51 protein-coding genes and 1 riboswitch (1 of these 52 only partly in view) are annotated in these 55992 nt (G+C 63.7%); of the genes, 30 read left to right on the top strand and 21 right to left on the bottom strand.

Annotation, left to right across the window (positions count from 1 at the left end; genetic code table 11):
• Positions 1-557, bottom strand: the 5' portion of a protein-coding gene (locus tag CCOS865_RS16580) for a zinc-binding dehydrogenase (protein WP_119142746.1). 496 nt of this gene lie to the left of the window's left edge; the window shows 557 of its 1053 coding nt (coding positions 1-557); it begins with the start codon at positions 555-557; its stop codon lies beyond the left edge, outside the window.
• Between the two features lie 172 nt (positions 558-729).
• On the opposite strand from CCOS865_RS16580, the gene CCOS865_RS16575 reads away from it, so the two are divergent.
• The 5 genes from CCOS865_RS16575 (at position 730) to CCOS865_RS16555 (ending at position 7435) form a co-directional block, all read left to right on the top strand.
• Positions 730-1344: a TetR/AcrR family transcriptional regulator gene (locus CCOS865_RS16575; RefSeq protein WP_208644545.1), complete on the top strand. Its 615-nt coding sequence runs from the start codon at positions 730-732 to the stop codon at positions 1342-1344.
• A 422-nt stretch (positions 1345-1766) separates the two neighbouring features.
• Entirely contained in the window at positions 1767-3503 is a 1737-nt protein-coding gene (locus CCOS865_RS16570; RefSeq protein WP_119142742.1) for a thiamine pyrophosphate-binding protein, read from the top strand.
• Positions 3504-3533: 30 nt separating this feature from the next.
• Positions 3534-4844: an NAD(P)-dependent benzaldehyde dehydrogenase MdlD gene (gene mdlD, locus CCOS865_RS16565; RefSeq protein ID WP_119142740.1), complete on the top strand. Its 1311-nt coding sequence runs from the start codon at positions 3534-3536 to the stop codon at positions 4842-4844.
• A 96-nt stretch (positions 4845-4940) separates the two neighbouring features.
• Positions 4941-5807 carry a transporter gene (locus CCOS865_RS16560; RefSeq protein WP_119142739.1) on the top strand — a complete coding sequence of 289 codons (867 nt, stop codon included), beginning with the start codon at positions 4941-4943 and terminating at the stop codon, positions 5805-5807.
• Positions 5808-5845: 38 nt separating this feature from the next.
• Entirely contained in the window at positions 5846-7435 is a 1590-nt protein-coding gene (locus CCOS865_RS16555; protein WP_119142738.1) for a fatty acyl-CoA synthetase, read from the top strand.
• Positions 7436-7459: 24 nt separating this feature from the next.
• Here CCOS865_RS16555 and CCOS865_RS16550 read toward each other — a convergent pair whose 3' ends face one another.
• Complete coding sequence (locus CCOS865_RS16550) at positions 7460-8647, bottom strand: M20 aminoacylase family protein (protein ID WP_119142736.1); 1188 nt, start codon at positions 8645-8647, stop codon at positions 7460-7462.
• 3 nt (positions 8648-8650) lie between these two features.
• Positions 8651-9976 (bottom strand): MFS transporter, encoded by a 1326-nt coding sequence (locus CCOS865_RS16545; RefSeq protein WP_119142734.1) that lies wholly within the window; start codon positions 9974-9976, stop codon positions 8651-8653.
• 382 nt (positions 9977-10358) lie between these two features.
• Between CCOS865_RS16545 and CCOS865_RS16540 the strand changes: the two genes are divergently transcribed.
• Positions 10359-11498: a porin gene (locus CCOS865_RS16540; protein WP_119142732.1), complete on the top strand. Its 1140-nt coding sequence runs from the start codon at positions 10359-10361 to the stop codon at positions 11496-11498.
• On the opposite strand, the gene CCOS865_RS16535 is transcribed toward CCOS865_RS16540, so the two are convergent.
• The 5 genes from CCOS865_RS16535 to CCOS865_RS28055 all read right to left on the bottom strand — a co-directional run bounded on the left by CCOS865_RS16535 (position 11495) and on the right by CCOS865_RS28055 (position 16879).
• Complete coding sequence (locus tag CCOS865_RS16535) at positions 11495-12409, bottom strand: LysR family transcriptional regulator (RefSeq protein ID WP_119142730.1); 915 nt, start codon at positions 12407-12409, stop codon at positions 11495-11497. The two genes, CCOS865_RS16540 and CCOS865_RS16535, sit on opposite strands and share 4 nt — an antisense overlap.
• A gap of 153 nt (positions 12410-12562) precedes the next feature.
• A complete protein-coding gene (locus tag CCOS865_RS16530) occupies positions 12563-13204 on the bottom strand; it encodes a 3-oxoacid CoA-transferase subunit B (protein ID WP_119142728.1) in 642 nt (213 codons plus the stop codon).
• Between the two features lie 8 nt (positions 13205-13212).
• A complete protein-coding gene (locus CCOS865_RS16525) occupies positions 13213-13908 on the bottom strand; it encodes a 3-oxoacid CoA-transferase subunit A (protein ID WP_119142726.1) in 696 nt (231 codons plus the stop codon).
• 321 nt (positions 13909-14229) lie between these two features.
• Positions 14230-15927 (bottom strand): hypothetical protein, encoded by a 1698-nt coding sequence (locus tag CCOS865_RS16520; protein ID WP_119142724.1) that lies wholly within the window; start codon positions 15925-15927, stop codon positions 14230-14232.
• Positions 15928-16453: 526 nt separating this feature from the next.
• Positions 16454-16879, bottom strand: a complete 426-nt coding sequence (locus CCOS865_RS28055; protein WP_147406519.1) for a hypothetical protein — start codon at positions 16877-16879, stop codon at positions 16454-16456.
• A 372-nt stretch (positions 16880-17251) separates the two neighbouring features.
• On the opposite strand from CCOS865_RS28055, the gene CCOS865_RS16510 reads away from it, so the two are divergent.
• On the top strand, positions 17252-18244 hold the full coding sequence (locus CCOS865_RS16510) for a hypothetical protein (protein ID WP_119142720.1): 993 nt from the start codon (positions 17252-17254) through the stop codon (positions 18242-18244).
• Positions 18245-18511: 267 nt separating this feature from the next.
• Here the strand turns inward: CCOS865_RS16510 and CCOS865_RS16505 are convergent, their stop codons facing one another.
• Positions 18512-18880: a Mor transcription activator family protein gene (locus tag CCOS865_RS16505; RefSeq protein WP_119142718.1), complete on the bottom strand. Its 369-nt coding sequence runs from the start codon at positions 18878-18880 to the stop codon at positions 18512-18514.
• Positions 18881-19333: 453 nt separating this feature from the next.
• Between CCOS865_RS16505 and CCOS865_RS16500 the strand changes: the two genes are divergently transcribed.
• Positions 19334-19522: a hypothetical protein gene (locus tag CCOS865_RS16500; RefSeq protein WP_119142716.1), complete on the top strand. Its 189-nt coding sequence runs from the start codon at positions 19334-19336 to the stop codon at positions 19520-19522.
• 36 nt (positions 19523-19558) lie between these two features.
• Here the strand turns inward: CCOS865_RS16500 and CCOS865_RS16495 are convergent, their stop codons facing one another.
• Positions 19559-19936, bottom strand: a complete 378-nt coding sequence (locus CCOS865_RS16495) for a fe2+ zn2+ uptake regulation protein (protein ID WP_119142714.1) — start codon at positions 19934-19936, stop codon at positions 19559-19561.
• 220 nt (positions 19937-20156) lie between these two features.
• Between CCOS865_RS16495 and pvdQ the strand changes: the two genes are divergently transcribed.
• The gene (gene pvdQ / locus CCOS865_RS16490; protein WP_119142712.1) at positions 20157-22451 is read left to right on the top strand and encodes a bifunctional acylase PvdQ; all 2295 of its coding nucleotides are present in this window, start codon (positions 20157-20159) and stop codon (positions 22449-22451) included.
• Between the two features lie 122 nt (positions 22452-22573).
• Here the strand turns inward: pvdQ and CCOS865_RS16485 are convergent, their stop codons facing one another.
• Positions 22574-23296 carry a UDP-2,3-diacylglucosamine diphosphatase gene (locus CCOS865_RS16485; protein ID WP_119142710.1) on the bottom strand — a complete coding sequence of 241 codons (723 nt, stop codon included), beginning with the start codon at positions 23294-23296 and terminating at the stop codon, positions 22574-22576.
• Positions 23293-23796: a peptidylprolyl isomerase gene (locus CCOS865_RS16480; protein WP_119142708.1), complete on the bottom strand. Its 504-nt coding sequence runs from the start codon at positions 23794-23796 to the stop codon at positions 23293-23295. Before CCOS865_RS16480 ends, CCOS865_RS16485 begins: the two co-directional genes overlap by 4 nt.
• Before the next feature lie 247 nt (positions 23797-24043).
• On the opposite strand from CCOS865_RS16480, the gene CCOS865_RS16475 reads away from it, so the two are divergent.
• Both CCOS865_RS16475 and cysS read left to right on the top strand, forming a co-directional pair.
• The gene (locus tag CCOS865_RS16475) at positions 24044-25747 is read left to right on the top strand and encodes a glutamine--tRNA ligase/YqeY domain fusion protein (protein WP_119142706.1); all 1704 of its coding nucleotides are present in this window, start codon (positions 24044-24046) and stop codon (positions 25745-25747) included.
• A gap of 9 nt (positions 25748-25756) precedes the next feature.
• A complete protein-coding gene (cysS, locus tag CCOS865_RS16470; RefSeq protein ID WP_119142704.1) occupies positions 25757-27139 on the top strand; it encodes a cysteine--tRNA ligase in 1383 nt (460 codons plus the stop codon).
• Between the two features lie 1101 nt (positions 27140-28240).
• On the opposite strand, the gene CCOS865_RS16465 is transcribed toward cysS, so the two are convergent.
• Positions 28241-29266, bottom strand: a complete 1026-nt coding sequence (locus CCOS865_RS16465; protein WP_119139278.1) for an IS110 family RNA-guided transposase — start codon at positions 29264-29266, stop codon at positions 28241-28243.
• 319 nt (positions 29267-29585) lie between these two features.
• Here CCOS865_RS16465 and hda point away from each other — a divergent pair, with 319 nt between their 5' ends.
• From hda to CCOS865_RS16450, 3 genes are all read left to right on the top strand, one after another.
• Positions 29586-30290, top strand: a complete 705-nt coding sequence (hda, locus tag CCOS865_RS16460) for a DnaA regulatory inactivator Hda (RefSeq protein WP_119142702.1) — start codon at positions 29586-29588, stop codon at positions 30288-30290.
• Positions 30291-30417: 127 nt separating this feature from the next.
• Positions 30418-31056, top strand: a complete 639-nt coding sequence (locus tag CCOS865_RS16455) for a C40 family peptidase (protein WP_119142700.1) — start codon at positions 30418-30420, stop codon at positions 31054-31056.
• Between the two features lie 134 nt (positions 31057-31190).
• Positions 31191-31727 (top strand): C40 family peptidase, encoded by a 537-nt coding sequence (locus CCOS865_RS16450; protein ID WP_119142698.1) that lies wholly within the window; start codon positions 31191-31193, stop codon positions 31725-31727.
• 36 nt (positions 31728-31763) lie between these two features.
• Here the strand turns inward: CCOS865_RS16450 and CCOS865_RS16445 are convergent, their stop codons facing one another.
• A complete protein-coding gene (locus CCOS865_RS16445; protein ID WP_119142696.1) occupies positions 31764-33080 on the bottom strand; it encodes a PQQ-dependent sugar dehydrogenase in 1317 nt (438 codons plus the stop codon).
• A gap of 100 nt (positions 33081-33180) precedes the next feature.
• Positions 33181-33386, top strand: a riboswitch (cobalamin riboswitch).
• A 121-nt stretch (positions 33387-33507) separates the two neighbouring features.
• Between CCOS865_RS16445 and cobO the strand changes: the two genes are divergently transcribed.
• From cobO to CCOS865_RS16395, 10 genes are read left to right on the top strand one after another with little or no spacing between them, the layout of a single operon-like run.
• A complete protein-coding gene (cobO, locus tag CCOS865_RS16440; RefSeq protein ID WP_119142694.1) occupies positions 33508-34119 on the top strand; it encodes a cob(I)yrinic acid a,c-diamide adenosyltransferase in 612 nt (203 codons plus the stop codon).
• Entirely contained in the window at positions 34116-35411 is a 1296-nt protein-coding gene (locus tag CCOS865_RS16435) for a cobyrinic acid a,c-diamide synthase CobB (RefSeq protein ID WP_119142692.1), read from the top strand. Before cobO ends, CCOS865_RS16435 begins: the two co-directional genes overlap by 4 nt.
• Entirely contained in the window at positions 35408-36058 is a 651-nt protein-coding gene (gene bluB / locus CCOS865_RS16430; RefSeq protein ID WP_119142690.1) for a 5,6-dimethylbenzimidazole synthase, read from the top strand. Before CCOS865_RS16435 ends, bluB begins: the two co-directional genes overlap by 4 nt.
• On the top strand, positions 36055-36963 hold the full coding sequence (gene cbiB, locus CCOS865_RS16425) for an adenosylcobinamide-phosphate synthase CbiB (protein WP_119142688.1): 909 nt from the start codon (positions 36055-36057) through the stop codon (positions 36961-36963). The genes bluB and cbiB overlap by 4 nt, the downstream gene beginning before the upstream one ends.
• Positions 36956-37948, top strand: coding sequence for a threonine-phosphate decarboxylase CobD (cobD, locus tag CCOS865_RS16420; RefSeq protein ID WP_119142686.1), 993 nt, complete (start codon positions 36956-36958; stop codon positions 37946-37948). Before cbiB ends, cobD begins: the two co-directional genes overlap by 8 nt.
• Positions 37945-39399, top strand: coding sequence for a cobyric acid synthase (locus tag CCOS865_RS16415; RefSeq protein WP_119142684.1), 1455 nt, complete (start codon positions 37945-37947; stop codon positions 39397-39399). The genes cobD and CCOS865_RS16415 overlap by 4 nt, the downstream gene beginning before the upstream one ends.
• Position 39400: 1 nt before the next feature.
• Entirely contained in the window at positions 39401-39922 is a 522-nt protein-coding gene (cobU, locus tag CCOS865_RS16410; protein ID WP_119142682.1) for a bifunctional adenosylcobinamide kinase/adenosylcobinamide-phosphate guanylyltransferase, read from the top strand.
• A complete protein-coding gene (gene cobT / locus CCOS865_RS16405; protein WP_119142681.1) occupies positions 39919-40974 on the top strand; it encodes a nicotinate-nucleotide--dimethylbenzimidazole phosphoribosyltransferase in 1056 nt (351 codons plus the stop codon). Before cobU ends, cobT begins: the two co-directional genes overlap by 4 nt.
• On the top strand, positions 40971-41537 hold the full coding sequence (gene cobC / locus CCOS865_RS16400) for an alpha-ribazole phosphatase family protein (protein ID WP_119142679.1): 567 nt from the start codon (positions 40971-40973) through the stop codon (positions 41535-41537). The genes cobT and cobC overlap by 4 nt, the downstream gene beginning before the upstream one ends.
• Before the next feature lies 1 nt (position 41538).
• Positions 41539-42279: an adenosylcobinamide-GDP ribazoletransferase gene (locus CCOS865_RS16395; protein WP_119142677.1), complete on the top strand. Its 741-nt coding sequence runs from the start codon at positions 41539-41541 to the stop codon at positions 42277-42279.
• A gap of 888 nt (positions 42280-43167) precedes the next feature.
• On the opposite strand, the gene CCOS865_RS16385 is transcribed toward CCOS865_RS16395, so the two are convergent.
• Genes CCOS865_RS16385 through purM form a run of 3 tightly spaced genes read right to left on the bottom strand, consistent with a single transcriptional unit; the run spans position 43168 to position 45598 of the window.
• Positions 43168-43878 (bottom strand): DUF3108 domain-containing protein, encoded by a 711-nt coding sequence (locus tag CCOS865_RS16385; RefSeq protein ID WP_119142675.1) that lies wholly within the window; start codon positions 43876-43878, stop codon positions 43168-43170.
• Positions 43879-43886: 8 nt separating this feature from the next.
• Positions 43887-44540 (bottom strand): phosphoribosylglycinamide formyltransferase, encoded by a 654-nt coding sequence (gene purN, locus CCOS865_RS16380; protein ID WP_119142673.1) that lies wholly within the window; start codon positions 44538-44540, stop codon positions 43887-43889.
• Positions 44540-45598, bottom strand: a complete 1059-nt coding sequence (gene purM / locus CCOS865_RS16375; protein ID WP_119142671.1) for a phosphoribosylformylglycinamidine cyclo-ligase — start codon at positions 45596-45598, stop codon at positions 44540-44542. The genes purN and purM overlap by 1 nt, the downstream gene beginning before the upstream one ends.
• Positions 45599-45938: 340 nt before the next feature.
• Here purM and CCOS865_RS16370 point away from each other — a divergent pair, with 340 nt between their 5' ends.
• Positions 45939-47012, top strand: coding sequence for a DUF2066 domain-containing protein (locus CCOS865_RS16370; protein WP_119142669.1), 1074 nt, complete (start codon positions 45939-45941; stop codon positions 47010-47012).
• A 15-nt stretch (positions 47013-47027) separates the two neighbouring features.
• Entirely contained in the window at positions 47028-48101 is a 1074-nt protein-coding gene (locus CCOS865_RS16365; protein WP_119142754.1) for an AI-2E family transporter, read from the top strand.
• 944 nt (positions 48102-49045) lie between these two features.
• Here the strand turns inward: CCOS865_RS16365 and CCOS865_RS16360 are convergent.
• Both CCOS865_RS16360 and CCOS865_RS16355 read right to left on the bottom strand, forming a co-directional pair.
• The gene (locus tag CCOS865_RS16360; protein ID WP_119142667.1) at positions 49046-50263 is read right to left on the bottom strand and encodes an argininosuccinate synthase; all 1218 of its coding nucleotides are present in this window, start codon (positions 50261-50263) and stop codon (positions 49046-49048) included.
• Between the two features lie 126 nt (positions 50264-50389).
• The gene (locus tag CCOS865_RS16355; protein ID WP_119142665.1) at positions 50390-51352 is read right to left on the bottom strand and encodes a flagellar protein MotY; all 963 of its coding nucleotides are present in this window, start codon (positions 51350-51352) and stop codon (positions 50390-50392) included.
• 130 nt (positions 51353-51482) lie between these two features.
• Here CCOS865_RS16355 and pyrC point away from each other — a divergent pair, with 130 nt between their 5' ends.
• Positions 51483-52529 carry a dihydroorotase gene (gene pyrC, locus CCOS865_RS16350; protein WP_119142663.1) on the top strand — a complete coding sequence of 349 codons (1047 nt, stop codon included), beginning with the start codon at positions 51483-51485 and terminating at the stop codon, positions 52527-52529.
• A complete protein-coding gene (gene rnt, locus CCOS865_RS16345; RefSeq protein WP_119142661.1) occupies positions 52526-53188 on the top strand; it encodes a ribonuclease T in 663 nt (220 codons plus the stop codon). The genes pyrC and rnt overlap by 4 nt, the downstream gene beginning before the upstream one ends.
• 140 nt (positions 53189-53328) lie before the next feature.
• Here rnt and CCOS865_RS16340 read toward each other — a convergent pair whose 3' ends face one another.
• A complete protein-coding gene (locus CCOS865_RS16340) occupies positions 53329-53931 on the bottom strand; it encodes a peroxiredoxin (protein WP_119142659.1) in 603 nt (200 codons plus the stop codon).
• A gap of 201 nt (positions 53932-54132) precedes the next feature.
• On the opposite strand from CCOS865_RS16340, the gene CCOS865_RS16335 reads away from it, so the two are divergent.
• Both CCOS865_RS16335 and bfr read left to right on the top strand, forming a co-directional pair.
• Complete coding sequence (locus tag CCOS865_RS16335; RefSeq protein WP_119142657.1) at positions 54133-54354, top strand: bacterioferritin-associated ferredoxin; 222 nt, start codon at positions 54133-54135, stop codon at positions 54352-54354.
• Between the two features lie 202 nt (positions 54355-54556).
• The gene (gene bfr, locus CCOS865_RS16330) at positions 54557-55030 is read left to right on the top strand and encodes a bacterioferritin (protein ID WP_119142655.1); all 474 of its coding nucleotides are present in this window, start codon (positions 54557-54559) and stop codon (positions 55028-55030) included.
• An 89-nt stretch (positions 55031-55119) separates the two neighbouring features.
• On the opposite strand, the gene grxD is transcribed toward bfr, so the two are convergent.
• Positions 55120-55455, bottom strand: coding sequence for a Grx4 family monothiol glutaredoxin (grxD, locus tag CCOS865_RS16325; protein ID WP_119142653.1), 336 nt, complete (start codon positions 55453-55455; stop codon positions 55120-55122).
• Positions 55456-55992 lie beyond the last annotated feature (537 nt).

Here is a 55992-nt window from a genome sequence, read left to right as displayed (position 1 = left end):
GGGCCCAGGCCCAGGGCGCGCAAGCGGGCGATGACAAACAGCCCGACCGGGCCGCAGCCGACCACCGCGAAGGCGCAGTTACCATCGACGTTGGCTTCTGCCACCGCATGCACGGCCACCGACAACGGCTCGGTAAGCGCTGCGATGTCCGTGCTTACGTGGTCAGGGACCGCCCAGCTCAGGTTGGCCTGCAACAGCATCTGCTCGGCGAAGGCGCCGTTGAAGGTATTGGAGTAGCCGACCAGTTCCACGCCCTGGCCCGCGCTGATGAAGGGCATGGCCACGACCCGCTGGCCGGCCTCGAAGCCCGGGGCGCGTTCAAGCACTTCGCAGCAGAATTCATGGCCCATCACCACCGGCTTGTGCGGGTCCATGAAGCCTCTGAACCCTGCACTTTGCAGCAGGCCGCAGAGGTGTTCGGCGTGGTCCTTGGCGTGCAGGTCGCTGCCGCACACACCGCAGGCCAGTGGCCGGGTCAACAGTAGCCCCGCAGTGGGCTGGGGGTCAGTGACCGTCTCCAGGCGCAACTGACCGTCGTGCAGAACCATGGCTTTCATGAGGCGTCCCTTTTTATTATTGTCGGGGTAAACCAATAAGTATTTAACCTACCTGCGGGTAACATAGAAGTGCTCCCGAGGGCTGTCAAGGCGCTCGGAACCCAAGGGTATGGTGTATTCTCTGCGGTACAAATACGCCAGCCATGGCGGGCCAATGCTTGGGAAATCCCTCATGACCGAACCGACACCGTTCCAGACCCCGCAGCAGAAACAGCGCGATCGCGAAGCCAAACGGCAGGCCGTGCTGCGCGCTGCCGTGCGCATCTTCAACAAGCAAGGCTTCCATGCCACGCTGCTCGAAGACGTCGCCACCAGCCTGGGCATCTCCAAGCCGACCATCTACCACTACCTGGGCAACAAGGAGCAGGTGCTGCTGACCTGCGTGATGACCGGGCTGGAGCAACTGGTCGAGGCGTCCGAGCAGGCGCGGCAGGAGCCGGGCACCGGCAATGACCGGCTGCGCAAATACCTGCGCCGCTATGCCGAGATCAACATGGACGACTTTGGCCGGTGTGTGATCCTCACCGCAGAAGAGTCGTTGTCCGAGGCGGGCAGGGCGGAGTTTCGTGCGCTCAAGCGCAAGATCGACCATGCCCTGCGCGAGCTGATCGAGGCAGGCATCGCTGACGGCTCCATCGCGCCCTGCGACTCCCGTTTGATGGCCTTCACCCTGGCCGGTGCGCTGAACTGGCCGGCGCGCTGGTTCAGCGCCGAGGGCAAGCAGACCCGTGAAGAAACCGCCAGCCTGATGGTCGAGCTGCTCGCCAACGGCTTCGCCCCCCGCTGACGCCCAGCGCTTGGGCGGCGTTTTGAAATTGCGCTTGGCGTGAGCTCGCCGGGGCTGCTGCGCAGCCCTTTCGCGACGCAAGGCCGCTCCCACATGTCCAGCGCTGGCTGATCTTCCTGTGGGAGCGGCCTTGCGTCGCGAAAGGGGCGCGCAGCGGCCCCAGCGAGCTCAAGGCATGGGTAAATTCGGAAAAATGCGAAGCCCTTGAAAGCGCTGCCGCTAAGGCCGAAGTAGAGCTGGGCCAGGCGCACTGGCCGGCCTCGCCCGCACCTTCGGTAACCGCTCTGGTTGCCGCTCCCGCGCACATTTGGCTGCCTCGTGCGCCTTGACAAAGAATCCCTTACTGTCTAAATCTACTCGCAGGTAGTTTTTATACCTCTTGGTACGAATCCAACAAAAATAACAACCCTGGAGAGTGAACCATGCACAACAGTCAGTTGCTGACGGGGGGCGATGTGCTCGCCGCTACGTTGGCGAAGGCCGGCGTCAAAGACATCTTTACCCTGCACGGCGGCCACCTGGACGGCCTGTTCAAGGCCTGCAAGGACCTCGATATCAACCTGTTCGACACGCGCCACGAGGCCAGTGCCGGGCATGCCGCCGAAGCCTATGCCAGGGTCAAGGGCGATCTGGGCGTGTGCGTGGTCACCAGCGGCCCGGGCTTTACCAACGTGATTTCGTCGATCGTCAACGCCAAGTCCGATCAGACCCCGGTGCTGTACATCGTCGGCGCGCCGCCGCTGCGCGAAGCCCACACCAACCCGCTGCAAGGCGGCTTCGACCAGATCGCCATGGCCACCCCGGGCGCCAAGCTGGCGCTGCGCATCACCCATGCCGAGCGGATTGCCGACCAGCTCGCGCTGGCGATCCGTGAAGCGCGCAATGCGCCGTATGGCCCGGTACTGGTCGAAGTGCCCATCGATGTCATGCACATGCTGGTGCACCCGGACGACCTCACCGCACCCACCGGGCTGGCTGTCCAGTGCCGGCCGGCGCCTAGCCGGCGTGACCTCAACCGCATCGTCGAACAGCTGAAAAAGGCCAAGCGGCCAGCGCTGATCGTCGGCGGCAGTGTGCGCTACAGCCACTGCGGTGAGCTGCTCTCGCAGGTGGCGCTGAAGTTCGCCCTGCCGGTGTTCAGCAACGCCGGCGGCCGCGGGATCCTGCGCAACGACCATCCGCTGCATTTTGCCGATCCGGGACTGATCGCCACCCTTGACGAGGCGCACAAGCCGGACCTGATCATCAACCTGGGCGCACGCTCCGGGATGTTTCTTGGCGGGCGCAGCAAGGCCATTGTTGGCGACCAGGCGTTCTACATCCAGGTGCACAACGACCCGGCAGAACTGGGCCGGGTCAACGAGGCCAGCCTTGCGCTCAATTGCGACTACGGCGAATTGCTGGCGAGCCTGTACGAGGAAAACTTCAAGCCGGCCATCGAAGAGGGCTGGGTCGACGCGCTGCGGGCGGCCAGGCATGCCTTGGCCCACCCAGCGTATCCGGCTGACTCGGGCGGGGCGGTGCACCCGGGCCAGGCCGTGGCGCAGATCGTCCAGAGCAGTGGCGAAAATGCGCTGTTCGTCATCGAAGGCGGTGAGACCGGCTTGTGGGCGCTGGATGGGGTCGAGGTCAATCGGCCGGGTCATGTCCTCAGCTATGGCTACCTGGGCTGCCTGGGCACAGGGCCGGGCTTTGCCCTGGGCGCGGCGATCGCCAGCCCGGACTCGAGGGTGGTGCTGATTTCCGGCGACGGAGCCTTTGGCTTCCATCTGCAGGAGCTGGACTCGATGAACCGGCACCACACGCCGGTGATCAACGTGGTGCTCAACAACGAGTGCTGGGGCATGTCGATCCATGGCCAGGAAATGCTCTACGGCAAGGGCTACAGCGCTGTGAGCAGGCTCGGTGGGTTGTCCTATGCGGCGATCGGCGGCGGTTTTGGCTGCCATGCCGAACAGGTCACTCGCCTGGAGGACCTGGCGCCGGCGATGGCGCGTGCCATCGCCAGTGGCAAACCAGCGGTGATCGAAGTCATGACCGACCCGCAGGTGGTGCACCCGGTCATGCACCTGATGCTCAGTGAACCGGCCGACCCGAGCAGGGAAATCGTCATCCCGTACTACGAGAATATTCCGCTGCGCGACCTCAGCCAGCGGTAACCCTCCCGCTCACTCGACAAGGACAGCGCCATGAGAGACACCTCCGTAGCCCAGATCCAGCAGTACTTCAGCGCGCAAAAAGACTACTTCACACGCGGCGAGACCCGTCAGCTGGCGTTCAAGCAGCGCGCCTTGCTCAAACTCAAGGCGGCGATCAGCGCCCACAGCGAGGAGATCTTCCAGGCCCTGGCAGAAGACCTGGGCAAGGACCGCGACCAGGTCGAAATGGCCGAGATCGGCGCAGTGATCAACGAGATCGACTTCGCCCTCGAGCATCTCGAGCAATGGTGCACGCCGCGCGAGGTGCAAACCCCGGCAGCGTTGCAGCCCTCGCAAAGCTTCATCCACCATGAGCCGTTTGGCGTGTGCTACATCGTCGGGCCGTTCAATTACCCGATCAACCTGACCATGCTGCCGCTGATCGGGGCGATCGTGGGCGGCAATAGCGCGCTGGTCAAACCCTCCGAGAGCACCCCCAATGCGGCCCGGGTCATCGAAAAGATCGTCGCCAGCGCCTTCGATACCTGCCATGTGGCGGTGATCCAGGGGGGCAGGGAGGTCAACGAGTACGCCCTGTCGCTGGCGTTGGATTTCATCTTCTTCACCGGCAGCCCGCAGGTCGGCAAGGTGGTCATGCAGGCGGCTGCCAGGCAGTTGATTCCGTTCGTGCTGGAGCTGGGCGGCAAGTGCCCGGTGCTGGTCCTGGAGGACGCCGACCTGGACCAGGTCGCCGAGCAGATCGTCTTCGGGCGGTTCTTCAACAGTGGCCAGACCTGCATCGCCCCCGACTACGTGCTGGTGCCCGAAGCGCTCAATGAGGCCCTGGTGACGCGCCTGGTGGCGTTGACCCGCAGCCTCTATCCGCAGCTGGGCTCAACCGGCAAGCTGATCACCGCACGGCAAGTGCAGCGCCTCGACCAACTGCTCGGCAGCAGCACGGGGCGGGTGGTGCTGGGCGGGCAAAGCGACAGCGAACAGCGCTACTTCGCCGCGACCCTGGTCGAGCAGGTGGGTTGGGACGACTCACTGATGCGCGAGGAGTTGTTCGGCCCGCTGTTGCCGATTGTCCAGTACCGCGACCTGGACGCGACCGTCGCCAACATCAACCACTACCACTACAAACCGCTCGCCGCGTACGTCTTTACCAAGGACCGCGAGCGTGGCCTGGCGCTGCTGGCGAAGATCCCGTCGGGCGATGCGCAGATCAACGCGGTCATCACCCATTCCATGTCGCCGTATCTGCCGTTTGGCGGCGTGGGGCCGTCGGGGATCGGCAGCTACCACGGTGAGTACAGCTTCTCGGCCTTTACCTACCAGCGCTCTATTCGCACGGTGCCCTGAGCGTAGAGCCTGCACCGCCTCAGGGGCGCCCAGCGCCCCGAGGTATCGGTGTTTCATGAGTGCGCTGCTCCAATAACAATAAATCAGGAAGCCGCTATGAAGAACATTCAGGCCGCGACGGTCGCCGTCTGCCTTGCATTCAGCCCTCTGCCCACGTTGGCTTACGATAACTTCCCCGGTGACTCGGTGTGGGCCGGGGACGGCACCCATGCGTCACTGATCTACTTTGCCCATCAGAACTCCAAGCAGCTGAGGGTGCAGGGTCACGGCAAGATGAAGGACTCCAGGCTGACGGTGAACTCGCTGATCCTGCGCGATGTGCACTACACCGAAATCGCCGGCGAAAAGTTTCTCTACCAGGCGTTCTTGCCGATCGGCGATATCTCCACCGCACGCTCCAGTGGCCATGATCAGGACACCCGTTCGGGCGTCGGCGACCTGACCTTCGAGGTGGCGTGGTTTCCGTTCACCTCGACCAGCCCGACCGGGACCTCGATGGCGCTCGGCCTGTACCTGGGCACGCCCACCGGCAACTACGACGTGGACGAGCCGAGCATCGGCAGCGGCACCTGGAGCGTCACCACCGAAGCGGGCATCGTGCAAGGCCTGGGCGCCGGCTTCTTCCTCGACTCCACCGTCAGCTCGACGTTCTCCAAGACCCGCCGCCACGAAGGCATCGAAGTGCGCAGCAACACCGCCTACCAAGGGCAGTTCTACCTCAGGCATCAGTTTTCGCCGACGGCTTACTGGGGTGCGGGCGTGTCTACGCTGCAAGGCGGCAAGGGCTACCTTGACGGCAACTACACAGGCATCAAGACCCGCAGCGATCAGTTTCGCCTGTTTGCCAACAAGTTGTTTTACGAGCATTTTATGGCGGGTCTGATGGTCGGGCGAGACTTCCATGCCGATGGCGGTTATCGCAAGGACAGCCAGGTCACGCTCAGGTTCGCGCGCTTCTGGTGAGGCGCAACACTTCCAATAAAAACAACCCGAGGTTTGTCATGTCTGTCGATCCCTACACGGCATTGTCCGGGCCCGCACGGCTGCACAGCGTGGCGGATATTGCCGCGCGCTCCGCTGCGCGCTACCCGCACAAGCTGGCCATTGTCGATGGCGAGGTCAGCCTGAGCTTCGCCGAACTCGATCGACTGATCGGTACCCTGGCGGCGTGGATGCAGCAGGCCGGCGTGCACAAGGGCGACCGGGTGCTGCTGTTTTCGCACAACTGCTGGCAGTTTCCCGTCGCGGTCCTGGCCGCCGCGAGGATTGGCGCGATCGCCGCGCCGGTCAATTTCATGCTCGGCCCGCAGGAGCTGCTGTACATCCTGCAACTGAGCCAGCCGGCCTTGGCGATTGTCGAGGATGGCCTGCGCGAGACCTTCGACGCTGCGCTGGCGAACTACCCGGGCGAGCTGGCGCACAAGCTGCTGATCAACCTCCACGGCCTACCCTGCAGCCACGGCTGGCAAGCGTTCGAACCGCTGGTGCAGGGTCAGCATCGTGCCCCGCTGCCGGTCGCGGTGGGGGCTGAAGAACCGATCCGGATGATGTTCACCAGCGGTACCGAATCATTGCCCAAAGGGGTATTGCTGAGCAGCCACGCGCTGCTGTCGCAGTACGTCAGTTGCGTGGTTTCGGGTGGCATGCAGGTCAGCGACCGCGAGGTGCACGCCTTCCCGCTGTACCACTGCGCGCAGCTGGACAACTTCCTCATGACCGACATTTACCTGGGCGCCACCAGCTACCTGCTGCGCCGACCGGACCCGGCCGCGATCCTGGCGACGATCGAGCGTGAGCGGATCAGCAACCTGTTCTGCCCGCCGACCGCCTGGATTGCCCTGCTCAATTGCCCGGCCTTTGCCACGGCCGACCTGAGTTCGCTGAAAAAGGTCTACTACGGCGCTTCGGCCATGCCCAGAACGGTGATCGAGACGCTGCGCCAGAAGCTCCCGCAGATCCAGTTCTGGCAGTTTTATGGCCAGACCGAAATGGCCTCGCTGGCCACGGTGCTCTGCCCTGAAGACCATGAGGCCTACCCAGGCTCGGTGGGCGTGCCGGCATTGAATGTGACCACTGCGGTGGTCGATGAAAACGACTGCCCGGTAGACGTGGGGGTGGTTGGCGAAATCGTCCACCGCAGCCCCCACCTGACGCTGGGCTATTACGCCGACCTGGACAAGACCGCCGCGGCGTTTCGCAATGGCTGGTTCCATTCCGGCGACCTCGGCTACTTCGGCGAATCGGGGCATCTGTACGTGGTCGACCGGATCAAGGACATCGTCAAGACCGGCGGTGAGAACGTCTCCACCAAGGAAGTGGAGGAGGTCATCTACGACTTCGACGGCGTGCGCGAAGCGGCGGTGTTCGCGCTGCCACACCCGCAGTGGATCGAGATCGTCGCCGCCGCCGTGGTTGCGCACGACGGCCACACCCTGGACACCGAGGCCCTGCTGCGCCATTGCAAGGCGAAGTTGGCGGGCTTCAAGGCGCCCAGGTTCGTTGCCGTGGTGCCCGTGCTGCCGAAGAACGCCAGTGGCAAGGTGCTCAAGCGTGAGCTGCGGGCGGCGTTCCAGGAGGCCGCAGGGCAGTGACGGGCCACTGCCGCCTGCCAGCGGTCAGGCGTGGCCAGGCTGGAGGAAGTCCACCACCAGCTTGACCCAGCAGTCCGCGCCCAGGCCGATCAACTGGTCGTTGAAGTCGTAATGCGGGTTGTGCACCGAGCAGCCATGGAACTCGCCCTCGCCGTTGCCGAGCATGAAGTAGCAGCCCGGCACTTCGGCGAGCATCCAGGCGAAGTCCTCGGTGCCCATCACCTTGGGCCCGCGGCTGTGCAGGTGGCCCGGCGCGAACAACGGCGCGAGGCTGGTGCGCGCCCATTCGGTCTCGGCCTCATGGTTGATCAGGGCGGGTGCCAATTGGCGGATGTCCAGCTCGATGCTGACGCCGAACGCCTGTTCATGGCCGCGGACGATCTCGGCCAGGCGCTGGTTGATCTTGTGCTGGGTCTGCGGCGTGTCGGTGCGCACGCTGATCAGCATGCTGGCTTCGTCCGGAATGATGTTGTAGACACTGCCGGCCTGGAGCATGCCGATACTGACCACGGCGTATTCCTCCGGCCCGAGGTTGCGCGACTTGATGGTCTGGATCGCGTTGATCAGGCTGGCCACCACGGGCAGTGGGTCCACCGACAGTTCGGGCATGGCGCCGTGGCCGCCTTTGCCGGTGATGTGCAGCCGCACCCGCTCGGACGACGCCATGGTCGGACCGGCTTGCACCACTGCCGTGCCCACCGGCGACCCCGGCATGTTGTGCAAGGCGAAAATCGCGTCACACGGGAAGCGCTGGAACAGACCGTCGTCGATCATCGCCTTGGCGCCGCACAAACCCTCTTCATCGGGCTGGAAGATCAGGTTGAGGGTGCCGTCGAACGCGCAGCTCGACAGGCGATAGGCGGCGGCGAGCAGGATCGCCGTGTGGCCGTCGTGGCCGCAGGCGTGCATGCGCCCGGGGATCTGGCTGGCGTGGGCAAAGGCATTCTTCTCTTGCATGGGCAATGCGTCCATGTCGGCGCGCAGGCCGATGCGGCGCTGCCCCTGGCCTTTGCGCAGCACGCCGACCAGGCCGTGGCCGCCGATCCCGCGATGGACCTCATAGCCCCACTGTTGCAGCTTCGCGGCCACCAGTTCGGCGGTGTGCGGCGTGTCACCGCCCAGTTCGGGTGCCGCGTGAATCTGCCGCCGCAAACTGATGAAGCTTTCCAGCTCGGTGTCGTTCAAGGCAGTGCCGGTTTGCTGAGTGTGCATGGTTCAGGCCCTTCCGGTGTTTTCAGGGAACAGTTTCAGGCAGACGAGGCTGATCACCCCGCCGGCCAGCAGGTAGTAGGCGGGTGCCAAGGGGTCGTCGAGGGACGCCGTCAGCCAGGTCGCGATCAGCGGCGAGAAGCCGCCGAACAAGGTGACCCCGAAGCTGTAGCTGACCGAGGTGCCGAGCGCGCGCTGGGGCTTGGCGAAGCCTTCCATGATCATCGCGAAGAACGCCCCCGAGCCGATGCAGCCGGGCAGCACCAGCAGCGCCACGATGAGCATGGCGGCGTACAGGTCGGTGCTGTGCGACAACAGCCAGAGCGCTGGCCAGGCGGCGATGACGGGCAGGCTGATGGTCCATGCCAGGAGCTTCTTGCGCAGCCCGTGACGGTCGGCGTAGCGCCCGGCGAGCGGGGTGATGATCGCCAGGCAGGCGGCGGCCACGCAGGCAATCGCCATGGCGCTGCGCTGCGGGTACTGCAGGGTGCTGACCAGGTACGACGGCATGTAGAAGATGAACAGGTACATGCCGATGGTGGCGCTGGCCATCAGGCCGGTCGCCAGGAGGGTGTTACGCAGGTCGATCACCGTGCGCCAGTGCGGCTTGGCAATGCTCGGGCTTACGCGCTCGCGCTCGCTGGTGGGCTGCTCGAGGGTTTCGGGAATGCAGCGGCGGATGTACAGGCCCACCGGGCCGATGAGCAGGCCGATGATGAACGGGATGCGCCAGCCCCAGTCTTCCAGGTCAGGCGTGCTCATCACGCTGCTCAGCAGCAGGCCCAGGCCGGCGCCGACCAAGGCCGCGTAGCCCTGGCTGGCGGCCTGCCAGCTGACACTGGCGCAGCGCTTGGCGGGCGAGGTGGACTCCATCAGCAACACCGAGGCGGTGCCGATTTCACCGCCGGCGGAAAAGCCCTGGGTGAGGCGGCCGATCACCAGCAACACGGTGCCGAACACCCCGGCTTGCTGGTAGGTGGGCGCGAAGGCGATCAGCGCGGTGCCCAGGGTCATGAGAAAGATGGTCAGGGTCAGCGCGGCCTTGCGCCCTTTGCGGTCGGCCAGGCGGCCGATGACCATCGCGCCCACCGGGCGCATCAGGAACCCCACCCCAAACGCGGTCAACGACATCAGCAAGGAGGCCAGCGGCGACTGCGCCGGGAAGAAGTTCTTGGCGATCACCACGGCGAAAAAACTGTAGATGGTGAAGTCGTACATCTCCAGGGCGTTGCCCAGGGCGCAGGCCACGGTGGCGCGGCCAGTCCCGACGGCGGCGCTGTCGGGGCGCGGCGTGCCATGCGCTACAGGCGTATCCGAGTGCAGGGTTGTCATGCGGGCTCTCTCCGAGTCATTTGCGTTGTGGGCAAACTATCGGGCAAGCCGGGCGATCAATCACTTGCGCTTTTCGCAAGCACATTACCAACGGTTAATTAACTCGCGCCTCTGCGGCCGGTTATTGCACCACAGCTGTGCAGAAAGGCGCGCGAATGGGCGATCGCTGACCAAGTTTGCGTCCCAGCGCAGCAACGCGCATTGCGCCATGCAGGCGCCCGCGCGTTTATTTCTGCGACGTTGGCAGGCACCCGGCACACGCTACCTCGGCTCCGGCGGGCAAATTAGCAAACAGGCATAGCCTTGCGAAAATGGCGATTTGGGCGGCGATTTATTTTCAGGGAGGCTGCGAACCCATACCCACGTTCACGGAGAGTCCGCAATGGGAGCGTTCGCTATGCGCAATGGATCACTGGCCGTCATCCTCCTCGGGCTTGGCGTGCCGCCCGCCACGCTGGCCGAGGGCTTCCCCTCGATCGGTCGGGTGGCCTCGGGGTTCGGTCACTACAACGTGGACAAGGGCTACGACGACACGCTGAAGCTCTATGGCACGCTCGATGCGTTCGTCAATTACCAGGACTCAGGCCATTACAGCGGTTACAAACTGGCCGGCGGCGGCGCCTGGACCAACAAGCTCGGGCTGTATATGCGCAAGGCGGTCGCGGCGGACACGGTGCTGGAGATGGATGTCGAAGAAGGCTTCAACCTCAATGGCCAGGCCTTGGGCGAGCACTGGAAACAGGTCGGCGCATTGCGCCTGGCCGTGGTCGCGCTGCGTTCGCGCAGCTACGGCAAGCTGGAGTTCGGCAAGACCTACGGCATGGGTACGCCGACCTTCGCCGACCCGTTCCTGGCCACCTATGGCTCGCCTTACACCTACCTCACCAGCCCGCCCAGTGGCAAAGGCGCTTATTACCTGGACATGCGCCCCAAGCATACCCTGGCCTACACCACGCCCAAGTTCGCCGGCTTCAGTGTTGGCAGCGCCTTGAGCTTTGGCCTCAACGACACCGCCAGTGGCGGCAAGACCCTGCGCGGCAAAGGCATCAGCGTGCAGTACAGCAATGCCCGGTGGATGCTCCTGGGCTCGTTCAATGACTACCTGAGTGACCCGTGGGGCGACGAGCAGGGCCCGCGTCAGACGCACAATTATTTCAAGAGCGCCTCGGTGTTCCACGACTTCGGGCCGGTCGCGGCCAGCCTCACCTGGCAGCGTCAGGAAGTGGACTATCACGCCACGCCGAGCCTTGACGCCTGGACCCTGGGCCTCTCAGCGCCGGTGGGTAAAGCCGATGTCGCGCGTCTGGCGCTGGTCAAGCGCGACATCCAGTTCGGTGACCAGGATGCCTTCGGCGTGATGCTCGGCTATGACCATTTCCTGCGGCCCGGCTGGGCCATTTACGGGCGAATCGCACTGATCGACAACCGCCCGCGATCAGCCATCAGCTATGCCGGTATCCCGCTCGAGCAGGCCGGTGACGACCCGCAGAACCTGGCCATCGGTATGTACTACCACTTCTAGCCGGCCAGCGCCTTGGCCTGCAGCTTGGCGCTGAGGTTGTGGAACAGCTCCTTGGCCGGTGAGGTCAGGGCGTGGCGGTCGACGCAGACCAGGTAGATCGGGTACTCGGGGATGATCTCCTCGACCTCGACCTTGAACAGCGCCGGTGTCTGGGCAGTGGTGAGGGTGTTGCCCGCGGCGAAGTTGCTCAGGGTCATGAACGCGTTGGCGTTTTGCACCATGCCCAGGGCCAGCAGCAACGACGAGCATTCGATGACGTTTTGTGGCGGATGCACGTCATTGACCTCGAACATCTGGTGGAACTGCGACGACCCATCGCCGACCGCGTCCAGGCTGATCCAGTTGGCGTACTGCAACTGTCGCAATGAGCGCGCGTGGCGCAGGGGGTTGCCCGGGCTGCAGAAGACATTGCCCTGGATACGGTCGAGGGCCTCCCAGTCGAGGTTGAGGCGTTGGGTGTTCTGCTGCGAGGTCAGGGCAAAATCCAGCGTGCCGTCGCGCAGGCGCTGGACGATGTGGCTGGGCCGTTGCTCGATGAGCTTGATCCGCACGCGCTGGTTTTTCGCCTGGAAGTCACTGATGCAGGCGCCGAACCCTGGCAGCACGGCGGTCAGCGAGGTGACGCCGATGGCCACTTCGCCGACGGCCGTGTCATGGATGTTGTCGGCCTCGATCTGCAGGCGGCGCATGCTCTCCACCGCCATCTGGGCGTGGCGCAGGATCCGCCGGCCCTCGTCGGTGAGCGACATGCCCTTGTAGGAGCGCTGCATCAAGGTCAGCCCCAGTTCGCGTTCAAGGTCCTTGATCGAACGGCTCAGCGCCGGCTGGGTGACGTGAAGTATCTGCGACGCTTCGTTGATGCTGCCGCATTGATCGATCGCGACCAGCGCTCTGACTTGATGGAATTTCACGCTGTCTGGCCCGTTGTTGTTTGTCGGCAACTCTAAAGCAAGATGCCGGCCAGCCGCCAGTGAGGGCCCGGGCGGGCCCTATGTTCCGCCTCAGCGCCGATGGGCCTGTCTCGGCCCCTGCGCTGGCAGGCGGATACACACGGGTATGGCGGATTACTGGTACAGCGGTACGCCACTCAGTTCCTGCAACGCCTGGAAGTCGATGTCGGCGCAGATTTCCAACACCTTCAGCCCATCGGGCGTTACTTCCAGCACGGCCAGGTCGGTGTAGATGCGGCTGACGCAACCGATACCGGTCAGGGGGTACGTGCACTCGGGCACGATCTTGCTTTCGCCGGACTTGGTCAGGTGGTCCATCATCACGAACACCTGACGCGCGCCCGTGGCCAGGTCCATCGCGCCGCCTACGGCCGGGATCGAACCTTCGGCGCCGGTGTGCCAGTTGGCCAGATCGCCCTTCACCGACACCTGGAAGGCGCCCAGTACGGCGATGTCCAGATGGCCGCCACGCATCATCGAGAAGGAGTCTGCATGGTGGAAGAAGGCACCGCCGGTGAGCAGGGTCACGTGCTGCTTGCCGGCGTTGATCAGGTCGTCGTCTTCCTCACCCGGAGCGGGGCTTGGGCCCATGCCCAGCACGCCGTTCTCGCTGTGCAGGAACACTTCCTTGTCGCCCAGGTAATTGGCCACCAGGGTCGGCGCACCGATGCCCAGGTTGACGTACGCGCCTTCCTGGATATCGGCGGCCACGCGCTGGGCCATCTCGGTACGGGAAAGCTTTTTGGTGATGGTCATGGCAGGCCTCAGACAGCGTTGGCGATCGAAGAAGCAGCAGCGCCGGAGATGGCGACAACGCGCTGCACGAAAATGCCCGGGGTGATGATGTGTTCCGGGTCCAGTTCACCGAGTTCGACGATCTGGTCGACCTGGGCGATGGCGGTCTTGGCGGCCATGGCCATGATCGGGCCGAAGTTGCGGGCGGCCTTGCGGTAGATCAGGTTGCCCCAACGGTCACCCTTGTAGGCCTTGATCAGCGCAAAGTCGGCGTGCAGCGGCATTTCAAGCACGTACTTGCGGCCATCGATCTCGCGGGTTTCCTTGCCTTCGGCCAGCAAGGTGCCGTAGCCGGTCGGCGAGAAGAACGCACCGATACCCGAGCCCGCGGCACGGATACGCTCGGCCAGGTTGCCTTGCGGTACCACTTCCAGCTCGATCTTGCCGGCCCGGTACAGTTCGTCAAAGACGTAGGAGTCGGACTGGCGCGGGAACGAGCAGACCACCTTGCGCACGCTGCCCGCCTTGAGCAGGGCGGCCAGGCCGATCTCACCGTTACCGGCGTTGTTGCTGATGATGGTCAGGTCGCGGCTACCGGTCGCGATCAGCGCATCGATCAGTTCAGACGGCATGCCGGCAGTGCCGAAGCCACCGACCATGATGGTCGAGCCGTCGGTGATGCCTTCCACCGCGCTGGCGATGGACTCAAATGTTTTGTTGATCAAAGCGAGCTCCTGGTTTTCCTGGAGTATGGATTGTCGACCTGGCCGTCGCGCTTCGAAGCGATAGGCCAGTCAGCGCCTAGGAAATGTTTGCTGACTGGGCAATAGCGTGCCGCAAGATGGGGCACAAGTAGAGAGCATTACGCGGATGCTGTGCGATTATCGAACCTTTGTGCGTTGTTGCGAGCGTGAAAAGATGTTCAGGGTGGGCAGTTGTGGCCGGCAGCCATCGAGCCATGACTGCCTTCCGTGAAAGGCAGCTTACGGCCGAATGCTGCAGCTCACTGGTAGCTATCAAAATTAGGGGCGGACGTACGTTCATTTTTAAGCTGGTTTTGCGGGTTCTAGCTCCATGCGGACATAACTCGGCTCGCGTCGAAGGCCGTCCGCTGCATAGGTTTTCACCAGTTGAAGGTTCTCCGCATCGTAAGTGATGCCGTCCACAAGGCAGGCTTCAGCTACGCGGGGGGTATTAATATGCAGCCAGACGTAATGCATCCTCGTCCAGCCAAGAATCGCCTTATGTAAAGGCCGATTCTCCTTGTCAAAATCACCCTCGTGGACTTTCAGGCCCATCACATTCAGACAAAATCCGAGGATTTTTGCCCCTTTAAAATTAGCGAAGCGAGTCATCTCGGTGATCTCGTCATACAAAAGCCGACGCAGCTTAAATTTTATAACTTGCCCACCGGGGCCATTGAGTCCGCGTGTAATCGGCCCCCAAATGGTATTGTGCTGTATGGACCAACACTCCCACTGCGGAGAAATAACAGACGAGGCGTGAAAAATAACCTCGAAAATCATGCTGGCAATGTCATCGTAGAGCGACTCACGTGGGTGGCCATGCTCCGTTCTCACTCGAAGGCGAACGTGGTTGGGTTTTCCCTTTTTATCCAGAATTTCAACTGCATGTTTAATGAAATCGATGACTACCCGGAGGCACTGTGCGGCATCGGTTTCCCACGTATTGGCTACCGCGTTCAACTTGTACAAGCCGGAAGCGGCGCTCTCGATGTAGTCCTTGGCCCGCAAAAGGGGAGTAGGGTGGTTCCAGTACGGTTTCTTCACATAGTCGCGGAGGGTAATCAAAACCAGCCTGCAGTAGGCCTCCCACTGTTCGACGGTCCATTTCCGTTTCCCCACGGTGTCTGGGTCAAGTAGTGTCCTAATGGTGTCGACCATTGTATAGTTTCCGAACATCGCTTGGGTTAGGGGCTTGTGGTATCCGATCAATCCTGAGTCATATCCCATTGCTTCGTGATAGAGAAACGAGTTTGTGTTCAGTAGCGCTTCTCTCACGATATTTCGGGCGAAGATTTCGACCTGGATATCATATTTTTTTGTCTCACCCATCTCTTCAAAAATCGCCAGTGCAGTTCCCGATGAGGATTCAACTATTACACGGCAAAGTCGCTTGTCGGCTATAAGAAGTAGAATGTCATTCGCATAGGCTTCGACTTTAGGAAAGTCCGGCGTTGACTCGCTTTCATCCGATTTTCGACGATGATTTCGTAGTGCTTTTCGATCGCTCGCATAGTGAACTAGCGCTTTGGCAGAGTGCATGAGCTCGTCTGCGACCACAGACAGTTCTGTCAGATCACCCTTCAGAATATGTCGATATAAAGTCTGCGCATAGCGTTTGGCATTCCGCTTCCCGAATATTGGGGGTCTGATAAAGGCGAACCATGCCCAAGTCAGGAATGTAATGAGGAAGCCCACTGCGAGGAAGGCCTGCCATAAGGGTGGAGTAAACAAATCACCTTGGGGCACGAGCCATCCTTGAGCGCGCCATAGGTCGGTCAACAAGGTGAGTACACCCACGATAGCAACCACGTAGAAGGTGAAACGTTGGAGCGGAATCGGGGCGGTTTGCACGCGAAAGCGGTAGCGCACGTCGCCGATTGTCCAGGCAAGAACCATGAGAGCAAGACCGGCGAGAAACTCCGAAAAGCCGAAAAACTTAGATTCGTTCGGATCAAGCGGGATGAAGCACACAGCCGCATAGCACTTCTCTATCACCATGATTATCCTTAAGAGATTTTTCTTGAGTGGTATACCCCGGCGACTCTCCAGCGAACGCCTTGAGGGCGGGCAGTTCATTGGCGAGCGTTCTGAATCCTAGTTATCAGTTAGTTGCTCGCGCTGACGTAACCGCCTTTGAACCAGCTCAAAATCGACAGGAATCGGAAGCGGCACTTTGTCGTATAAGCAATATCCAGCCAGCGGCAAGGAGTAAAGACGCAGGAAGAACGTGGTCTTTCACCATCCTGGGCCCCCTTGAGGACGTAGATCCAGTTTCTGCGAGATTGGAATCCTAGTGAACCTAACTCCCCAGACGCCCGAGATGATGGTCGAAGAAGCCTTGGCCTCTTTGCGCACTCGTCCGGCAGCCGATGCTGATGTCACTCCGTCTCCGTCAAATTTGTACGGGTCGGACCGGAGATAGCCTCCAATTCAAGCCAGGCCCACCACACGGTGTCGGAGTGATAGGCATCTGGGTTGTAAGGACTTTGTGATCGTTCAGCGTGCGCCGAGCTGATTGGGGACCCTATGGATTCTCCCACACAGGCAAGTCAGCAAGCGGGTGCCACATCGCGCCACCTGGAAGGAGCTCGTTAACTTTCTTGCACAGAATTTCATCAAGCAAAGCTCCTGGCGCATGCGTAGTTGCGCCATCACATACGATGATGAGCTTGACTGGATACCCTTTGAGGTATTCGATGGACTCTTGAATGAAGGGTGGTACCGGCGCTGGCCCTTCGACCAGAACGCATACAGTCACATTTTCCATGAACCTATCTGAAGCCTCAATCGCCCGTGCTAGGACCTTTGCCGGCTCTGGGGTATCAGGGTTGCGAGGACAGGTCAAAGTAATCACAACGTGCGTTGAGTCTTTGTGATCGACATTTTCCGTGCGGATGCCCGCCACTCGTGCTGCCTCAAGGGCCTGGGTATCCAGCGAACCAAAAGCCATAAAAAATCCTCAAATTTTGCTGATCTCATATCCTTATCGGCATCGAGATGCGGAACTAGACATGTTCCTTAGGTTTTCGTGTGGGCCTATCTCGATCGACGGTCAGGTGAATGGCCTGACTGTAGACGGCAGGTCAACGCCAGAATATCTCTGCTTTTTGGGCTGGGATGAAGCCTAAAAACAATTGTTTGCGTTGGCTGGGGATTGGAGTCGGGCTATCGTGCTGTGGACCTTCCTCTCTCAGATCATGATCTCTCGTACCGGAAGGTACGACAGGCCAAGGACAACCGTAAATCCTACAAGATGATGTTATTGTGAGATTACTGGGTTAATGTACAGTTCTATGGACGACTGGCCCAGCAGGAAGACGTGATGCCCCCCCCTAATAACACTGTGGAAATCAGAACACTCGAGGAGCTGTCATCTCTGTACGAGATCGCCTCAGGCTGCACCCTCACGAAGGGGCAATACAGAAACCCGCTGCGGCCCTACCGCCTAATTCGGCCTGAGGCTAGCTGCCAGTACCAGAAGAACGGAAAACGCTGCTCCCAACTGCATCAGCATGGCTTCGTTGTCGAGTTGCACGACGATTCTAAGGTGCTGATAGGGAATTGCTGCGCGCTGAACCACCTTGGACTTGATGACGAGCAGGTCAGAGGGGAGTTCAAAAAGCTGAGCGCCACCGAACGGCAGAACATCCGCCGGCACAAGGTCGAAGCAATGCTTAAACACCGGGAGGACCTAATAGGCCGGGTCCGTGCTGCGAGCATTAAGTTCAGAGCTCTACACAGCAAGGCCAGTCTGATTCTCACAACCCTTCCCACCGCAGTAGGTGGTGCTTTGCTCGATCGTTGGAAGCGGAATGCGTTGGAGGTGTCTTGGGAGTACCTGCTCATCAAGAAGGGGAAGGACGAAAAGGGTAGGCCATATGAGGAGCGGAGCTGGTATGCGCACTCCTTCGGTATGTTCAAAGGCCTTGGGGTGTGGCAACAACTGGATCAGCAGTTGTATCTGGAAACGCTTTTGAAGCTTCGCCGCCAGCTGGAGGCTATTCCCGTCAAAGCTCGGTTGAGCCAATTGGAATTGGAGCATGCGGAAGCTGCCCTGAGCCAAGTGGCAACCCTAGAGACAATCGAACGTCAGCTACAGGGTCAGATCGAGTTGTTGGATGATTTTCGCAAACCGTCGAACCTTCAACTGGTAATTCAGATAGTCAGCAATCAAAAAGTCCGCGCGGAGACGGTAACCGCGGTTTACCATCTGATGGGCGAACCCTGCAGCATGACTCCTGAGAAGTACGTAGCCGAGATCGATTTGGCGCTTAAGAAGAAGTACGCTGCAAACGGCATTCGAATCGCCTCCTAAACTCACCTCCACCGCTCTCGCCAGACCCTGGTTGGCTCTCATTTAACAGCATGCTAGCCAGGGGAATAGACTGTCGGGTCTAGCTGCCTCTCGGCTTCCACGCCCAAGCACGACTCTCGCGCTGATCTGTTGCCGCTCGCCCGCCGAAATCCAAGGCGGCAGGCATCTCCTCAGTGCACTTAGCTTCATGATGTTGCGCATCAGGCGATGATGCAGACTTGGATCCATTTCAGATCCAATTAAAAAATCCCCACCGAAATTGATAACCTACATCTGCCGGCGAATGTTGCCGATCTGCCGCAGGCTCAAGCCGTACTTGTCCGCCAGCAGGCTGCGCGACAGGCCGTCGGCACTTTCCTGCTGGATCTGCAGGTTGCGCAACTGGCGCAGGAAGTGGTCGGCCTTGGGGATCTCCAGGGCGACACCGGCGAAGCGCTTGATCAGCGCGTCCAGCGCCTCGGCCGGGAGCACGTCGGCAAGTTTGGTGCGCTCACGGTGCTTGGGGATGTACTTGGGCCGCCCGCCATAGGCGCAGGTCAGGTGGTAGGCGTTTTCCAGCCCGATGCATTCGATCAGGGACTGCAGCGAGTGCGGCAGTTGGGTGATTTCGATGAGCGTGAGGTCTGGCAGTTGCATGGTGAGGCTCCCTGGGGTGATGGGCTGTCGCACTGCCTGGGCACCGTAGTGGGCTCTAGCAGCCGTTGTAGGGCTGGGCAGTGGCGGGATTGATTGTCGATGAGCGCCCGAGGGAGTCGCTAGGCGTCAAGCGGAACGGGCTTTGTAGCCCCTGTGTGCGCGGCTTGCAGGCAGCGATGGTGTGGCGTGTAGGACGAAGCCCCAATGCCAGGCTGCAGGCCTTGATCTGTGGTTGCCGGCCCGTTCTGGCGGGTCCATGGGTAGCGTTACCCTCCACTGGCCAGCTTGGGCAGCGGAGTGCGGCGGGTCAGCTATTGGATGAGGTCACTGGCGGGGCGGTGCGGGGGAGGGCAATGCGACTCGGCAGGAAATGCTCGCCTGCGGCGGAGGGCGTTGTATCATTGCGCCGGCTCGTTGCGAGCCTACTGACTCTGATGTTGCAAGGAACTATCGATGACACACGTACAGCGCCTGAAATACTCGGTCCTGATCATCCTCGTGGTACTGGGCTTGATGCTCGGGCTGTCCTACCTGCAGAAACAGGGGACGATCAGCGAGCAGACCTTCCAGTACGCCGCCATCGCCATCGCGGTGATCGTGGTGGTGATCAACGGCCTTCTGCGGCGCAAGGTCAAGCCTTGAACCCTGCTGGCCGGCCGATCCTGGCCGGCCATGCGCTCAGCGGCCGTAGGGTTGCTCGAGCACGGCGCGGGCCTGCGGGTTGAGGCTGTAGCATTTGTCGCTGCCCAGATTGATCACGCCCTCGGCGCACAGCCGCTTGAGCACTTCGCGCACGCTCAGGAACGACAACGGAATATCCAGCTGCTCGAGTTGCGCATGAATACCGCGCACGCCAATGGCGCGGCCGTGGCGGTCAGCCGCGTGCAGGGCATCGATCACCTTCAGGCGGATCAGGCTGGTGCGCAGGCCATAGGTGCGCAGCAGTTCGCGGATCAGCTCGTTGCCCAGGCGCTCTTCGCCCTCGGCCAGGCCGCGGCCAGTGGCGGTGTTGCCCGGGCTGCGGGCGATCTCTAGCGACGGTTGTGGCTGGTACATGTGAATGCTCCTTTTCGTGGACTGTCCCGAATTCATGGTTGCCTCACTTATAAAGACGAATGAGATTTGAAAAACTGCAGCTTCGGGCGAAAAAAATTTGCCGGTATCTCTTGATGACGTTGCAAGACGTTGTTTGCCGTAAAATTTTCATCAATCCATTCGTCTGAAACGGGATGACTCCAGAATCCGAGGATTGCCCGTGAACACTCTTTCGCGCCCCATGACCGGCCTCTGCCTGGCGGCCGCCCTGGTCGCCTGCAGCCTGGCTGCCCAGGCCCGCGACAGCGCCGCTGTCGCCACCGCCGAGATCCGCCGGACCAGCTTTGGCGTGCCGCACATCGTCGCCAAAGATGAGCGCGGGCTGGGTTACGGCATCGGCTATGCCTATGCCCAGGACAACCTCTGCCTGCTGGCCAACGAGGTGCTCACCGTCAACGGCGAGCGCTCGCGCTTCCTGGGCGCCCAGGGCAAGACCGTCGAGCAGCGCAACAACCTCGACAGCGACCTGTTCTTCACCTGGCTCAATACCCCGACCGCCGTGAGCGGGTTTCTCAAGGCCCAGCCCACCCGTGTGCGCGACTTGCTCGACGGCTACGCCAGCGGCTTCAACCGCGCACTGGCCGAGCGCAAGGCGCAAGGGCTGCCGGCAGAGTGCGGATCGGGCGACTGGGTGCGGCCGCTGACCAGCCTTGACCTGGTCAAGCTGACCCGCCGGCTGCTGGCCGAAGGCGGCGCCGGGCAGTTCGTCGAGGCGCTGGTGGGTGCGACCCCGCCCAAGCTGGCCGCGCAGCGTCCGGCGGGTGATTTCAGCCTGGCCCTGGAGCGCCAGGAGAAGTTCGCCATGGAGCGTGGCAGCAACGCCGTGGCGGTGGGTGCCGAACGCTCTGAAAACGGCCGTGGGCTGTTGCTGGCCAACCCGCATTTCCCGTGGCTGGGCGGCATGCGCTTCTATCAGATGCAACTGACCATTCCGGGCCAGCTGGATGTGATGGGCGCCGCGTTGCCGGGCCTGCCGGTGGTCAACATCGGCTTCAACCGCCACCTGGCCTGGACCCACACGGTCGACACGTCCAAGCACTTCACCCTGTATCGCCTGGCGCTCGACCCGAAGGACCCGACCCGTTACCTGCTTGATGGCCAGTCGCTGCCGTTGGCGCGCCAGACCCTGACCGTCGCGGTCAAGGGCGCGGATGGCCAGCTCAGCCAGGTCGAGCGCCAGGTCTATAGCTCGAACTTCGGCCCGGTGGTGCAGTGGCCGGGCAAGCTCGACTGGGACAACCGCCATGCCTACAGCCTGCGTGACGCCAACCTGGACAACACCCGGGTGCTGCAGCAGTGGGACCGGATCAACCGCGCCGACAGCCTGGCCGGCCTCAAGGACTCGGTGGCGCAGCTGCAAGGGGTGCCGTGGGTCAATACCCTGGCCGTGGATGCCGGCGGTCAGGCGCTGTACTTGAACCAGTCGGTCGTCCCCTACGTGGACAAGGACCTGCTGGCCCAGTGCAGTGACCCGGCGGCGGGGGCGCGGTTGGTGGTGCTGGACGGTTCGCGCAGTGCCTGCCAGTGGAAGGTCGACCCGCAGGCGGCCCAGCCGGGGATCTTCCCGGCGCGCCTGCTGCCGAGCCTGGAGCGTCGCGACTTCGTGCAGAACTCCAACGACCCGGCGCGCATGGCCAACCCGGCGCAGCCGCTGACCGGCTTCTCGCCGCTGATCAGCCGTGACGACCAGCCGCTGGGCATGCGCGGCCGCTTTGCCCTCGAGCGGTTGCAGGGCACTGCCAAGCTCGGTGTCGCGCAGTTGCAACGCATGGTGCTGGATGACGAGGTGTACCTGGCCAGCCTGGTGCTGCCTGACCTGCTGGGCTGGTGCAAGACGGCCGCGGCCGATGTGGCGCCGGTGTGCGCCAGCCTGAGCGCCTGGAATGGCAAGGCCGACCTCGACAGCGGGGTAGGGCTGGTGCATTTCGAGCACATCATGGCGGCGTTGGCCGAGCACCCGCAAAGCTGGCGGGTGGCGTTCGACCCGGCCGATCCGCAGCACACCCCGCGTGGCTTGGCGGTGGAGCAGGCGGCGGTGAGCAAGCGCGTGCATGACGCGGCGTTGGCGTCACTGCAGCAGGTGGCCAAGGCCGGTGTGCAGGCTGACAGCCGTTGGGGGCAGATCCAGCAGGCGGCCGATGGCACGCCGGTGCCGGGTGGGCCGCAGGCGCTGGGGGTGTACAACGCCATGTACAGCGTGCCGATGGGGCAGGGCAAGCGCTTGGTAGTCAGTGGTACCAGCTACCTGCAACTGGTCAGCTTTACCGATCAGGGGCCGCAGGCGCAGGGCTTGTTGGCGTTTTCCCAGTCCAGTGAGGCGGCTTCGGTGCATTTCGCCGACCAGACGCGGGCGTTCTCGGCCAAGCAGCTGGCGCCGATTCCGTTTACCGAGGCGCAGATCAAGGCTGACCCGCAGTATCGCCAGTATGTGATCAGTGAGCGGGACAAGGCGGCGGTGGCCAGTACCGGCCATTGATCGATTGAGGCTTCACTGGCCTCTTCGCGGGGCAAGCCGGCTCCCACAGGGATGGCGCTTTTCTGCAGATTTGCGCGGATCCTGTGGGAGCGGGCTTGCCCCGCGAAGGGGCCAGTGACGCTTCAGGAAAACTCGAACGGGGCCAGCTGGAAGCCCTGTTCATCCACCTGCAACGCCCAGCCACGGCGGTCCCAGTCACCCAGCACGATGCGCCTGGCCGGCGCGCCGTCGACCAGCAACTTGTGGATCGCTGGCCGGTGGGTATGCCCATGGACCAGCGTGCGCACGCCATGCGCGGCCATCACCTGGGGGACTTCTTCAGGTGTGACGTCGACGATCTCGGTGTTCTTCATGCGCGTCTGCGACTGGCTTTCGCTGCGCAGCTTGCGCGCCAGCTTGTGCCGCGTGGCCAGCGGCAGGTGCCGCAGAATCCACAGGCTCAGCGGGTTGCGCAGGTAGCGGCGCAGTTTCATGTAGCCCACGTCGCGGGTGCACAACGTGTCGCCATGCATCAGCAACACCGGTTCACCGCCAAGCTCGACCACGCTGGGGTCGTCCAGCAGGGTACAGCCGGCGGCCTTGCAGAAGGCCTGGCCGATGAGGAAGTCGCGGTTGCCGTGCATCAGGTAGATCGCCGTGCCGCTGTCGCTCAGCCGGCGCAGGGCCTGGCAGATCGACTGCTGGAAGGGGGTCATGGCGTCATCGCCAATCCACGCTTCGAAAAAATCGCCAAGGATGTACAGCGCCTTGGCGTGCCGGGCACGGCCGTCGAGCAGATCAACAAACGCCCGGGAAATATCCGGGCGTTCTTCTTGCAGGTGCAGATCAGAGATCAGCAGAATCACCCAATGATCTCGGCTTTCTCGATGATCACGTCTTCTTTCGGCACGTCCTGGTGGCCGGCTTTGGAACCGGTGGCAACGGCTTCGATCTTGTCGACGACGTCGGTGCCTTCGGTCACTTTACCGAACACCGCGTAACCCCAACCCTGCACGTTCTTGCCGCTGTGGTTGAGGAAGTCGTTGTTCGAGGCGTTGATGAAGAACTGCGCGGAGGCCGAATGCGGCTCCATGGTACGGGCCATGGCGATGGTGTACTTGTCGTTCTTCAGGCCGTTGTCCGCTTCGTTCTGGATGCTGGCACGCTTGTCTTTCTTCTCGCTCATGCCTGGCTCGAAGCCGCCGCCCTGGATCATGAAGCCTTTGATCACACGGTGGAACACGGTGTTGGAGAAGTGGCCGGCTTCAACGTAGGCGATGAAGTTGGCGACGGTCAGTGGCGCCTTTTCGGCGTTCAGTTCCAGGACGATGTCGCCGTGGTTGGTGGTCAGTTTGACTTTGGACATGCTGAATTCGCTCTTTCAAGGCATTCGGAAAATGGGCTGCACAGGTGCACGCTCTGTCACCTGACGCTGCATCAGGCGGCCACGGCACACGGGTGCGGCGGCCATTTTGCCGGATCGCGACAATTAGCTGCGATAAATCGCGCCACTTTGTCGGCGCCCGGCTGTCAGCAGCTTGACTGCTTCGGCTATGATAGGCCCTTTGATTCAATCGGCCTACCCAGGCTGAACACGTGCATTCAAGGATCCTATGAGCAAGCCCACTGCCGACAACGCGCCCAACGCCGCTGCCAAAGGCGCGCCCGCCGTCCCTGCGAACTTCCTTCGGCCGATCGTCCAGGCCGACCTGGACTCGGGCAAGCACACCAGCATCGTCACCCGCTTCCCGCCGGAGCCCAACGGCTACCTGCACATTGGCCACGCCAAGTCGATCTGCGTCAACTTCGGCCTGGCCAAGGAATTCGGCGGCGCCTGCCACCTGCGTTTCGACGACACCAACCCGGCCAAGGAAGACCAGGAGTACATCGACGCCATCCAGAGCGATGTCAAATGGTTGGGCTTCGAGTGGGCCGGCCCGGTGCGCTATGCCTCGCAGTACTTCGACCAGTTGCACGACTGGGCAGTGGCGCTGATCAAATCGGGCAACGCCTATGTCTGCGACCTGACCCCCGAGCAGGCCAAGGAATACCGCGGCAACCTGACCGAGCCGGGCAAGAACAGCCCGTTCCGTGAGCGCAGCGTCGAAGAAAACCTCGACCTGTTCGCGCGCATGAAGGCCGGTGAGTTCAAGGACGGCGAGCGCGTGCTGCGGGCCAAGATCGACATGGCCTCGCCGAACATGAACCTGCGTGACCCGATCCTCTACCGGATCCGCCATGCCCACCACCACCAGACCGGTGACACGTGGTGCATCTACCCCAACTATGACTTCACCCACGGCCAGTCGGACGCCATCGAGGGGATCACCCACTCGATCTGCACCCTGGAGTTCGAAGGTCATCGCCCGCTGTACGACTGGTTCCTCGACAACCTGCCGGTACCGGCGCGCCCGCGTCAGTACGAGTTCAGCCGCCTGAACCTGAACTACACCATCACCTCCAAGCGCAAGCTCAAGCAGCTGGTCGACGAGCAGCACGTGCAAGGCTGGGACGACCCGCGCATGTCGACCCTGTCGGGCTTCCGCCGCCGCGGCTACACCCCGGCGTCGATCCGCAACTTCTGCGAGATGATCGGCACCAACCGCTCCGACGGCGTGGTCGACATGAACATGCTCGAGTTCAGCATCCGTGACGACCTCGACCGCACCGCGCCACGCGCCATGTGCGTGCTGCGTCCACTGAAGGTGGTGATCACCAATTACCCGGAAGGCCAGGTCGAGAACCTCGAACTGCCACGCCACCCGAAAGAAGACATGGGTGTACGCGTGCTGCCGTTCGCGCGTGAGCTGTACATCGACCGTGACGACTTCATGGAAGAGCCGCCAAAAGGCTACAAGCGCCTGGAACCCAACGGCGAAGTGCGCCTGCGCGGCAGCTACGTGATCCGCGCCGACGAGGCGATCAAGGACGCCGACGGCAACATCGTCGAGCTGCGCTGCTCGTACGACCCGGACACCCTGGGCAAGAACCCTGAGGGCCGCAAGGTCAAGGGTGTGATCCACTGGGTCCCGGCGGCCACCAGCGTCGAATGCGAAGTGCGTCTGTACGATCGCCTGTTCCGTTCGGCCAACCCGGAAAAGACCGAAGACGGCGGCAGCTTCCTGGACAACATCAATCCCGACTCGCTGCAGGTGCTGAGCGGTTGTCGTGCGGAACCTTCGCTGGCCAATGCCCAGCCTGAAGACCGTTTCCAGTTCGAGCGCGAAGGCTACTTCTGCGCCGACCTGAAAGACACCCAGCCGGGCCGCCCGGTGTTCAACCGCACCGTCACCCTGCGTGACTCCTGGGGTAGCTAAGGAATCGCCGTGCTTAACATCTACAACACGCTGAGCAAGACCAAGGAAGCCTTCAAGCCGCTGGACGGCAACAAGGTGCGCATGTACGTCTGCGGCATGACCGTGTACGACTACTGCCACCTCGGCCACGGCCGCAGCATGGTGGCCTTCGACCTGGTCACCCGCTGGCTGCGCAAGAGCGGCTACGAGCTGACCTATGTGCGCAACATCACCGACATCGACGACAAGATCATCAACCGTGCCAACGAAAACGGTGAGTCGTTCGAAGCGCTGACCGCGCGCATGATCGACGCGATGCACGAAGACGAGCGCCGTCTGAGCATCCTGCCGCCGGATCTGGAACCGCGTGCCACCGACCATATCCCGGGCATGCACGCGATGATCCAGACCCTGATCGACAAGGGTTACGCCTACGCGCCGGGCAACGGCGACGTGTACTACCGGGTCGGCAAGTTCGTCGGCTACGGCAAGCTGTCGCGCAAGAAGATCGAAGACCTGCGCATCGGTGCGCGGATCGAGGTCGACGAGGCCAAGCAGGACCCGCTCGACTTCGTCCTGTGGAAGGGCGTCAAACCGGGCGAGCCGAGCTGGGAGTCGCCGTGGGGCCCGGGCCGTCCGGGCTGGCACATCGAGTGCTCGGTGATGTCCACCTGCTGCCTGGGCGAGAGCTTCGACATCCACGGTGGCGGCAGCGACCTGGAGTTCCCGCACCACGAGAACGAGATTGCCCAGAGCGAAGCGGCCACGGGCAAGCAGTACGCCAATGCCTGGATGCACTGCGGCATGATCCGGATCAATGGCGAGAAGATGTCGAAGTCGTTGAACAACTTCTTCACCATTCGCGACGTGCTCGAGAAGTACCACCCGGAGGTGGTGCGCTACCTGCTGGTGTCCAGCCATTACCGCAGCGCGATCAACTACTCCGAAGACAGCCTGCGCGACGCCAAGGGCGCGCTGGAGCGCTTCTACCACGCACTGCGCGGCTTGCCGCGGGTGGCCGCGGTGGGTGGCGAGGCGTTTGTCGAGCGCTTCAGTGTGGCGATGAACGACGACTTCGGTACGCCAGAAGCCTGCGCCGTGCTGTTTGACCTGGTGCGTGAGGTCAACCGCCTGCGGGAGAGCGATGCCGAGGCCGCTGCTGGCCTGGCCGGTCGCTTGCGCGAGTTGGGTGAGGTGCTGGGTGTGTTGCAGCTGGACGCCGATGACTTCTTGCGTGCGGGTGCCGAAGGCAAGGTCGATGGTGCTGAAGTGGAGGCGCTGATCCAGGCGCGTCTGCAGGCGCGTGCCGACAAGAACTGGGCTGAGTCGGACCGGATCCGTGACCAGATCACCGCCATGGGCGTGGTTCTGGAAGACGGCAAGGGCGGCACTACCTGGCGCTTGGCTGACTAACATTGCAAGTGGGGCCGCAAAGCGGCCCCTTTTTTTGCGTGTGTTCGGTGTGGATGTGTTGGGCGTTGGGCGCTGGGGGCTTATCCGTTCCATGTAGTGGCGCTTATGGCCCCTTCCGCCCTTACGGCGGGTCACTTTTTTTCTTGGAAAAAAGTAACCAAAAACCGCCGGCTCCCACATACGGCCCTCCGCTGCGCTGCGGGTTCCCTCACTCCGGTCTTGCTCCCGCGTGGACCGGGCTGTACGGGCCTTCCTGGCCCGCAGCCCTTGCCGGCCTTCCTGGCCCGCAGCCCTTGCCGGCCTTCCTGGCCCGCAGCCCTTGCCGGCCTTCCTGGCCGTCACCCCGCTCCGCAAGACCTCCGTTCGGCCTCCTGAGGTCGCCAAGTTAGGGGTGGCGCCTGGGCTGGCGTTATCTTCGATAGTGGGATGGGGTTTGGATATTCGGGCCTCATCGCGGGCAAGCCCGCTCCTACAAAGACCGCGCCGACCTGTAGGAGCGGGCTTGCCCGCGATGGCCGGAAGGTCAATGCAAATTCTGGCGCTGCCGCGCTGTACCGCCCTTATAAACAAGCGAGAGCGCAGCGACTCGCCAGCCGTTGCCCTGGCCCTTGATCTGGCCCTTGATCTGGCTTGTGATCTTGATCTACTGCGACTTCAGGAGGCCGAACGGAGGTCTTGCGAAGCGAGGTGACGGCCAGGAAGGCCGGCAAGGGCTGCGGGCCAGGAAGGCCCGTACAGCCCGGTCCTCGCGGGAGCAAGGCCGGAGTGAGGGAACCCGTAGCGCAGCGAAGGGCCGTATGTAGGAGCAAGCGGTTTTTGGTTACTTTTTTCCAAGAAAAATCTATGGTCACCCCATTTTTTGCAATACTGATTAACGGATGAAATGGGTGGCTTGCTTAAATCTATCCGGCGTCTATTGGGCTCTAATCCCGCGCCACGATGAGTATTCGCACCTGACGATCCTAAAAAAGTGAGCGGCTTCTGTGAGCCAAATTTTCTTCCAGGATCACCGTCAGGCCGATCGGCCGTTTATTTCATCTGTTGTCAGCTATCGCAAAACCTGGTGGTAAAACACTTGCAAAACGGTGCTGTACTGCGGGGTCAGGCGTTGGTGACGTCTGGCTCCGCTTCATATTGCGTGTGCCGAGTGGTGATTGCCCACGCGATACGTGCGAGTTTGTTGGCCAACGCACAGGCCACCACATTGGAGTGTCGCCGCATTGACAGCGACCTCACCCATTCGGCCAAGGGACCTTTTTGGTGCTCCAGGCGCAGCATGTACACCCGGGCGCATTGCACCAACAAGCGCCGTAGATTCTTGTCGCCGCGCTTGCTGATTCCTAGCAGGTTGGGCTTGCCGCCGGTACTGAACTGTTTGGGTACCAAACCGACGGATGCCGCAAAATCCCGACTACAGCTGTATTGCTGACCGTCGCCCATCTGTACGGCCAGCAGGCTGGCGGTGATCGGGCCAACACACGGGATGCTCAACAAACGGCTTCCGAGATCATCGTCAGCCAGCTGGCTTTCCAGCTCCTTGTCCAACACCTTGATTTGCTCTTCCAGATAGACGAAATGGTCGTGCTGGCGCTGCAGCAAAGCGATGAGGCGCACAGGCAGGTCGTGTTCCTCAAGGATCGAGGCTAGCCGTTTGACGACTGCCAGCCCGGTCGGCAGGCTGATGCCGAACTCGAGCAAGAATCCATGCATCTGGTTCACCGTCTTGGTGCGGTCGCGGATCAGCGATTCACGAATCCGGTGTGAGACTGAAAGCGTCTGCTGCTCCACAGTCTTGGCCGCGACGAAACGCATCGTTGGCCGAGAAGCGGCTTCGCAGATCGCTTGAGCGTCGACAAAATCGTTCTTGTTACTTTTGACGAAAGGTCGCACGAACTGAGGGGAAATCAGCTTGGCATCGTGCCCCGCAGCTTTCAGTTCACGCGCCAGGTAATGCGCTCCAGCGCAGGCTTCCATCACCACGGTGCATACCGGATGGTTGGAGAAAAAGCGCATTAATTGCTGTCGTGAGCACTTCTTGCGTAGCACTTCCCGGCCGGACCTATCCTGAGCATGCAGGTGGAAGGTGTGCTTGCCGATGTCGATGCCGACTAATGCCACTTCGCTCATGGTGATGATCTCCGGAGATAAAAACACCCTGCGCAAGCCTAGCCTGCGCAGAGTGCCGGGGTGACCATCTCATTAAGTGACCCGCCGTAAGGGCGGAAGGGGCCAGTAGCCCCACCACAGCAAACGGATAAGCTCAAAAATCGACCCGCGCCACCCCCGGCAACCCTCCCAATCATCCGTAAACAACCTTTTTTGTAGCGCAACTCATTGATTTTTCTTGGGCTATTCCGCGCGCTGATTGTGCCGCCCGCGTTGCGGGTATAGACTTTGCACACTGTTTATCAAAGGCCCCCGTGGTCCTCGCGACCGTCAGCCCAGCATGAAACCGATCCAGTTGCCCCTGGGTGTGCGTCTGCGCGATGACGCCACCTTCATCAACTACTATCCGGGCGCCAATGCCGCAGCATTGGGCTACGTCGAGCGGCTATGCGAAGCCGACGCCGGCTGGACCGAGAGCCTCATCTATTTATGGGGCAAGCAGGGTGTGGGCCGCACTCACCTGTTGCAGGCCGCCACCCAGCGTTTCCAGCAGCGCGGCGAACTGGCCGTGTACCTGCCCCTGGCGCAATTGCTCGAACGCGGTGTCGAGCTGCTCGATCACCTCGAGCAGTACGAGCTGGTGTGCATCGACGACCTGCATGTGATCGCCGGCAAGGCCGACTGGGAAGAGGCCATGTTCCACCTCTTCAACCGCCTGCGTGACAGTGGCCGGCGCCTGCTGCTGGCCGCCTCGAGCTCGCCACGCGAGCTGCCGATCAAACTCGCCGACCTCAAGTCGCGGCTGACCCTGGCGCTGATTTTCCAGATGCGTGGCCTGTCCGATGAAGACAAGCTGCGTGCCCTGCAGCTGCGCGCCTCACGCCGCGGCCTGCACCTGACCGACGAGGTCGGGCACTTCATCCTCACCCGCGGTGCGCGCAGCATGAGTGCGCTGTTTGACCTGCTCGAGCGACTCGACCAGGCCTCCCTGCAGGCCCAGCGCAAGCTGACCATCCCGTTTCTGAAGGAAACGCTCGGCTGGTAAGTGACTGAAAACACCGGCCCAGAGCGGTAAAACGGAAAAGTCACATATTCTTCGATAAAATTTGCAAATGGCCATGATAGAGGGCATAGTTTCCCTCTTCTAAAGGATTAAAGACACGGTCGTGCCCATGCTAAAGCGCTTCGCACCCCTCGTGCCACTCGCACTCGTGACCCTGCTTTTTGGCTGCGCGGCTCATGGCCCGGTTTCCCAGCCCCAGGATCACCCCCAGGTCGCCGCTCACACTGCGGTCGTGGCCAAACCTTCGGCTTCTTCGGTTTTTGATGAAGAGTCGCTGGCCAGCGAAGAAGACCTGAACACCTTCTCCAGCAACAGCAAGCCCTACCAGCTGCCTGTCCTTGCCGACAGCATCCTGGAGCGTGGCATGGCGTTGATCGGCACCCGCTACCGTTTCGGCGGCACCTCTGAGCAGTCCGGTTTCGACTGCAGCGGTTTCATCGGCTATCTGTTCCGCGAAGAGGCTGGCATGAACCTGCCACGCTCGACCCGCGAAATGATCAACGTCGATGCACCGAAAGTGGCGCGCAACAAGCTCAAACCGGGCGACCTGCTGTTCTTCAGCACCAACGGCCGCGGCCGGGTCAGCCATGCTGGCATCTACCTGGGTGACAACCAGTTCATCCACTCCAGCAGCCGCCGCAGCGGTGGTGTGCGCATCGACAACCTCGGTGATCGCTACTGGAGCAAGACCTTTATCGAGGCCAAGCGCGCCCTGGCCATGGCGCCGACCACGATCTCGCGTAACTGATAGCTAATTGCTATATTCGCACACGGCGGCGAGCTGAAAAGCTCGCCGCCGTGTGCGTTTACAGAAACCGTCTAATCTAAATTCTCAACGCTTTTCGGCTGTGGCCGATCGCTCTCTGACAGGAAGTTCTGGCCATGGTGACAGTCGCGCGCTTGGCAATGCTTTCCCTGGTGGCCTTGCTGGCTGCCTGCTCCAGCCGTGCGCCGGCTCCGGCGCCGGTTGTTCAGCCAAAAATCACTTTCAATCAACCGGTTACTTCGTCGCCTGCGGCGGAGGATGTGTTGTTCCGGGCCATTGGGCTGGTGGGCACGCCGTACCGCTGGGGCGGTAATACACCGGACTCCGGGTTTGATTGCAGTGGCCTGATTGGCTATGTGTACCGGGATGCCGCGGGCATCAGCCTGCCACGCTCGACGCGCGAGATGATCGGCATGCGCGCGCCGAATGTGGATGCCAATGCCCTGCAGTCTGGGGATCTGGTGTTCTTTGCGACCAGCGGTGCTGGGCAGGTCAGCCATGCCGGGATCTACGTGGGCGAGGGGCGTTTCGTCCATGCGCCGCGTACCGGCGGCACGGTAAGGCTGGATTACCTGTCCAACAGCTACTGGGCCAAGGCTTACCTGCAGGCCAAGCGCATCCTGCCCGCTGGGCACCTGGCGCAGAATCCTTGAGCAGGTGGGGCCGCAAGGCGGCCCCCTGATCTGCTATCAGCGCGCCTTGCTCACCCGCCAGATCATATTGCCGACATCGTCCGCCACCAACACGCCGTCACGCCCGTCGTTGATCACGCCCACCGGCCGGCCCATCGCCTTGCCATCGCCATCGAGAAAACCACTGAGCAGGTCCACCGGCTTGCCTGCGGGTTTACCGGCAGCATCGAAGGGCACGAAGACCACTTTGTAGCCACTGTGCGGCTTGCGGTTCCACGAGCCGTGCTGGCCGATCAAGGCACCGCGCTCGAACGGTGCGGGCAACACACCCGGCTCGGCGAAGGTCAGCCCAAGCGAGGCGGTGTGCGGCCCCACGGCATAGTCGGGGACCAGCGCGCTGGCGACCTTTTGCGCATCCTGCGGCGTGACCCGGCTGTCCACATGCTGCCCGTAGTAGCTGTAGGGCCAGCCATAGAAGCCGCCATCCTTGACCGAGGTGATGTAGTCGGGCACCAGGTCGCTGCCGATCTCATCGCGCTCGTTGACCGCCGTCCACAGCGCCCCGGACTGCGGCTCCCAGGCCAGGCCATTGGGGTTGCGCAGGCCTGAGGCAAACAGGCGGTGCTGGCCGCTGGCCGGGTCGACCTGCCAGATCGCCGCGCGGCCCTGCTCCTGGTCCATGCCGTTTTCGCCGACGTTGCTGTTGGAGCCCACCGTCACATAGAGCTTTGAGCCGTCGGGGCTGGCGATGACGTTCTTGGTCCAGTGATGGTTGAGCGTGCCGCCCGGCAAGTCGACGACCTTCTGGCCCTGCTCGCGGATCTGCAGCGCGCCCGGTTCATAGTGAAAGCGCAGCAGCCGGTCGGTGTCGGCCACGTAGAAGTCCTTGCCGACCAGGGCCATGCCGAACGGCGAATTGAGCCCTTCGATAAAGGTGCTGCGGGTCTCGGCGACCCCATCATGGTCGGCGTCGCGCAGCAGGGTGATCCGGTTGGCGCTGGGCACGCCGGCACCCGCGCGGGCCATGGCCTTGTTCATGAACCAGCCGCGTACGCCCTTGCCATCGTCGGGCTTGGGCGGGGCGTTGGTTTCCGCCACCAGCACATCGCCATTGGGCAACACATAGAGCCAGCGCGGATGGTCGAGCTTGTCGGCGAACGCCACCACCTGGGTGCCAGCGGCGGCAATCGGCTTGCCACCCTGTGGCCAACCGATTGCCGGGGCGACGTTGACGGTCGGGATCAGGGTCTTGTTCGGCTCCGGCAGTCGTGGCGCTGGGCCGAAGCCATCACTGACACCCAGGCTGGCGGTTTCGCCGCAGCCACCGAGGCCGGCGACCAGCACCAGCGCAACCGCAGTTCTCGTCCTGTTCATGCTCGGGATTCTCGTGAGAGGGGCCTTGAAGTTAAGAGCGGCTGAGGTTCAGCGAGGTTCAGTGCCTTGTTTAATTGACGCTCCGAGCCCAACCCTCTAACCTTCGCGACGTGTTTCAGGTGCCCTGCGGACGATGCTCTGGCGGGGTGAAACTGGGAAGCCGGTGACATTCCGGCGCTGCCCCCGCAACGGTAGGTGAGTCAAGGCCGCGCACGGCCACTGGATCGTTCGATCCGGGAAGGCGCGCAGCCATCGGGCCCAGCCCCGCTCACGAGCCCGGAGACCGGCCTGTTACTGCCAACGGCATCACGGAGGGTGATGCACAGTTCACTGTGGCCTGCGCCACGGCGCCTGCGCGTTCTCCGTTTGCCTGCCTATCGATCTGTCGCCGCCCACTGCGCGCGCAGGCAACCTGCGGAGAACCCTGATGAGCGAAACCCCCGAACGCGACGAACGCCACCTGGCGCGCATGCAGCGCAAGAAGGCGGTGATCGACGAGCGCATCGCCAATTCCCCCAACGAGTGCGGCTTGCTGCTGGTGCTCACCGGCAACGGCAAGGGCAAGAGCAGCTCGGCCTTCGGCATGCTCGCGCGCGCCCTCGGCCATGGCATGCAGTGCGGTGTGGTGCAGTTCATCAAGGGCCGCAACAGCACCGGCGAAGAGCTGTTTTTCCGGCGCTTCCCCGAGCAGGTGCGCTACCACGTGATGGGCGAGGGCTTTACCTGGGAAACCCAGGACCGCCAACGCGACATCGCCGCGGCTGAAGCAGCCTGGGACGTGTCGCGGCAACTGCTGCAGGACCCGTCGATCCAGTTCGTCGTCCTCGATGAGCTGAACATCGCCCTCAAGCACGGCTACCTCGACCTCGACCAGGTGCTCACCGACCTGCAGGCGCGCCCGCCGATGCAGCACGTCATCGTCACCGGCCGTGGCGCCAAGGAGCAGATGATCGAGCTGGCCGACACCGTGACCGAGATGGGCGTGCTCAAGCACGCCTTCCAGGCCGGTATCCGCGCGCAGAAGGGCGTGGAATTATGAGTGAGCCCCGCCAGTGTCCGGCGGTGCTGATCGCAGCACCGGCATCCGGCCAGGGCAAGACCACGGTCACCGCCGCCCTGGCCCGCCTGCACCGCAACCTCGGGCGTAAGGTCCGGGTGTTCAAGTGCGGCCCGGACTTTCTCGACCCGATGATCCTCGAGCGTGCCAGCGGCCACCCGGTGTACCAGCTCGACCTGTGGATGATCGGCGCCGATGAAAGCCGTCGGCTGCTCTGGGAAGCGGCCGCCGAGGCCGACCTGATCCTCATCGAAGGGGTCATGGGGCTGTTCGATGGCACGCCGTCGAGCGCCGACCTGGCGCGGCATTTCGGCGTGCCGGTGCTGGCGGTGATCGATGGCACGGCCATGGCCCAGACCTTTGGCGCGCTGGCCCTGGGCTTGGCGCGCTACCAGGCCGACATGCCGTTTGCCGGAGTGCTGGCCAACCGCGTGGGCAGCCTGCGCCATGCGCAGCTGCTCGAAGGCAGCCTCACCGAAGGCCTGCGCTGGTACGGCGGGTTGTCGCGCGAGCGCGGCATCGAGTTGCCCAGCCGCCACCTCGGGCTGGTCCAGGCCAGCGAGCTGAATGACCTCGATGTGCGCCTGGACGCCGCCGCCGAGGCGCTCGGCTCGAGCTGCGATGCAGCGCTGCCGCCGCCTGTCACCTTCGCCGCGCCCGAGCCGGTGCCCGTGACACGTTCGCTGGCCGGCGTGCGCATCGGCGTCGCCCAGGACGAAGCCTTTGCCTTCACCTATGGCGCCAACCTTGAGCTGCTGCGTGCCATGGGCGCCGAGCTGGCGGTGTTCTCGCCGCTGCACGACCGTGAGATGCCGGCGGTGGACAGCCTGTACCTGCCCGGTGGCTATCCAGAGCTGCACCACCATGCCTTGGCGGCCAACGCACCGATGCTCGAAGCGATCCGCGCCCATCATGCCCAGGGCAAGCCGCTGCTGGCCGAGTGTGGCGGCATGCTCTACCTGCTCGATGCGCTGACCGACGTTGCCGGCGAGCGCGCGCCCTTGCTCGGCCTGCTGCCGGGCGAAGCGGTGATGCAGAAGCGCCTGGCGGCCCTTGCCCTGCAAGCGGTAGAGCTGCCGGAAGGCACCTTGCGCGGCCACACCTATCACCATTCGTTGACCAGCACCGCGCTCGAACCCATCGCCCGCGGGCTGAGCCCCAATGGCGGGCGTGGCAACGAGGCGGTCTATCGCCTGGGACGGCTGACCGCCTCCTACGTGCACTTCTATTTCCCGTCCAACCCTGATGCGGCGGCGGCGCTGCTGCGACCATGAACGAACACGCTTTCAGCACGGCCGAGCGCGATGCACTGTACCGGGCCATCGGTGAGCGCCGCGACATGCGCCACTTTGCCGGTGGCGAAGTGGCCCCGGAGCTGCTCACACGCCTGCTCGGCGCCGCCCACCAGGCCCCCAGCGTTGGGCTGATGCAACCCTGGCGCTTCATCCGCATCAGCCAGCGTGAACTGCGCGGGCGCATCCAGGCGCTGGTCGAGGAGGAGCGGGTGCGCACGGCCGAAGCCCTCGGCGAGCGCTCCGATGAATTCATGAAACTCAAGGTCGAAGGCATCAACGACTGCGCCGAGGTACTGGTCGCCGCGCTGATGGACAACCGCGAGCCGCACATCTTCGGCCGCCGTACCCTGCCGGAAATGGACCTTGCCTCGCTTGCCTGCGCGATCCAGAACCTCTGGCTGGCGGCGCGTGCCGAGGGCCTGGGGATGGGCTGGGTGTCGCTGTTCGACCCGCAGGCGCTGGGCCAGCTGCTGGGCATGCCGGCCGGCGCCAAACCGGTCGCGGTGCTCTGCCTGGGGCCGGTCGAGGCGTTCTACCCCGCGCCGATGCTGGTCATGCAGGACTGGGCCGAACAACGGCCTTTGAGCGACATGCTCTACGACAACCAATGGGGGGAGCAGCCATGAGCGTGGCCCTGCTGACCGTGGCCGGCGTCGCCCTCGACGCCTTGCTTGGCGAGCCGCAACGGCGCCATCCGCTGGTGGCCTTCGGCAACCTGGCCAAGCGCCTCGAGCAACGGCTCAATGCCGGTGGCCGAGGCTGGCGCAGCCATGGCGTCAGTGCCTGGTTCCTGGCCGTGGTGCCGCTGACCCTGCTGGCGCTGATCCTCTCCTGGTTGCCGTACATCGGCTGGATCGTCGACGTGCTGGCGCTGTATTGCGCGCTGGGCCTGCGCAGCCTGGGCGAACATGTGCTGCCGGTGGCCGAGGCCTTGCGCCGTGGTGACCTGACCGAGGCACGGCGGCGTGTGGGGTATCTGGTCAGCCGCGAGACCCGCGAGCTGGACGAGCCCGCCGTGGCCCGCGCGGCCACCGAGTCGGTGCTGGAAAACGGCAGCGACGCGGTGTTTGCCGCGCTGTTCTGGTTCATCGTCGCTGGCGCGCCGGGCGTGGTGCTGTACCGCCTGAGCAATACCCTGGACGCCATGTGGGGTTATCGCAACGAACGCTTCGAGCGGTTCGGCTGGGCCGCCGCGCGCATCGATGACGTGCTCAACTATGTGCCCGCCAGGCTGGTGGCGCTGACCTACGCGCTGCTCGGCAAGACCCGCCTGGCCCTGGCCTGCTGGCGCAATCAGGCGCCGCTGTGGGACAGCCCCAACGCCGGCCCGGTGATGGCCGCGGGCGCCGGTGCGCTGGGCGTCGAGCTGGGTGGGCCGGCGGTCTACCATGGCGAGCTGCACGAGCGCCCGCGCCTGGGCGAGGGGCCGATGGCCGACGCCGAAGCCATCGAGCGTGGCTGGAGCCTGGTGCAGCGCGGCGTGTGGCTGTGGTTGCTGGTGATCTGCCTGGGAGGCTATCTCTATGCTTGAACACGGAGGCCGCCTGCAACGCGCCGTGCGCCACTACGGGATCGCCCGCGAGCAGTGGCTCGACCTGTCCAGTGGCATTGCCCCCTGGCCGTACGCGATCCCGCCGATCCCGCTGGACGCCTGGGCGCGTCTGCCAGAGACCGAGGACGGCCTGGAACAGGCCGCGCGCGCTTACTACGGCGCTGCCCAGCTGTTGCCAGTGGCCGGCTCGCAAGCCGCGATCCAGGCCTTGCCGCACCTGCGTGCTGGCGGTCGGGTAGGGGTGCTTGCGCCGTGCTATGCCGAGCACCCGTACGCCTGGCAGCGCGCCGGGCACTCACTGGTCGAATTGGCTGACGAGCAGGTCGAGCAGGCCCTCGACACACTGGATGTGCTGTTGCTGGTCAACCCCAACAACCCCACCGGCCGCACCCTACCGCGTGCACGCCTGCTCGACTGGCATGCGCGCCTCGCTGCTCGCGGCGCGTGGCTGGTGGTGGATGAAGCGTTCATGGACAACACCCCGCAGCACAGCGTGGTCGACTGCGCCGAGCGGCCCGGGCTGATCGTGTTGCGCTCGTTCGGCAAGTTCTTCGGCCTGGCCGGTGTCCGCCTCGGCTTCGTCATGGCCGAACAGACCTTGCTGCAGCGCCTGGCCGAGCTGCTCGGCCCGTGGACCGTGCCCGGCCCGACCCGGGTACTTGGCCAGGCCTGCCTGGCCGATGCCGCGGCGCATGCGGCGCAGATCGCCCGCTGCCAGCAGGCCAGCCAGCGTCTGGCCGAGTTGCTCGGGCAAACCGGCCTGGACCCTACCGGCGGCTGCGACCTGTTCCAGTACGTACGCGGCGAGCAGGCGGCCCGCCTGCATGAATTTCTCGCCCGACGGGGCATTCTCGTGCGCCTGTTCGAGCATCCGCAGGCGCTGCGCTTCGGCCTGCCGGCCACGCCGGTGGACGAGCAGCGGCTGCGGCACGCGCTGGCTGACTATCAGAAGGAATCGGCATGACCACCCTCATGGTGCAAGGCACCACTTCCGATGCCGGCAAGAGCACGCTGGTGACTGCCCTGTGCCGCTGGCTGTTGCGCCAGGGCGTCGGCGTGGTGCCGTTCAAGCCGCAGAACATGGCGCTGAACAGCGCCGTGACCGCCGACGGCGGCGAGATCGGCCGCGCCCAGGCGGTGCAGGCCCAGGCCTGCCGGCTGGCGCCGCACACCGACATGAACCCGGTGCTGCTCAAGCCCAACAGTGACACCGGCGCCCAGGTGATCATCCACGGCCGTGCGGTGACCAGCATGAATGCCGTGGCCTACCACGACTACAAGGCCATCGCCATGCAGGCCGTGCTGGCCTCGCACCAGCGCCTGCAGGCGGCCTATCCGGTGGTGATGGTGGAGGGCGCCGGCTCGCCGGCGGAGATCAACCTGCGCGCCGGTGACATCGCCAACATGGGCTTTGCCGAGGCGGTCGACTGCCCGGTGATCCTGGTCGCTGATATCAACCGCGGCGGCGTCTTCGCCCACCTGGTCGGCACCCTCGAGCTGCTCTCGCCCAGCGAGCAGGCGCGGGTCAAGGGCTTCGTCATCAACCGCTTCCGTGGCGACATCGCCCTGCTGCAGCCCGGCCTCGACTGGCTCGAACAGCGCACCAGCAAACCCGTGCTCGGCGTGCTGCCGTATGTCACCGACCTGCACCTGGAGGCCGAGGACGCCATCGATGCGCGCCAGCCGGCCAAGGCCGAGCGGGTGCTCAAGGTGATCGTGCCGGTACTGCCACGCATCAGCAACCACACCGACTTCGACCCCTTGCGCCTGCACCCGCAGGTCGACTTGCAGTTCATTGGCCCAGGGCAACCGATCCCGCCGGCCGACCTGATCATCCTGCCCGGCTCGAAGAGCGTGCGCGCCGACCTCGCGCAACTGCGCGAGCGTGGCTGGGGCACGGCGATCGAGCGTCACCTGCGCTATGGCGGCAAGCTCATCGGCATCTGCGGCGGGCTGCAGATGCTCGGCCGCGAAGTGCGAGATCCGCTGGGGCTCGAGGGCCCGGCCGGGACCAGCCCCGGCCTTGGCCTGCTCGACTACGTGACTGAGCTCGAGGCCGAAAAACAGCTGCGCAATGTTTCCGGCACCCTACAGCTGGAGCAGTCGGCGGTCAGCGGGTATGAAATCCATGCCGGTGTGACCCGTGGCCCGGCGCTGGAGCAACCCGCCGTGCAACTCGCCGATGGCCGCTGCGACGGTGCCATCAGCGCCGACGGGCAGATCCTCGCGACCTACCTGCATGGTCTGTTCGAAGGCAGCCACTCGTGCGCCGCGTTGCTGCGCTGGGCGGGCCTGGAGGCGGTGCAGAGCATCGACTACGACGCCCTGCGCGAGCGGGATATCGAGCGCCTGGCCGACCTCATCGAAAAACACCTGGACACCGCGCAGCTGCGCCAACTCTGTGGAGTCGCCTGACATGCGCAACCTGATCCTTGGCGGCGCCCGCTCGGGCAAGAGCCGCCTGGCCGAACAGCTGGCCCAGGACACTGGCCTGGCGGTGACCTACATCGCCACCAGCGAGCCGCTCGACGGCGAAATGAACGAACGGGTGCGCCTGCACCGCCAGCGCCGCCCCGCGCACTGGCAACTGATCGAAGAACCGCTGCAGCTGGCCGCGGTACTGCGCGCCGAAGCGGCCGACGGTCGCTGCCTGCTGGTCGACTGCCTGACCCTGTGGTTGACCAACCTGCTGATGCTCGACGACGACCCGCGCCTGGCCGCCGAGCGTGACGCGCTGCTCGACTGCCTGCAAAGCCTGCCCGGCACGATTATCCTGGTCAGCAACGAAACCGGCCTGGGCGTGGTGCCCATGGGCGAGCTGACCCGCCGCTACGTCGACCAGGCCGGCTGGCTGCACCAGGCCGTGGCCGAGCGCTGCGAGCGCGTGGTGCTGACCGTGGCCGGCCTTCCCCTCATGCTCAAAGGACCTGCTCTATGACTCAATCCTGGTGGCGCGATGCCTGCCAACCTGTCGACCACGCGGCCATGGAGCAGGCCCGCGCCCGTCAGCAGCAACTGACCAAACCCGCCGGCTCGCTGGGCCAGCTGGAAACCCTGGCGCTGACCCTGGCCGGCCTGCAAGGGCGTGAGCGGCCGAGCCTGGAGCGGGTCGCGATCACCATTTTTGCCGGCGACCATGGCGTGGTCGAGGAGGGCATCTCGGCTTACCCGCAGGCGGTCACCGGGCAGATGCTGCGCAACTTCGTCGGTGGCGGTGCGGCGATCAGCGTGCTCGCCCGCCAGCTCGACGCCAGCCTGGAAGTGGTCGACCTGGGCACCATCGACCCCGCGTTGGCGCTGCCTGGGGTGCGCCACTTGCGCCTGGGCGCCGGCACGGCCAACTTCGCCCAGCGCCCGGCGATGACCGACGCGCAACTGCGCGCGGCGCTGCAGGCGGGCCGCGACAGCGCATCGCGCGCGGCCGAGGCGGGCGCGCAGCTGTTTATCGGCGGCGAGATGGGCATCGGCAACACCACCGCCGCCGCCGCTGTGGCGAGCACCTTGCTTGGTTGCCCGGCGCGCGAGTTGAGTGGGCCGGGCACCGGCCTGGACAGCGCTGGGGTGCGCCACAAGGCCGAGGTGATCGAGCGCGCCCTGGTGCTGCACGGGCTGCGCGCCGACGACCCGTTGCAGGCCCTGGCCTGCGTGGGCGGGTTCGAGATCGCCGCGTTGGCCGGTGCCTACCTGGCCTGTGCCCAGCAAGGGGTGGCGGTGCTGGTCGACGGTTTCATCTGCAGCGTCGCCGCGCTGGTCGCGGTGCGCCTCAACCCGCACTGCCGGGCCTGGCTGCTGTTCGCCCATCAAGGCGCCGAGCCTGGCCATCAGGCGCTGCTCGCGGCCCTGCAGGCCGAGCCGTTGCTGGCCCTTGGCCTGCGCCTGGGTGAGGGCAGTGGCGCGGCGCTGGCGGTACCGCTGATGCGCCTGGCCTGCGCGCTGCACGGGCAGATGGCGACCTTCGCCGAAGCGGCAGTGGCGGACCGCCCGGCATGATCCTCGACCTGCTGCGTCACGGTGAGACAGAACTGGGTGGCGGCCTGCGCGGCAGCCTCGACGACGCCCTGACCGAGCACGGCTGGGCGCAGATGCGTGCGGCGGTGGCACAGGCCGGCCCGTGGGATGTGCTGGTGAGTTCGCCGCTGCAGCGCTGTGCGCGCTTCGCCGAGGAACTGGGCGCGCGACTGGCGTTGCCGGTGCACCGTGAAGCCGGCGTTCAGGAGCTGCATTTTGGTGACTGGGAGGGCCATAGCGCTGCGCAGTTGATGGAGACCCAGGCCGAGCAGCTCGGGCTTTTCTGGGCCGATCCGTATGCCTTTACGCCGCCGGCTGGCGAGCCGGTGGAGGCGTTTTCGGCGCGGGTGCTGGCGGCCATCGAGCGCTTGCAGGGCCGCTATGCCGGCAAGCGCGTGCTGCTGGTAACCCATGGCGGGGTGATGCGCCTGTTGCTGGCGCGGGCGCGTGGCTTGCCGCGTGAGCAGTTGTTGCAGGTCGAGGTTGGCCATGCTGCGTTGGTGCGCCTGACGCTGCAGGACGGGCAGTTGCGGGAGGTGGCTTGAGATGCTGCCCTGGTGGATTGCCCTGCAATTTCTCAGCAGCCTGCCGGTAACCCTGCCCGGCATGCCGGCGCCGCGTGAAAACGGTCGCTCGTTGCTGTTCTACCCGCTGGTCGGGCTGCTGTTCGGGGGGCTGCTGTGGCTGGCCAGTTATCTGCTGCAGGGCACGGCGGCGCCGTTGCACGCGGCGTTGCTGTTGACGCTGTGGGTGGTGCTCAGCGGCGCCTTGCACCTGGATGGCCTGGCTGACAGCGCGGATGCCTGGCTGGGTGGTTTTGGTGATCGTGAGCGCACCTTGCTGATCATGAAGGACCCGCGCAGTGGGCCGATCGCGGTGGTGACGCTGGGGTTGGTGCTGCTGTTGAAGTTCTGTGCGCTGTGGGTGCTGGTGGAGCGGGGGGCGGGGGCCTTGTTGCTGCTGGCGCCGGTGATTGGGCGGGCGGCGTTGCTGGGGTTGTTTCTGAGTACGCCGTATGTACGGCCGGGGGGGCTGGGGCAGGCCTTGGCCGAACACCTGCCGCGGCGCGCTGCTGGTTGGGTGCTGGTGGCTAGTGCTTTGGGCTGTGGGGTGATGGGCGGGTGGGCGGCGGTGTGGGTGCTGCTGCTTTCGCTGGGGGTGTTTATCGCGTTGCGCCAGGTTATGTGCCGGCGGCTGGGCGGTACGACCGGGGATACAGCCGGAGCGCTGCTGGAGTTGCTGGAGTTGGCGGTGGTGCTGGGGCTGGCGTTGATGCCGGTTGGGTAGGGGGCTTATCCATTGGGTGGGGTGCGGCTACTGGCCCCTTCCGCCCTTACGGCGGGTCACTTTTGGCAAACGCCCCAAAAGTAACCAAAAGGTCTTGGCTCCTGCATCCGGCCCTTCGCTGCGCTACGGGTTCCCTCACTCCGGCCTTGCTCCCGTGAGGACCGCGCCGGACGGGCCTTCCTGGCCCGCGGCGCTTGCCGGCCATCCATGGCCGTCACCTCACTCCGCAAGACCTCCGTTCGGCCTCCTGAAGTCGCGGTAGATCAAGATCACAAGCCAGATCAAGATCAAAGGCCAGATCAAGGGCCAGGGCAACGGCTGGCGAATCGCTGCGCTCTCGCGGGTTTATAAGGGCGGTACAGCGCGTCAGCGCCAGAATTTGCATTGGCAGTTCCGGCCTCTTCGCGGGTAAACCCGCTCCCACAGGTTCTCTGCTGACTGTAAGGCCACTGCGGTCCCTGTGGGAGCGGGTTTACCCGCGAAGAGGCCAAACTATCCACCACCATTGCCACTGTCGAAGATAACGCCAGCCCAGGCGCCACCCGTAACTTGGCGACCTCAGGAGGCCGAACGGAGGTCTTGCGGAGCGAGGTGACGGCCATGGATGGCCGGCAAGGGCTGCGGGCCAGGAAGGCCCGTACAGCCCGGTCCACGCGGGAGCAAGGCCGGAGTGAGGGAACCCGCAGCGCAGCGGAGGGCCGTATGTGGGAGCCGGCGGTTTTTGGTTACTTTTTTCCAAGAAAAAAAGTGACCCGCCGTAAGGGCGGAAGGGGCCATAAGCGCCACCACATCGAATGGATAAGCCCATAACTTGCAAGCCAAGCCAAGCCCAAAAAAGAAACCCCGCACACGGCGGGGTCTCCAGATCCAGCAACCAGCCTCAGGCCATCAATTGCCTTTGACCGACCTGCCATCGACCGTGCCATCCTGCAGCACGATCACGTACTCCTTGCCGTCGGTCTCGACCTGGCGCAGTTGCACCAGCAGGTAGTCCCAGTCCTTGGCGAACCACAGCTCGGTGATGCGCTTGCTCTGGCTCGGGTCGCGCACGCGCTCGACCTTGACCGCATCGACCTGGCCGGTCTTGGTGGTGACCTTCTCGGTGCCCAGTACGCGGAAGTCGTAGGTGTCGATCTCGTCACCGTCGACCACCTGGTAGGTCATGCTCTTCTTGCCCGCGGCAACGTCATGCTGCAGCGCCAGCTGATACGACGACTTGTCCAGCACACCGCGGTTGAGCGGCAGGTTGATGGCATCGCCACGGTCGCTGCCGGTGACCTTCTTGCTGCTCCAGTCGAAGTCCAGGTCGACCTTCTTGGCCTTGCCCAGGCCGCCACGCTCGAAGTGGTACTTCTGTGGCAGCAGGGTGTCGTTGTCCAGCTTCAGCGTGCTTTGCTCGGTCAGGCTGGCGATCATCATGGAAGCCTTGAAGTTAAGGTCCCAGGTCCCGTTGGCATTCTTGACCAGGCTGCGCTCGGCGGTGCCGCTCATGGGCAGCTGCTTCCAGTCGGCGGTGTAGCTGGCCGAAAACGGCTTGAGTTCAGCTGCCTGGAGGGGCAGGGCAAGCACGGCGAGAGCCATCAGCAGGGCGCGACGCATACATTCTCCTAAGGTCGAATCAAGTGACCGCTGGCCGCCAGCGGCTGGCCATCCAGTAACGCACCGTGTTCACCCAGACGCAAGCGTCCTTCGGCGAACCAGCGCACCGCCAGCGGGTAGATCTGGTGTTCTTGCTGGTGAACCCGGCTGGCCAGGCTCTGCGCGGTGTCGTCTGCCGTCACCGCTACCACAGCCTGTACGACCAGAGGCCCGCCATCGAGTTCCTCGGTGACGAAGTGCACGCTGCAGCCATGCTCGGCATCACCCGCCTCCAGCGCGCGCTGGTGGGTATGCAGGCCCTTGTACTTGGGCAGCAACGACGGGTGGATGTTGAGCAGGCGGCCCTGGTAGTGGCGCACGAAGCCGCCACTGAGGATGCGCATGAAGCCGGCCAGCACCACCAGGTCCGGGGCGAAGCGGTCGATCAGCGCCATCAGCGCCGCATCGAAGGCTTCACGGCCGTCGAAACCCTGGTGTTGCAGGACCGCGGTGTCGATGCCGGCGGCCTTGGCCCGCTCGAGGCCATAGGCGTCGGCACGGTTGGCGATCACCCCGCAGATGCGCACCGGGCTGTCAGGGCCACGGCTGTTGTCGATCAGCGCTTGCAGGTTGCTGCCGGAACCCGACAGCAACACCACCACGTTGCAGGACTTGCTCGGCATCAGTGTGCCTTGAGGTTCTGCAGGTCGACCTGGGCAGCGCCTTCGGCGGCATCGGCGATCTGGCCGATGACCCATGGCTGCTCACCGGCGGCGCGCAGCACGTTCAGGGCGTTGTCGACCTGGTCCTGGGCAACGCAGATGACCATGCCCACGCCGCAGTTCAGTACGCGGTGCATCTCGTGCTCGTCGACGTTGCCTTTTTCCTGCAGGAAGTCGAACACCACCGGACGCTGCCAGCTGGCCACGTCGATGATCGCCTGGGCGTTCTTCGGCAGTACCCGCGGGATGTTGTCGAGCAGGCCACCACCGGTGATGTGGGCCATGGCCTTGACCGCGCCGGTGTCCTTGATCAGCTTGAGCAGCGGCTTGACGTAGATACGCGTCGGGGCCATCAGCAGGTCGGCCAGCGGGGTACCGTCGAGCTGGGTGCTCTCGATGTCGGTGCCGGACACTTCGAGGATCTTGCGGATCAGCGAGTAGCCGTTGGAGTGCGGGCCGGACGATGGCAGGGCGATCAGGGCGTCACCGCTGGCGACTTTCGAGCCGTCGATGATCTCGGCCTTCTCGACCACGCCGACGCAGAAGCCGGCCAGGTCGTAGTCTTCGCCTTCGTACATGCCCGGCATCTCGGCGGTTTCACCACCGACCAGGGAGCAGCCAGCCAGCTCGCAACCCGCGCCAATGCCGGTCACCACGGTGGCGGCGACGTCGACGTTGAGCTTGCCGGTGGCGTAGTAGTCGAGGAAGAACAGCGGCTCGGCACCGCAGACCACCAGGTCGTTGACGCACATGGCGACCAGGTCCTGGCCGATGCTGTCGTGCTTGTTCAGGTTCAGCGCCAGGCGCAGCTTGGTGCCGACGCCGTCGGTGCCGGAGACCAGAACCGGCTGTTTGTAGCCGGCCGGGATCTCGCAGAGGGCGCCGAAGCCGCCCAGGCCACCCATGACCTCAGGGCGTGCGGTGCGCTTGGCCACGCCCTTGATGCGTTCGACCAGTGCTTCGCCGGCGTCGATGTCTACACCGGCGTCCTTGTAGCTCAGGGAGGGTTGCTTGCTCATTGATCCAGGCCTTTAGGAGGGAGGGATTCGGGAAAACGACCGCGACGGCCAAGGCCGGCTGTTGCAGCGGCGGCTGCCTGTTCGTCACTGGTCTGCGAAGGCGCGCGATTTTATCAGGGTTGCCGGGCAGCGGCCATCCTCAGGCCGACGGGCAGGGTGGGAAATCGGCAAAAACATCCTTTCACGGTCCGCGACTGGTTGCCAGGGCGGTGGCTGTATAAGGTATAGGCATGGCGATCGGAGCAAATCGCTGGCCCGACGGAGCGTTCTTCACGCGCTGCGGTCACAGCCAGCAGGTTCGGTGCTCCGCGCCCCTCGTTCATCAGGACAGGAATCCTCCATGCGTGTTGTCAATTACCTGGCTGTGGCCGGCCTGGCCCTGCTGGCCGGTGCGGCCCAGGCAGAAAGCGTTGCCGGCCTCTACCAGGTCCGCGAACCCCTCGAAGGGCAGGGCAGCGATGCCCGCACCCAGGCCACCGGGCGTGCCCTGGATACCTTGGTGCTGCGCCTCACCGGCGACCCCAAGGCCCCGCAGAACCCGGCCCTGGCCGCCCTGCGCAAAGACCCGCAACAAATCATCAACCAGGTCGGCAGCGATGCCGGCCCGCCGGAAAGCGTGCTGGTCGAGTTCGACCCCGGCAGCACCGAGCGCGCCTTGCGCAAGGCCGGGCTGGCCTTGTGGGGCAACAACCGGCCGTCAATTCTTGGCTGGTGGCTGAACGACACGGTCGACGGCAGCAGCCTGGTCGGTGACGGCCAGGGCGCGGCCCAACCGCTGCGCCAGGCCGCCCAGCACCGCGGCTTGCCGCTGCGGCTGCCGTTGGCCGACCTGCAGGAACAACTGGTGGCCACTGCCAAGCAACTCGAAGGCAAGGACCCCGCCGCGCTGCGCGAAGCGTCCGAACGCTATGGCGCCGATGCCTTGCTGGCCGTGCACGCCCATGAAGCCGACGGCAAGTGGCAGGGCAAATGGCAGCTGTGGCTGGGCGACCAGCGCGAGCAGGGCCAGGCCGAAGGCGCCGATCAGGCGGCCCTGGCCGATGCGGTGATGCTCGCCGTGAGCAGCCGCCTGGCGCCGCGCTATGTCACCCGTCCCGGCGCCAGCAGCGAGCTGCAGGTCCAGGTGCAGGGCATGAACCTGAAGCGCTATGCCGAGCTGAGCCGCGTACTCGAGCCCTATGGCCCGCGCCTGCAGCTGGCCGACGGCGGCACCCTGACCTACCAGGTCACCGGCAATCGCGACCAGCTGCGCGCCCAGTTGGGCCTGGCCAAGCTGCATGAACTGCAGGCCGACGCTGCGGCACCTGCCGAGCCCCCGGCCCCGGCCCCTCAGGGCGTTACCCCCAACGAACAGCCGGGGGCGGTCCAGGCGACGGCGCCCAAGCCGTTCGATGGCCTGCGATTTGGTTGGTAAGGAACGATGCACATGATGACTGACCTGCGCCGTTGGGTGTGGCTGGGCGTGGCCCTGCTGATCGCCGTGCTGCTGTACAGCCTGCACAATATTCTTTCACCGTTCCTGATCGGCATTCTCCTGGCTTATCTGGCCGACCCACTGGTTGATCGCCTGGAGCGGCTGGGCCTGTCGCGCACCTGGGGCGTGGTGGTGGTGTTCAGCCTGTTCACGCTGATCTTCATGGCCCTGCTGTTGGTACTGATCCCGATGCTGGCCAAGCAGCTGGTGCGCCTCTATGAGCTGACGCCGCAGGTGCTCGACTGGCTGCAGCATGTTGCCCTGCCATGGGTGCAGAGCCGCCTGGGGCTGGCGGATGGCTTCTGGAAGTTCGACAAGATCAAGGCCGCCGTCGGCGCGCACATGGGCGAGACCACCGACATCGTCGGCGTGCTGTTGTCCCAGGCCACGGCTTCGAGCCTGGCGCTGCTGGCCTGGCTGGCCAACCTGGTGCTGATCCCGGTGGTGGGCTTCTACCTGCTGCGCGACTGGGACCTGATGATGGCCAAGCTGCGCAGCCTGCTGCCGCGCCAGCGCGAATCGCAGGTGGTGGAGCTGGCTGGCGAGTGCCATGAGGTACTCGGTGCGTTCGTCCGTGGCCAGTTGCTGGTGATGCTGGCGCTGGGCGTGATCTACGCCGGTGGGTTGATGCTGGTCGGGCTGGAGCTGGGCCTGTTGATCGGCCTGCTGGCCGGGTTGGCGGCGATCGTGCCGTACATGGGCTTCATCATTGGTATCGGCGCGGCATTGATCGCCGGGCTGTTCCAGTTTGGCGGCGACCTGTACCCGATGCTCGGCATCGTCGCGGTGTTCATGGTGGGCCAGGCGCTCGAAGGCATGGTCCTGACGCCGATGCTGGTGGGCGACCGTATCGGCCTGCACCCGGTGGCGGTGATCTTTGCCATTCTTGCCGGCGGCGAGCTGTTTGGCTTCACCGGGGTGCTGCTGGCCTTGCCGGTGGCGGCGGTGATCATGGTGCTGCTGCGCCATGTGCATGACCTGTATAAAGAGTCGGACATGTATGGCAGCGAGGTCGATCCCGAGCTGTGACACCGCAAAGGGCTGCCGATGCAGCCCTTTTTGGCCTTGGGTGCGTTTGGTGTAGATGCGTTGGGCTTTGGGCTTTGGGCTTTGGGGGGCTTATCCGTTCCATGTAGTGGCGCTGATGGCCCCTTCCGCCCTTACGGCGGGTCACTTTTTTTCTTGGAAAAAAGTAACCAAAAACCGCTGGCTCCCACATCCGGCCCTCCGCTGCGCTGCGGGTTCCCTCACTCCGGCCTTGCTCCCGCGTGGACCGGGCTGTAGGGGCCTTCCTGGCCCCCAGCCCTTGCCGGCCTTCCTGGCCGTCACCCCGCTCCGCAAGACCTCCGTTCGGCCTCCTGAGGTCGCCAAGTTACGGGTGGCGCCTGGGCTGGCGTTATCTTCGATAGTGGCAATGGTAGTGGATAGCTTGGCCTCTTCGCGGGTAAACCCGCTCCCACAGGGGCCGTGGTGGCCTTACGGCCAGCAGAGAACCTGTGGGAGCGGGTTTACCCGCGAAGAGGCCGGCACTGCCAATGCACATTCTGGCGCTGACGCGCTGTACCGCCCTTATAAACAAGCGAGAGCGCAGCGATTCGCCAGCCGTTGCCCTGGCACTTGATCTGGCCTTTGATCTGGCTCGTGATCTTGATCTACCGCGACTTCAGGAGGCCGAACGGAGGTCTTGCGAAGCGAGGTGACGGCCAGGAAGGCCGGCAAGGGCTGCGGGCCAGGAAGGCCCGTACAGCCCGGTCCTCGCGGGAGCAAGGCCGGAGTGAGGGAACCCGTAGCGCAGCGAAGGGCCGGATGCAGGAGCAAGCGGTTTTTGGTTACTTTTTTCCAAGAAAAAAAGTGACCCGCCGTAAGGGCGGAAGGGGCCAGTAGCCCCACTCCAAAGAATGGATAAGCCCCCTCCCCCCACAAACAAAAAACCCCAGCACCAGGCCGGGGTTCTCAAACTGCCTACCAACGAATCAGAGCAACGAACGGCCCTTGTTCGCAGCAATCCGCATACGCAGCGCATTGAGCTTGATAAAGCCCGCAGCGTCAGCCTGGTTATAGGCGCCGCCGTCTTCCTCAAAGGTCGCGATGTTGGCATCGAACAGCGAATCGTCCGACTTGCGGCCAACGATAGTGATGTTGCCCTTGTACAGCTTCAGGCGAACCACACCATTCACGTTGACCTGCGAAGCGTCGATCATCTGCTGCAGCATCGCACGCTCCGGGCTCCACCAGTAACCGGTGTAGATCAGGCTGGCGTACTTGGGCATCAGCTCGTCTTTCAGGTGAGCCACTTCACGGTCGAGGGTGATCGACTCGATGGCACGGTGAGCCCGCAGCATGATGGTACCGCCCGGCGTCTCGTAGCAACCGCGCGACTTCATGCCGACATAACGGTTTTCGACGATGTCCAGACGGCCGATGCCGTTGGCGCCGCCAATCTGGTTGAGCTCGGCGAGCACGGTGGCCGGGGACTTCTCGACGCCGTCGATGGCGACGATGTCACCGTTGCGGTAGGTCAGCTCGAGGTAGGTGGCCTGGTCCGGGGCGTTCTCCGGAGAAACGCTCCAACGCCACATGTCTTCTTCGTGCTCGGTCCAGGTATCTTCCAGGACACCGCCTTCGTAGGAGATGTGCAGCAGGTTGGCGTCCATCGAGTACGGCGACTTCTTCTTGCCGTGACGCTCGATCGGGATACCGTGCTTCTCGGCGTAGTCCATCAGCTTCTCGCGGGACAGCAGGTCCCACTCACGCCATGGGGCGATGACCTTGACGCCTGGCTTGAGCGCGTAGGCACCCAGCTCGAAACGCACCTGGTCGTTACCTTTGCCGGTCGCGCCGTGGGAAATGGCGTCGGCGCCGGTTTCGTTGGCGATTTCGATCAGGCGCTTGGCGATCAGCGGACGCGCGATGGAAGTACCCAGCAGGTACTCGCCTTCGTAGACGGTGTTGGCGCGGAACATCGGGAACACGAAGTCACGCACGAATTCTTCGCGCAGGTCGTCGATGTAGATTTCTTTGACGCCCATCGCCTGAGCCTTGGCGCGGGCCGGTTCGACCTCTTCGCCCTGCCCCAGGTCAGCGGTGAAGGTCACCACTTCGCAGTTGTAGGTGTCCTGCAGCCACTTGAGAATCACCGAAGTATCAAGGCCGCCGGAATACGCCAGTACGACCTTATTTACGTCCGCCATGCCATCACTCCACGGGGTTGTACGGAAAGCGATTGATTCTACCGGCGTCGACGGGAAATTTACAGTGGGGCGACAGCTTCTGACGACAAAGCGACAGGAACTGTCGATGGCGCGACGCTTCGTCGCTTACAGTGGCTTGGCCGCAGGCGCGCTGGCCGGGGCCTGTGCCGCAGGCGTTGTGGCTGGTGCAGGCGCAGCAGCAGGCGGCTCCGCCGGTTTCTCGACGGGCTTCTCAACCGGCGTGACCCGGTCCAGCTCGATGTTGACCCGGCGGTTGCGCGCCCGGTTGGCGGCGCTGGTGTTCTTCACCAACGGGTAGCGCTCGCCATGGAAGCGCACGCTGATCTGCTCTTCCGGCACGCCATGCGCCTTCAGGTAGTCGGCGACCGCGAGGGCCCGGCGCCGCGAGTCTTCACGGTTGGCCAGACGATTGCCGCCATTGTCGGAGTGGCCGTTGAGCTCGATGTGGTTCACCGACGGATCGGCCTTCAGGTAGTCGAGGATCACGTCCAGGCGCGCGCGGGCATTGCTGTCCAGGTCGACGCCACGGGGGAAACCGACCTGAGTCTGGCGGATCTGGTCGTAGTTCATCGGCAGCAGTTTGCTGGCACACAGCTGATAGTCGCCGTAGGCCTTGGCAAAGCTCACCGGCAACACGCGCACCTCCATGGCCCGGCCACCTTCGCCGGCGTGGTTGCGCACCACCGTGCTGCGCCCGTCCAGCAGACCGTTGATCAGCCGGCTGGCCTGGCCCTGGGACGAGCTGAACAACACCCCGGTGCGGGCCATAGACACCGCGCCCAGGCTGATGTCGTTGCGACCCGGCTGCCACGGCGCGGCCGCGGCGAGCAAGGTCGCCGAGCCGGCACCGAGGACATTGCTGTCCGAGCGCAGCTGGAAAATCGGCTGTTCGCCGGCACGACGGACGAATTCGCCGCTGCCGAAACCCTCGATGGGCTGGACCAGACGGCACTCGAACTGATCGCCCTCGACCTTCCAGGCGATGTTCTCCATCCGGGTCTGGAAGGTCAGTGCGCCCGCCGGCAGGCTGGCAAACAGAGTGAACAGGGCTAGGTAATGCTGGCGCACGGGAGGCTCCACAAATTCTGACGGCTTACCTGCAGGCTATCGGTCGGTCGCGGGAAAACTTGATAGCCGTGCTCGGCCAGGGGTTTTCCGGTAGCATTCACACTTGAGTTCGACCCGCCTGGAATTCCCAATGTCCGACCGCCTGACCCTCCTGCGTCCCGACGACTGGCACATCCATCTGCGCGATGGTGCCGTCCTGCCCCACACCGTTGGCGACGTAGCGCGTACCTTCGCCCGTGCCATCATCATGCCCAACCTGGTTCCGCCGGTGCGTGATGCCGCTGAAGCCGGCGCCTACCGCGAGCGCATCCTCGCTGCGCGCCCGGCTGGCAGCCGCTTCGAGCCGCTGATGGTGCTGTACCTCACCGACCGCACCAGCCCGGATGACATCCGCGCGGCCAAGGCCAGCGGCATCGTGTATGCCGCCAAGCTGTACCCGGCCGGCGCCACGACCAACTCCGATTCCGGCGTGACCAGCATCGACAAGATCTTCCCCGCCATCGAAGCGCTGGCCGAAACCGGCATGCCGCTGCTGGTGCACGGTGAAGTGACGCGTGCCGAGATCGACGTGTTCGACCGCGAGAAGCGCTTCATCGACGAGCACATGCGCCGTCTGGTCGAGCGTTTCCCGACGCTCAAGGTGGTGTTCGAGCACATCACCACCGCCGATGCCGCGCAGTTCGTCACCGAAGCCCCGGCCAACGTCGGTGCGACCATCACTGCCCAGCACCTGCTGTACAACCGCAACCACATGCTGGTCGGCGGCATTCGCCCGCACTTCTACTGCCTGCCGATCCTCAAGCGCAACACCCACCAGGTGGCGCTGCTGGATGCCGCCACCAGTGGCAACCGCAAGTTCTTCCTCGGCACCGACTCGGCACCGCACGCCCAGCACGCCAAGGAAGCCGCCTGCGGCTGCGCCGGCTGCTACACCGCCTACGCCGCGATCGAGATGTACGCCGAGGCGTTCGAGCAGCGTAACGCGCTGGACAAGCTGGAAGGCTTTGCCAGCCTGCACGGCCCGGCCTTCTATGGCCTGCCGGCCAACACCGACACCATTACCCTGGTGCGCGACGAGTGGACGGCGCCGAGCAGCCTGCCGTTCGGCGAGCACACTGTCATCCCGCTGCGCGCCGGTGAAAAACTGCGCTGGCGCCTGCTGGAGGAAAACGCGTGAGTGAAGATCTGTACGAAGACGAACAGGAAGCGTCCACCGGTGGCCCGCGCCATCCGATGGCCGAGCGTTTCCGTGGCTACCTGCCGGTCGTCATCGACGTCGAGACCGGCGGCTTCAACAGCGCCACCGACGCGCTGCTGGAAATCGCCGCAGTGACCATCGGCATGGACGAAAAGGGTTTCCTGTTCCCGGAACACACCCACTTCTTCCGTGTCGAGCCGTTCGAGGGCGCCAACATCGAGGCCGCAGCCCTGGAGTTCACCGGGATCAAGCTCGATCACCCGCTGCGCATGGCGGTGAGTGAAGAAAGCGCCCTCACCGAGATCTTCCGCAGCGTGCGCAAGGCGCTCAAGGCCAACGGCTGCAAGCGGGCGATCCTGGTCGGCCACAACAGTGCCTTCGACCTCGGCTTCCTCAACGCCGCCGTCGCGCGCAACGACCTCAAGCGCAACCCGTTCCACCCGTTCTCCAGCTTCGACACCGCGACCCTGGCCGGCCTTGCCTATGGCCAGACGGTGCTGGCGCGGGCCTGCCAGAGCGCCGACATCGACTTTGATGGGCGTGAAGCGCACTCGGCACGCTACGACACCGAGAAGACCGCAGACCTGTTCTGCGGCATCGTCAACCGCTGGAAGGACATGGGCGGCTGGCGCGACTGACAGTCGCCAGCGGCAAGTGGCGAGCTGCAAGCGGCAAGAACGAGCAATTCGCGTTCACCCGGCTTCTCCTTGAAGCTTGCAGCTTGAAACTTGAAGCAAAAAAAACCGGCCATGAAGGCCGGTTTTTTTTCGCGTGGCGCTTACAGCTTGCCAGCATTCTCGCTCAGGTAGGCGGCAACGCCTTCTGGCGAAGCGTTCATGCCCTTGTCGCCTTTTTTCCAGTTGGCAGGGCAGACTTCGCCGTGCTCTTCGTGGAATTGCAGGGCGTCGACCAGGCGCAGCAGCTCGTCCATGTTACGGCCCAGTGGCAGGTCGTTGACGATCTGCGAACGGACAACACCGTTGGTGTCGATCAGGAAGGCGCCACGGAAGGCCACGCCGCCTTCGGACTCGACGTCGTAGGCTTTGCAGATTTCGTGGGTGATGTCAGCGGCCAGGGTGTACTTGACCTGGCCGATGCCGCCGTTGTTGACCGGGGTGTTACGCCAGGCGTTGTGGGTGAAGTGCGAGTCGATCGACACGCCGATCACTTCCACGTTGCGCGAAGCGAAGTCCGGGATGCGGTTGTCCAGCGCGATCAGCTCGGACGGGCAGACGAAGGTGAAGTCCAGCGGGTAGAAGAACACCAGGCCGTACTTGCCCTTGATGGCCTCGGACAGGGTGAAGCTGTCGACGATTTCGCCGTTGCCCAGCACAGCTGGAACGGTGAAGTCGGGGGCTTGTTTACCAACGAGTACGCTCATCGTTATCTCCTGATGATGGTGAAAAATCGTTGCCTGCACGGGGGGCCCGCCAGGCATCCAGCAAAGGCCGACCATCATACACAGGTTAAGGTGACAGTCCGAATCGAACCGCCGGTCGCCCGTGTCGAGAAAGCGCTTTGACAAGCATTCTCATTACTATTACTCTCCAACGCATCGACTCAACGACGATGGTCAGCCTCTATGTATGTGTGTCTTTGTGTCGGTGTCACCGACGGACAGATCCGCGATGCGATCTATGAAGGATGCTGCAGCTACAAGGACGTCCGGGCCGCCACCAATGTGGCCAGCCAGTGTGGCAAATGCGCGTGTCTCGCCAAGCAGGTGGTCCGCGAAACCTTGAGCGACCTGCAGGCCAGCCAGCAGGCTGCCCTGCCCTACCCCGTCGAATTTAATGCGGCGTAAATAACCCGCGAATTTGAAGAACCGGACCGAGTGTCCGGTTTTTTTATGCCTTTAATTCAATAAGTTAGCACTCTAACGCGGTTCACAAACATTCTTATTCCGATTAAATTTCATTTATTATTCAATAACTTAGGTTTGACAGTGGAAGTTGCCAGGCTCAAACTTGCTGTATTGGCACACTTCACACGGCAGGAATCCGGACATGAAAGGCGACGTAAGCGTCATCCAGCATCTCAACAAGATCCTCGGAAACGAGCTGGTCGCGATCAACCAGTACTTCCTGCACGCCCGCATGTACGAAGATTGGGGCCTGAACAAGCTCGGCAAGCACGAGTACAAGGAATCCATCGATGAGATGAAGCACGCTGACAAACTGATCAAGCGTATTCTCTTCCTCGAAGGCATCCCTAACGTTCAGGACCTGGGCAAGCTGCTGATTGGCGAGCACACCAAGGAAATGCTCGCCTGTGACCTGAAGATCGAACAGAGCGGCCTGGTCGACCTCAAAGCGGCCATCGCGCATTGCGAGACGGTGGGCGACTTTGGCTCGCGGGAAATGCTCGAAGACATCCTCGAGTCCGAGGAAGAGCACATCGACTGGCTGGAAACCCAGCTGAGCCTGATCGACAAGATCGGCATCGAGAACTACCTGCAATCGCAGATGGGCGAAGAGTAAGTTTCTTCCGGCCATAAAAAAGCCCCGCCATGTGCGGGGCTTTTTTATGGCCTGCAGGAGCGGCTGGGCCGCTCAGGCATTGGCGCGGATCAGGCCTCGGAGGCCTTGGCCTTGGCGGCCGCGTCCTTGATCAGGGTCTGCAGCTCGCCGTTGGCGAACATCTCGGCCATGATGTCGCTGCCGCCGACCAGTTCGCCGGCCACCCACAGCTGCGGGAAGGTCGGCCAGTTGGCGTACTTGGGCAGGTTGGCGCGGATTTCCGGGTTCTGCAGAATGTCGACGTAGGCGAACTTTTCGCCGCAACCCATCACAGCTTGCGCTGCCTTGGACGAGAAGCCGCACTGAGGCGCGTTTGGCGAGCCTTTCATGTAAAGCAGAACGGTGTTGTTGGCGATCTGCTCTTTGATTGTATCGATGATATCCATGGAACACCTCGTCTGAACTTTCCGACTCGATGGTCGGCACGGTGACGCATTGTATCGGAAAGCCCAGCGGTGGGTCGACCTGTGCGCGGTCAGATCGCTGTCCAGTTTCGCCAGTGCCGCCCTCTTCGCGGGGCATGTGTTCGGTGTAGATGCCTTGGGCTTAGGGGGCTTATCCGTTTGATGTGGTGGCGCTGATGGCCCCTTCCGCCCTTACGGCGGGTCACTTTTTTTCTTGGAAAAAAGTAACCAAAAACCGCTTGCTCCTACATCCGGCCCTTCGCTGCGCTGCGGGTTCCCTCACTCCGGTCTTGCTCCCGCGAGGACCGGGCTGTACGGGCCTTCCTGGCCCGCAGCCCTTGCCGGCCTTCCTGGCCGTCACCTCGCTCCGCAAGACCTCCGTTCGGCCTCCTGAAGTCGCAGTAGATCAAGATCACGAGCCAGATCAAGGGCCAGATCAAGATCAAGGGCCAAGGCAACGGCTGGCGAATCGCTGCGCTCTCGCGGGTTTATAAGGGCGGTACAGCGCGTCAGCGCCCG

It is taken from the genome of Pseudomonas reidholzensis (assembly GCF_900536025.1).
Taxonomy (GTDB): Bacteria; Pseudomonadota; Gammaproteobacteria; order Pseudomonadales; family Pseudomonadaceae; genus Aquipseudomonas; species Aquipseudomonas reidholzensis.
The sequence above is the reverse complement of the archived record's forward strand: the minus strand, read 5'-3'. Positions and strand labels throughout refer to the sequence as shown.

Bases quoted from the DNA above. Each gene is read 5' to 3' on its own strand.
- CCOS865_RS16555 (WP_119142738.1), top strand. From the start codon at position 5,846: ATGTCTGTCGATCCCTACACGGCATTGTCCGGGCCCGCACGGCTGCAC.
- CCOS865_RS16415 (WP_119142684.1), top strand. From the start codon at position 37,945: ATGACCACCCTCATGGTGCAAGGCACCACTTCCGATGCCGGCAAGAGC.
- cbiB (WP_119142688.1), top strand. From the start codon at position 36,055: ATGAGCGTGGCCCTGCTGACCGTGGCCGGCGTCGCCCTCGACGCCTTG.
- CCOS865_RS16365 (WP_119142754.1), top strand. From the start codon at position 47,028: ATGACTGACCTGCGCCGTTGGGTGTGGCTGGGCGTGGCCCTGCTGATC.
- cobD (WP_119142686.1), top strand. From the start codon at position 36,956: ATGCTTGAACACGGAGGCCGCCTGCAACGCGCCGTGCGCCACTACGGG.
- CCOS865_RS16520 (WP_119142724.1), bottom strand. From the start codon at position 15,927: ATGGTGATAGAGAAGTGCTATGCGGCTGTGTGCTTCATCCCGCTTGAT.
- cobO (WP_119142694.1), top strand. From the start codon at position 33,508: ATGAGCGAAACCCCCGAACGCGACGAACGCCACCTGGCGCGCATGCAG.
- cobT (WP_119142681.1), top strand. From the start codon at position 39,919: ATGACTCAATCCTGGTGGCGCGATGCCTGCCAACCTGTCGACCACGCG.
- CCOS865_RS16560 (WP_119142739.1), top strand. From the start codon at position 4,941: ATGAAGAACATTCAGGCCGCGACGGTCGCCGTCTGCCTTGCATTCAGC.
- CCOS865_RS16500 (WP_119142716.1), top strand. From the start codon at position 19,334: ATGACACACGTACAGCGCCTGAAATACTCGGTCCTGATCATCCTCGTG.
- CCOS865_RS16370 (WP_119142669.1), top strand. From the start codon at position 45,939: ATGCGTGTTGTCAATTACCTGGCTGTGGCCGGCCTGGCCCTGCTGGCC.
- purM (WP_119142671.1), bottom strand. From the start codon at position 45,598: ATGAGCAAGCAACCCTCCCTGAGCTACAAGGACGCCGGTGTAGACATC.
- CCOS865_RS16385 (WP_119142675.1), bottom strand. From the start codon at position 43,878: ATGCGTCGCGCCCTGCTGATGGCTCTCGCCGTGCTTGCCCTGCCCCTC.
- bluB (WP_119142690.1), top strand. From the start codon at position 35,408: ATGAACGAACACGCTTTCAGCACGGCCGAGCGCGATGCACTGTACCGG.
- CCOS865_RS16395 (WP_119142677.1), top strand. From the start codon at position 41,539: ATGCTGCCCTGGTGGATTGCCCTGCAATTTCTCAGCAGCCTGCCGGTA.
- CCOS865_RS16480 (WP_119142708.1), bottom strand. From the start codon at position 23,796: ATGTCCAAAGTCAAACTGACCACCAACCACGGCGACATCGTCCTGGAA.
- CCOS865_RS28055 (WP_147406519.1), bottom strand. From the start codon at position 16,879: ATGGCTTTTGGTTCGCTGGATACCCAGGCCCTTGAGGCAGCACGAGTG.
- CCOS865_RS16575 (WP_208644545.1), top strand. From the start codon at position 730: ATGACCGAACCGACACCGTTCCAGACCCCGCAGCAGAAACAGCGCGAT.
- CCOS865_RS16495 (WP_119142714.1), bottom strand. From the start codon at position 19,936: ATGTACCAGCCACAACCGTCGCTAGAGATCGCCCGCAGCCCGGGCAAC.
- cobU (WP_119142682.1), top strand. From the start codon at position 39,401: ATGCGCAACCTGATCCTTGGCGGCGCCCGCTCGGGCAAGAGCCGCCTG.
- pvdQ (WP_119142712.1), top strand. From the start codon at position 20,157: ATGACCGGCCTCTGCCTGGCGGCCGCCCTGGTCGCCTGCAGCCTGGCT.
- pyrC (WP_119142663.1), top strand. From the start codon at position 51,483: ATGTCCGACCGCCTGACCCTCCTGCGTCCCGACGACTGGCACATCCAT.
- CCOS865_RS16340 (WP_119142659.1), bottom strand. From the start codon at position 53,931: ATGAGCGTACTCGTTGGTAAACAAGCCCCCGACTTCACCGTTCCAGCT.
- CCOS865_RS16510 (WP_119142720.1), top strand. From the start codon at position 17,252: ATGCCCCCCCCTAATAACACTGTGGAAATCAGAACACTCGAGGAGCTG.
- bfr (WP_119142655.1), top strand. From the start codon at position 54,557: ATGAAAGGCGACGTAAGCGTCATCCAGCATCTCAACAAGATCCTCGGA.
- grxD (WP_119142653.1), bottom strand. From the start codon at position 55,455: ATGGATATCATCGATACAATCAAAGAGCAGATCGCCAACAACACCGTT.
- purN (WP_119142673.1), bottom strand. From the start codon at position 44,540: ATGCCGAGCAAGTCCTGCAACGTGGTGGTGTTGCTGTCGGGTTCCGGC.
- CCOS865_RS16545 (WP_119142734.1), bottom strand. From the start codon at position 9,976: ATGACAACCCTGCACTCGGATACGCCTGTAGCGCATGGCACGCCGCGC.
- CCOS865_RS16455 (WP_119142700.1), top strand. From the start codon at position 30,418: ATGCTAAAGCGCTTCGCACCCCTCGTGCCACTCGCACTCGTGACCCTG.
- CCOS865_RS16530 (WP_119142728.1), bottom strand. From the start codon at position 13,204: ATGACCATCACCAAAAAGCTTTCCCGTACCGAGATGGCCCAGCGCGTG.
- hda (WP_119142702.1), top strand. From the start codon at position 29,586: ATGAAACCGATCCAGTTGCCCCTGGGTGTGCGTCTGCGCGATGACGCC.
- CCOS865_RS16540 (WP_119142732.1), top strand. From the start codon at position 10,359: ATGGGAGCGTTCGCTATGCGCAATGGATCACTGGCCGTCATCCTCCTC.
- CCOS865_RS16505 (WP_119142718.1), bottom strand. From the start codon at position 18,880: ATGCAACTGCCAGACCTCACGCTCATCGAAATCACCCAACTGCCGCAC.
- CCOS865_RS16570 (WP_119142742.1), top strand. From the start codon at position 1,767: ATGCACAACAGTCAGTTGCTGACGGGGGGCGATGTGCTCGCCGCTACG.
- CCOS865_RS16450 (WP_119142698.1), top strand. From the start codon at position 31,191: ATGGTGACAGTCGCGCGCTTGGCAATGCTTTCCCTGGTGGCCTTGCTG.
- CCOS865_RS16360 (WP_119142667.1), bottom strand. From the start codon at position 50,263: ATGGCGGACGTAAATAAGGTCGTACTGGCGTATTCCGGCGGCCTTGAT.
- CCOS865_RS16435 (WP_119142692.1), top strand. From the start codon at position 34,116: ATGAGTGAGCCCCGCCAGTGTCCGGCGGTGCTGATCGCAGCACCGGCA.
- CCOS865_RS16475 (WP_119142706.1), top strand. From the start codon at position 24,044: ATGAGCAAGCCCACTGCCGACAACGCGCCCAACGCCGCTGCCAAAGGC.
- cobC (WP_119142679.1), top strand. From the start codon at position 40,971: ATGATCCTCGACCTGCTGCGTCACGGTGAGACAGAACTGGGTGGCGGC.
- CCOS865_RS16550 (WP_119142736.1), bottom strand. From the start codon at position 8,647: ATGCACACTCAGCAAACCGGCACTGCCTTGAACGACACCGAGCTGGAA.
- CCOS865_RS16335 (WP_119142657.1), top strand. From the start codon at position 54,133: ATGTATGTGTGTCTTTGTGTCGGTGTCACCGACGGACAGATCCGCGAT.
- CCOS865_RS16445 (WP_119142696.1), bottom strand. From the start codon at position 33,080: ATGAACAGGACGAGAACTGCGGTTGCGCTGGTGCTGGTCGCCGGCCTC.
- CCOS865_RS16465 (WP_119139278.1), bottom strand. From the start codon at position 29,266: ATGAGCGAAGTGGCATTAGTCGGCATCGACATCGGCAAGCACACCTTC.
- mdlD (WP_119142740.1), top strand. From the start codon at position 3,534: ATGAGAGACACCTCCGTAGCCCAGATCCAGCAGTACTTCAGCGCGCAA.